Source organism: Natronosalvus caseinilyticus, from assembly GCF_017357105.1.
GTDB lineage: Archaea > Halobacteriota > Halobacteria > Halobacteriales > Natrialbaceae > Natronosalvus > Natronosalvus caseinilyticus.
This window is the reverse complement of record NZ_CP071596.1, coordinates 2,379,735-2,437,405: the sequence shown is the minus strand read 5'-3', so window position 1 is coordinate 2,437,405 and position 57,671 is coordinate 2,379,735. Positions and strand designations below refer to the sequence as shown.

Below are 57,671 nucleotides of genomic sequence, written 5' to 3'. Positions count from 1 at the left end.
ATCATACTTGATGCTTGCAGATATGATTATTTCAACGAAGCAATAGATATGCCCGGGGATCTCGAAATAGTCACTTCTCGGGGTTCTACCAGTACTGAGTTTATGCGAGGAAATTTTTCAAACAAGCAGTTACATGACGTTGTATATATCTCTGCTAATGGATTCTACGGACAGCTCCGCAATGAGATTGGCTCAGAAGTCTACAAGCATATTCAATTATACACTGAGGAGTGGAGAGACGAGTACGGGATTACAACAAACCCCAAGACAGTAACTCAAGAAGCGATTAAGGCCCATCAAGAATATCCGAATAAACGGCTAATTGTCCACTATCTCCAGCCTCACCAACCCTACCTTGGACCATATGGTCGAGAACAATTCGACTTCGGAGGTGATTTGAGAGAGACTATTAACCGAAGTGGCGTAAGCATTGATGATGTCAGAATGGCTTATAGAGAGAATTTAGAGTTCGTATTAGATGAAGCTAAAAACTTGATTAGTGAAATTGATGGAAAAACAATCATTACATCAGATCATGGAGAGATGCTCGGAGAGAGGATTGGGCCCTTCAGGTTTTTTGGCCATTTCGGTGGCGTATATCGGGAAGAACTTGTGAAAGTACCGTGGTTCACGGTTGATTTTGATGGGCGGCGAGACATTATTGTGGAAGAGCCCGAAACCACTTCAAATATAGACCAGGAACTGATTGAACAGAATCTGAGGGCTCTCGGGTATAAAGCATGAGACATAAAAACATAAACTACAATCCAAGTTCTAAGAATAATATTCCTAAATCAGAAGTAACTGAAATAACAATAATAAATGTATTTGGGAATAGAAATAAAGGCGATGCCGCAATTGTATTAAGTATGATTGACATATTGGAGAAGCGTATCGGCGCTATTTCGGTGAATATTGAAAGTTGGCATCCAGATCAGGATCAAGACTTTTATAATGCAGATGTTTTCACTACACTCTGGAGATATGGAATTAGTGCCCCCTATATTGGTATTTCTCCCCTTGCGATATATGAGGCCATAAGAAAAATTCCGCTTCTATATTCTATCAAATACAATTTAAGTTCTCCACTGGGCCAAGAATATTTGCTACGAGATCAAGAACAAGAATTGTTTGATCGGATGAAAAAATCAGATTTGGTACTCAGTTGTGGTGGGGGATTCCTCCATGACAGCCATGGACCAGCATTTCTGAAGCATCTCTATACATTAAAAATGGCAACACTTATCGATACCCCTGTAATGATATATGCCCAATCTATAGGACCATTTAGAAAAAAACACTATGGATCCCTGGCCTGCTCTGTTCTTAACGAAGTGGACTATATAACAGTCCGTGACAACATCTCCGAAAATTATCTGGAGGAAATAGGTGTAACGGACCCTCCTCGAGAAGTGACCGCTGATGCCGCGTTTTTACTTGAGCCGACCCCGCCGGAAAACAACGGAATACTCAGAACCATAAGGGAATCAGAGGTGCCAATAGGTCTGACTGTCCGAGATTGGAAGTATCCGAATTCAGATAACCCGAAGAAAATGAAGAAGCAGTATCGAAAGGAAATGTCCAAGTACGCTGATTATCTCCAGGAAGAACTGAGTGCGACACTTTTCTTTTTCAATCACACTCCATCTGATGTTGAAGAAGCCGAACTGATTACCAATAGCTGCGACAATACCTCAGAGATCCATATCCTAGACTCGAATATACCTCCAAGACAACTGAAATATCTCACCGGTGAGGTCGAGTTGTTTGTTGGAACCCGAATGCATTCTACGATATTTTCTATGGAAATGGACACGCCCACAATTAGCATTCCATACCTCCCGAAATCCAAAGATTTAATGGAACGTCTCGGACTCAAGGAGCTATTTATAGATATTAGCCAAGTCAACTCCCGTGACCTTCAAGTTCTCACTCAAAATGTGATTGAGGATAGAACGTACCAGATGAAAATGAGTAGAGGGATTGATCATCTGAAGTCATTAACACGTAGAAACGCCGAAATTGCGTCTTCGATGATTAGCTGAGTTCCACCCACATACTTCGAATAGAACTATTCAATAATATTGATAGGAAATAGACAAGACCCCCGATTAAAATTATGGCCGATAATTTTACTATTGAGTCGATCTGGATTATGTGGGACAGATAATGCACTGTGAGTGCCATAATACCACCGGAGATCAAAATCCACCATATATTTTTGAATGGAATCTGTAATGGAATTTGATTTTTGATATGTCGATAATATAACAGTGCATTAACAGCATAGGCTGTTATCATCGCGATAGCGGCCCCTTCGATCCCGATAATTGGGACAAGCATGATATTCAGTATTACATTCATCAATATAGATAAGAGAGAATAACGAAAAGCAATGTCTGGCTGGTCCAGTGCTAATGTGATTTTGTATATGATCTCATGGAATGCGTGGATCAACCGCTCACCGGTCAGTAATATGAGGACCAACCATCCCGCACTGAATTCTGCGCCGTAAATGACACCCAATACTTCTTTCGAGAGAATAAGGGATCCAAAAAAAACCCCCACTGGTATTATCATTACGTATGTTAATGCCCTTGATGTAACTGTGGATATCTCCTCAATTTCACTATCTGAATATAGGTTGCTGAAGTTAGGGAAGATCACGGTGGAAAGTGCGCCGCTCACGACAATGCTGACGATCGATAGACGCCAAGCAACCTCATAAATCGCCACCAGAGAACTGCTAAGGAATATACCAATGATGAGTGTGTCTGCCCAACCGTAGATCAACCCGCTAGATCGAAGAATTGTGTTGTATTTTGAAAAATCCCAAATTCTTCTGAAACTGGTGGTGGTCGGCACAACAATTGATAGATCAAGCAAATATATCGCCAATACCGAACTTAGCATTTTCCCTGCTAACAGACCATAGACTAGCGCATATACTCCGTAACCATCTATTAGAAGTATTATAGAAATTAATAGGGTTGAAAGTGCCTGGACCGCTTCTAAAAGAGCACTATGAACTATTTTTAATTCGCCTCTTAACGATGATAGAAATAATTGATACACAATGGTGATAAATAGGACCGCCAACAATTCAAGGAATAGAGGCATGCCCAGATAATCATTGATTGATTTCGAAAATGGTATTATAGCTAATGCAACTATCACATATGAAACTGACAATAATATAAGGCCTGCTGAAAAATATCTGTGCTTATTCTCTCCTTCACTGAGGCGTTTTTCAATAGCACCCTGAACGCCTACGTCTGCTGGAATTGACAAAAACCCGACTAGAGATTGTAGGAGGAAGAAACTTCCCAGAGCAGTTGACCCTAATTCTTGTGCATAGTATATTGTACCTACAAACCCAATTCCAGTAGAAAGGAATCGTGAAATAATAGTGACTATACCAGCTCGTTCCAGATCCATCATATATCCTTTTCCAAACAATATAAATAAATCCTCGGAGATTAACCTGCAAGGACACTCATGGCTCAGTCAAATATGGTAAGACATTTGCCTGACGTTCAATGATAACTGCATAATGAGAAAGAACGTGATCTTACTGGTGTTTGATACTCTCCGCGCTGATTATATCTCTATCAACGATAATTCTGGAGTAAATACCAAGAATATCGATAGTATTGACTCACAGGGCACTACTTTCAGTAATGCGTATACTGTTGGTCCTGGGACTCCTATCTCACATGGTGGTGTCTTCACCGGTCGATACCCTTCCCACAGCGGCGTCACAGGTCAATACCTCAACCTTCCGAAAGACCATCCAACGATGCCTGAGTGGTTCAGCAAACACGGGTACGAGACGATGGGCATCGCCGGCCCATCGAAGATCGCCTCCGACTTCGGCTATGATCGGGGGTTCAACGAGTACTTTGAACCATACTACGACATCGGGTACCGGAACAGAAAGCCAACAAAAGCGTATTTCAAGAACGTCCTCTCTGACTGGCACATTTTCAACGACGGGATTCGGACAGCGTTCCGCGGTGAGATCAAGAATACGCGGTTCAAGTTCGATTACCTGAAAGACTGGATATCATCAACTTCAGAACCTTTCTTCGCGTTCGCCAACATCTTGGAAGCTCATGCGCCATACCATCCGCCGCGGGGCTACCGAAGCGAGTTTGACCCGGCGTTCTCCGAACCCCCGTTGTTCCTCCTCGAATTCTTGTTCAATCAGCTTGGGGATCATGAGAATCCGAACGTCCGACTGGACCGCGTTGACCATGTCCAGACCGGAGATGGAATTGGGCGATATCTGGCGGATTCGTCGTACCTAAACGAAGACGAATTAGAGGCGCTCAAACGGTGGTATCGTGCATCGATAAAATATCTCGACGATGAGTTCGGTAGGTTCCTCGACTACTACCAATCTAACCTCGCCGACGATACGCTTCTCGTCGTAACCGCCGACCACGGCGAACAACTAGGCGAACACGGACTCATGGCTCATAGTCATTACTTATTCGACGAAACACTCCAAGTTCCCCTCTTGATGACCGGGCCTGGCGTCAACGAGGCTCCGGAGGGCTTAGCATCACTAGTGGACCTTTTTCCCACTCTCTCCAGCCTCGCCGACATCGAAGTGCCGGATTTTACGGACGGCGTCCCACTGTTCGACAAGGACAGCCGGAACGCGGTCTTTATGGAGCACGGGAAACGGAGGGTTCGTGAGTTCCGGGAATCCGCACATGGCCGCTATATGGACGATGAACAGCTCCGCCAATTCGCCGCCGGCCGGAAGGCAGTCCGAACGGAGACTCACAAACTTGTCGTGGATTCTTTGGGTAACTCGACGCTCTACAATGTGTCCGGCGATATCGAGACTGAGGTTTCTGAGGCCACGATAGAGTCGGAACTCAGAGACAAACTTTTTGAGGTGCTTCCCGAAGAGTACGGGGTATGGCCTGAAGGCGACCCAGAAAATTACAGTCTCGACGACGAAGTCATCGGTAGCCTCGAGGACCTCGGCTACGTCTAACTTCGCTTGAAGATCTCGCGGTACATCTCGATGTGCTTCTCGCCAATATTTTCCCAAGAGAGTTCCTCCGCTATCTCAGCGCTTGCTTCCGCCATCTCTCGTCGCTGTGATTCATTACTTAGTACGCGGATAACGCCCTCTGCCAGTGTATCGGCGCTTTCGGGTTCTACCACGACGCCTGCTCCTGCGTCACCGACCATCTGCTGGAAGTCTCCTACGTCAGTCGTGACGACTGGTTTCCCAAACGCGAACGCGGTCGAGAGCGTCCCGCTGTGGCCGGTCTGCCAGCCATCGCGGTATGGAAGGACGACTACCTTGGCTCGGGAGAACAGTTCCCCGACCTCTTCATTCGGAATGAATTCATTGCGGATCGTTACATGATCAGTATACTCGTCTAACAGGCCATCTGGGTTCGGGATGTTCCCTTTTCCCGCGATTGTGACCGAAAAGTCCGGGATCTCCTCAACAATCGCGGGGAGTGCCCGAACGAGAAACTCGAGTCCTTTGGGTGGAATCAGACTCCCGAAGAACAGGGCGTGATTGAGTTCTTCGGGTGGTTCGAGATGGTCAAACTCGGAGAAGAACGTATAGACGCCGTGGGGGATCACGTGTACCGACTCGATGTTCCGGTCCTGTTCGAGCAGTGCTTCCCGCTGCTTTTCAGAGTGGACGACAGCCGCCGCCTTCGGGAAATCGGGAATCGCGGATCCGACGATGTCCGCGAGTTTCAGTATGTCACCGGATCCACCGTGTTCGACCTCGTGAGATGTAATGACGTAGGGCCGGTCTTTGTAGATCCCGTGGAGGTATGCAAAGAGCGAAACCTGCGGGAACTCATCAGTCGGGTCGTGAACGATGTCTGGATCGAGATCGTTAACCAACCTCAGGTTTTTGAACGAGTATAGTCCTGTGAGGTTCTTCCGGACATTGAGGTTTAGTTCGAAGATGTTCTGCATCGAGATGTCGGTTGATTCGAACGCCTCGATTACCTCGACGGCCGGATCGAAAAGCCCCTCTGCGGATGTTTCGGTTGCTTTCAAGACGGTGACATCGGCGTGTTGTGAAACAGCATTCGCTAGCTCTGCTGTATAGTGTGGGAGGCCGCCGCTATCCTGTCCCATGATGTATAGTACATGCATTAGTGCTGATTTAGTGATGCTTGAACCGGCGCTCGTTCGTAGTCTATTTCCATTGTCTCTTATGAAGGAAGACAGAGATTAAAACACCTGTGTATTGGATTACTATTTCACCGAGAACAGCAGGAGTCGACAGTACCTATCCGCCAGATTTTTCATTTCACCAACTAAGAAAAGGGTAATGATCTCGAGGGCCTTGGGTGAGTTGACTGATGTACCGGAGTACGAGAACGTACTCGTCTTCATCTCCGATTCGCTCCGATACGATGCACTTCCCGACCGAATTCGATCGAAGGGCGTGACCGGGAAGACGATTGCCGCTGCTCCTTGGACGGCGTCGTCGATACCATCGCTCGTGACGGGTAAATATCCGTCGACGCACAACGTCTGGATGTTTGAAGATCGCCTCTCCGATCGTCCCATCTTACTGTCGGAACCCGATGATTGGACTGCAGGGTTCAACTCTGAGAAGCACTGGCTCAAGTTTGATTCGGCCGAGAAGCCCCCTATCAAGATGCTTCGGCTTAATGGCGAACAGCGGCTATCCGAACTTGAGCCTCCATTCGTTCACGTAATACATGACCTCGGTCCCCATGCACCGTACGGATTTGAGAACGACGAGTACGACACAGAATCCTTTTTCGAGGATTATTCGGATCCCGAGGAATTGAAGCGACGCTACCACGAAGACACTGAGAAATCTGCTCGTTATTTCGAGCGCGTTCTCGACGAACTTGATTCTGAAGGATCACTCGAGGACACACTCTGCGTCTTTACCTCCGACCACGGGGAACTCCTTGGCGAGGGTGGTCGGCTCGGGGGGAAGTGGGGTCATTCAACCCCATTATGCCCCGAGTTGCTTGAAGTTCCAATGACCTTCATCGGTGCGGGCCTTCCAGAGGGAGAGAAACTCAACGGCCTCGTTTCTGGTGTCGATCTCGCACCAACCTGTCTCTCTGCAGTCGGCCGTCCAACAGGAAATGTCGACGGCATCGACCTCTGGACCGAAACCCCGAACGAAGATCGCTTCGTTCGATCTGACGTTTGGCAACGATACGATGCTTTAGACCGGACTTGGCCAGTGTATGTCGCATCAAGTCTATGGGATAACGAAGGAGGATGGGTGAAACACCGGCGATCAAACCTGCTTCGGATGGCCTACTATGGTTATGACGTATTTCTCGGGGATTATGCCCCACCTGCACGGAAGACTGCGGGAATTCGCGATATCATTTCTGGATTCCAGTACTGGGGTCGGCGATGGAGTTCCTTCGGTAACCCAAACATTTCTCAAGATGTTGCAGATCAAGAACTAGCTGATGACTTGGTTGAAAATGAAGAGTCAGAAGAATTCTCTGAGGAGCAAGCGGAACACTTGGAAGCTCTCGGGTATCTCTAACGTGGCCCTGGAACCAATTGGCTACTCGGATAATGGGACCAAGGAAGTAGAAAAGAACCAATCAATCATCCTCCGCGAGAGCGGTCTCAGCATTTCCCTGCAACCGCGCTTCCGCTTCTTCTCGATCCTCCGGATACTCAACGCCAATCCGTCATCCCTCCAATCCGATCGCATCGATCGTCCGCCCGCTCTGAATCAGCAGGTCGATCGTGTCGCTGATCTCGTATTCCCCTCTATTAGACGGCTGCATCAGATGACACACGTGGAAGATTGCCGGTGGAAAAGGTGTAGAAGCCGGTCATCACGAGATTCGACGGTGGGTCGTCGGCCTTTTCCACGACATCCGTGATCTCGCCGAACTTATTCGTATCACAGACGCTGTACCGGTCGGCCTCGTCCCATGGGACTTCCTCGACCAAGAAGGCGGCATCCGCCCGATCCTCGCATTGGCGACGGACGACGTCCTCAAGGTTCGCCTGGAAGATGTTGTCGCCGAGGATCAACATGAAGTCGTCGTCGATGTACTCCTCGACGGTCAGCAACGCGTGGGCCAGCCCCTTTTGCTCGCGCTGGTGGGCGTAGGTGATCGGGACGCCCTCGTATTCGTCGCCGTAGTGGTCGATGATCTTCTCCTTGAGATAGCCGACGACGACAATCAGTTCGTCCGCACCCAGGGAGACGAGCTGGTCGAAACAGTGCGTCAGGATCGGTTCCCCATCGACCTCGACCATTCCCTTTGGTTTGTCTTCGGTCAGTGGTCGGAGTCGCGTTCCTTCGCCGGCGGCGAGAACAACTGCTTTCATGTATCTCTCGAATTGTGTGTTGGATTGCTTTTCGTCTGTTAGCGATTCACTGCACTTAAGAAGAACGACGAGAACACCGTCTGCAGCCCGAGCACGATCGCCGTGAACGCGATGAGCGACCCTATCGTAAAGTCGATCGGGCCGAAGTCATTCGAGATCCACTGATAAATCAACAGACCCGCGTAACTTCCGCCGAGGACGAACACGCCGACGCCGAGTGTCGCCCCACGCTCGAGCGTCAGCGACTCCGTCAGAAGCTTCGTGAGCCGATCCTCCGGTTTCCGGATCGGATCGCTCGCAACGGCCGCGAACACGCCCAGGCTCGCGACCTGGTAACCGACGATCGTCAGGAGACTCCCCGCGATCATCGAGTGCGTCCCCGGATTCACACCGTTGACCGTCGCGCTGGTCGCCGCGAGCGCCATGATCACTAGCCCGAGGACGCCCATGACGGCCCCCGGGACCGAGAACAGGTAGCCGGGGGCGTTCTCGAGCATGAAGCGGACGTGTCGCCACCCATCCCGAAAACTCTCGAGGGTTTCCTCGCCCTCGCGCTCGTGGTAGACGATCGGCGTCTCGACGATCGTCAGATCCTTCGCGCCGGCTTCCATGATCATCTCGCTGGCGAACTCCATCCCGGTCGTCTCGAGGTCCATCGTCTCGTAGGCCTCTCGGGTAAAGATCCGGAAGCCGCTATGGGCATCACTAACCCCGGCGCCGTAAAACAGGTTCAAGAACTTCGTCAACACCGGATTGCCGATGTGCTTGTGGAGCGGCGGCATCGCCCCCGGCCTGATCTCGCCCTCGAGCCGACTCCCCATCACCATATCTCCATTTTCCGCACGGAGGTGCTCGAGGAGCCGTGGAATCTGCTCGAAGTCGTACGTCGTGTCGGCGTCACCCATCACGATGTAGTCGCCGCGGGCGCGGTCGAACGCGTACCGGTAGGCGTAGCCGTACCCCTTGCCGTCTGGTTCGACGATGATGGCGCCCATCTCGCGGCCGATCTCGGGCGTCCGATCGGTCGAGCTGTCACTGAGGATGATCTCGGCGCGCATCCCGAGTTCGGCAATCGCGTTCTTTGCCCGTTCGATACACTCGGCGACGCCCTCCTCTTCGTTCAGCGTCGGCATCACGACGCTGAGCTGTGGCGTCTGCTCGCTATCAGCGTCGAGCAACAGGCCGTCTGCTTCGTGTGTCTGTAGTTCCGTCTGCCCGTACTCGGTATCTGATTCTGATTGTTGGTCTTGAATTGCCATTCGTGGTTGCTACTGATCGTGAGAGAAACCGCCCCTGTAACACCGTTCGATTCCCTTCCCCATCCTGAATCTGATCTATCAGTATCTACGTTTTTGTGCATAGCACGATGATAAGTGTTAGGTTTTACGTGTGTTCAGATACTCAACACACGATCGAGTAGAAAATCCAGAGTGTAATTTTAAATATATTAATGTGATTTTCCGGGCTTTTACAGGAGTGGAATCCTCGAATTGATACCGCAGAGTCCTGTGAGGCCCTGTGAGAGGCCTCACTCCTCGTCTCCTTGATGGTCTGGATACGAATCGACCAGTACACGCCGGATTCGGCCGAGTTAACCTGATTCAACTACTTCCGGAAATCTACAACAATTGCAGCGGTTGAAATTACAATCAATCTAGAATTCATCTCACAAGATATATATGCCTATCAGAACAGTTCAAAATGATGCAAGAAGGGGTTACGCAAATTCGCGGGGGCGAAGCGATGCTCGAAACGCTAGAGGGGACGGTCTGTTCGTATTGCGAACTCGGTCGGCTCGATCTCAGGTCGTATAAGGGAAACGACGCGGCCGTGTGTACGGAATGTGGCGTCCCGGCCGCACAGGTCTGGTAGCCGATTCTCGACCGCCGTACCAACGCTCGAATAACCAACCTTATTACAGAAGTCTCGAAGAAGTCATACTATGGACGGCAAACGCATCCTCGTAACCGGCGGGGCCGGCTTTATCGGCTCGAATCTGGCGAATCATCTCGCAGCGACCAACGACGTCATCGCGATCGACGACGAATATCTCGGCACACCCGAAAACCTTCGGGAGGACGTCGACTACCGCAATCGGAGCGTCCTCGAGGACGACCTCCCCACCGATGTCGACGTCGTCTTCCACCTCGCGGCGCTCTCCTCGTACGCGATGCACGAAGAGGACCCGACCACGGGGGCGCGGGTCAACGTCGAGGGGTTCGTGAACGTCGTCGACCAGGCACGACAGGATGGCTGTGAGACGGTCGTCTATGCGTCGACCTCCTCGATCTATGGTAGCCGAACCGAGCCGTCGCCCGTCGACATGGCCGTCACCGTCAACACGGGGTACGAGGCGTCGAAACTGGCCCGCGAACGCTACGGGGAGTACTTCGCGAACCACTACGACATGAACGTCGCCGGGATGCGATTCTTCTCGGTCTACCAGGGATACGGCGGGGCCGAAGAGCACAAAGGCGAGTACGCCAACGTGATCGCCCAGTTCGCCGACGACATCGCGAACGGGGAGGCACCCGTCTTGTACGGCGATGGCACGCAGACGCGCGATTTCACCCACGTTTTGGATATCGTCCGCGGTCTCGAGGTCGCCGCTGACCACGAGCTTACCGGGATCTACAACCTCGGGACGGGCGACGCCTATAGCTTCAATACGGTTGTCGAGATGCTCAACGAGGAGCTGGGGACCGATATCGAGCCCGAATACGTCGAAAACCCGATTCCCGATTCGGTGTACGTACACGACACGTGCGCCGATTCCTCGTCGATGCGTGAGGCGACCGGCTGGGAACCCCGAATCGACTTCGAGGATGGACTCCAACGCGTCTGCGCACAGTACACCGACACCGACGCGACGACCTCGTCTCGCCAGTAGGCCGGACGTCGCGCTCCGTCACACCGTATGCACATCACCGCCGGCTCGCGCGGTGTGCGACTCGTCATCGTTCGATTAGGCCCCCCATGGTCGTAGCCTCGTGACGATGTGCAGCCAGCTCTGACACTGGGAAGCAATTGCCGAACGAGTAGCGGGACGGATTCACGGAGACTGCGAGCGATTGACGACCGAACGGGAGAACGGCCGAAAGAAGCCTCGACCGGCCTCGAATCGCCACGACTCACCGCTCGATACGCGGCTCGATACGTAACAAATGGCTAAGTGGATCCCACGGCCACGTAGGAACCATGGACGTGCGCAAACGTATTGGGCTCCGGCTGCACCGGACGATGGTGTACTGGGGACTGCTGCACCATCCCTTCGGCAGAGACTACGTCCGGAAGCACTACTCGCCGACGGGGAAAGAAACGATTCCCATCGAAGAGACACCGGTCGACACCATTCCAGTCACGTCGACCGATCCGGACGCATAATACGGACCGACCTTCGGCCGGTAGCTCGAATGCCCCAGTCACCTCTATTCAACACCTTCTGTAACCGTCGTTCGACTTCGTCCCGATCCTCGGGGTAGCCGAAGTCGATCCGCCAGCCATTGATCCAATTACATCAATAGTTCGTCCACTCTGGATCAGCAGGTCGATCGCCTCGCTGATCTCGTACTCGCCACTCTCCGACGGTCAACAACGCGTGTGCCGATCCCTGCTGGTCGCGCTGGTGACAGTATTGAATCGGGACGCGCTCGAGCCCCGCTAATATTGGTTAAATCAGATGAATATGTTTATCAACTATTTGGGTCGACCTTCTGCTAGTGAAGCGCCGATATTTCATTGGGACTGCGACCGGTGTACTGGCTGGCGGCGTGACCGGGGCCAGTCAGTCAGCGATGGCGGTGGCGCGATCGTCGAGCGCTACGAGAACCGATAATGTACTCAGCGAGAATGGACACGTTCGATACGAGGCCGATGCGGGTCGCTTCGTCTATAAGTTTGAATACGACATTCCCGAGACGATCGCGGAGCTCACGATAGAGATTGGCGAACTCGAGTGGGGGGAAGCGTCGGTGCGCGAAACACGTGGCGTTTCACGTAAAGACACCACGTCCTTCCTGTGGGATGGGGAGACGACACCGCGGCTGATTATCGAGACTCGGCCTGATGGAGTAACCCTACCCGACGGCGTTCCAGGAACGTACGCCGTCGGTGATGCGGCGTTCGAACCGCGTCTCCGGCCGTCGCTGCCGTTCCGCTATAGCGGTGAGGAACCCCGGCAACGTCTGACGCTGTCCATTGTGGGAGCGGGGTTTGTGGGGGATGGGTTTGTCTATGCCGGACCAGCAGAAACATACACACGGTCGGCGGCGGGGACGAAAATGACGATCGTCGTTCCGGAAAGCGTCGAGAAGTCCGTCCCGCACGAGGAGCTGCTGGATACATACGCGTTCGCCGAGAGCGCCATTGTGCCACGAATTCCACGTGACCGGATGGCTGTGTGCGTCGTCCCACGCTCGTGGGGTGGACCCGGCGGCTACGCGATCCGAAACGATGTCGTGATGCACGATACTGTTGCTCGAATCACGGACATCGAGAGTGTGGCGACGCACGAGTACGTACACACGCTATTCGGCGTGTTTGGCGGCCGCGACATGTACTGGCTAAAGGAAGCGATAGCCGAGTACTATGGTTATCTCGTGGCATTGAACGTGGGCGCGGAAACGTTTGATGCGTTCCTGGAGACGGTCACTACCGACCGCTCTCGAGACGCTGTGTTGGCCGATGCAGAACTGGTGCAGCGAACGATGGCCGACTACGACAAGGGCGCACACGTGTTGGCGGCACTCGATGCCGAGATACAGCGCGTCTCGGACGGGGCGGCAACGCTCAACGACGTGTTCACCACGGGAGAATTCGATCTGAGCACGTTTGCAGGGTTCGAAGCCGCGGTTGGTGAAGCGAGCGGGTCGTCGTCGCTCTCACAATGGCTCGAGCGATACGTTCGCTCCGAGTCACTCCCGGAGATTCCACCCGACCCGCAGTACTTCGTCCTCGGCGACCGGACTCCAGACTCCTTGCAACCGACACCACCGGCAACATCGGATTCGATTGGACCGTGGCAAACCGACGTCGAGAACGACGCATCGGTCGAAGGTAACGAGACAGCACTCACGATTCGGGTCCATCAGTGTTCCAGCGGGTCGGTAACGCAGGCGATCAACGACGAACGCGTAGCCATCTCGTTCGACTACGAAATTGAGGCTGAAGGGTGGTGGGAGCGACCGTACGTGGAGGTGCTTGAGGACGGAGCGCCCGTTTGGACGGGAAGCGTTGGGCGTTCGGATCTGTACGACGAACAAGTCTTCGAGATCTCAGCAGGTGGGACCACGCGTGGACACGTCCAGAAGACGGTTTCGGGCACGGGGCCACTCGAGGTGCGTCTCGGTATCGTGCCGTCAGAAGCGTGTTCAGCAGGCGATCATGGAACGACGTGGCTCCGCGTGTTGAATTTCGAGATACATTCACGATCACCAGACGAACCTGACGATAACGCATCGGTTGACCCCGAGGGTAGCGCATCGGTTGACACTGAGGATGATGTATCAACTGACACCGAGGATGAGACATCGAACGGTGAGACAAACAATGACGACATGCCCGGTTTCGGTATCGGCAGCGCGTTCGGTGTACTCGGGGGTGTGAGCTACCTCCTGAAGCAGCGACTTTCCGACAACGAGACCTCCTCCAAATGAGAGCCTCGTGCTGTGCATGCTACACGTTGTTTGTATGAGCCACTGAGGATTTCAACAAAGCCGGCGATTCATACGCGTTCTCGATCAATCGGGACAGGAGTTCTGGTTGGGTAACCTTCGCCCCGTTCGGAGCCGGATTTCCACTTGTAACTCCTCGAGGCGTGATTTTGCGGTCTCGTCAACTTTGACGGCTGTCACCATACGAGCGGCTTGGACCCGAACGCTGGTAATTCATTCTACCAGGTTATCGCTGGTGTCGACTGGGACATAGTTGCCACCCTCGAGGTGACAGTCGATGCGGTGGCCACTCGACCGCTGTCTCTGTCGAGCCACGAGAGGCCATCACCCAGCAGTCGGTACACGTCATGATCATCGGCGTCGGTGTCCGACGTGAACGCATACGTTACGCAGGCTACGTCCTTCATGCTCGCACACTCGTTCCACTACAGAGAACGAAGCAAATCTACTTGGCTCGTGGACAGGTTATTTATACCAATGACTGTGCGTTCAGGCCGAGGGGGTCGGCGGAGGGACCGCACGATTCTAGCCGTCGTCCTGGTCTTCGTGGTGGGCGTCGCCATCCGGCTGGCGCCTCAACACTGGACGCCGTTGCCGTTCAACCCGGATGGCTTCAAGTTCGCTGCCCAGGCCGGTCAGATCCTCACTGCTGGCGACATCCCGCTCCAGTCGAATCCACAGGGGTTTGTGTTCCCCGTGTTGTTGAGCCAACTCCAGCTCGTCACCGGCGTGCACGTGCTCTCGATCAGCCAGCCGACGATTGCCCTCGTGGGGACGGTCCCGTGTCTGTTCGCGTTCGCGTTCGCGCGTCGAATCGCACACAATCGTGGCTGGGACGCCCGGCGAACGCTCGCCGTTGCCACCGTCGCCGGCCTCGTGCTCGCCACGGAGGGGCTGTATCTCAGGCGCACGGCTGCCGTCTCCTATGAGGTGCTCGGGATATTGCTCGTCATCGTGAGTGCGGTGGCGTTTCACCGTCTCCTGCGGACCCAGCACCTGGGCTGGTTCATCGTGTTCGCGACCGCTCTTGTGGTGCTTCCCATCACCCATCATAATGAATGCGAGGCGGAAACCCGCGTCTTTAGGCGCGGGAAGAAGCCGACAACCCATTACACAAACCACACTCGATAGCAGGCCGACTCCTCCAACGCTAACCAAATCATTATAAATACAGGTACTTACATATGAAGTACAGATGGTGGGAGACTCAGCCACTCGAACCGTCCCCGTCAAACTCGACGTCGACGAGAGTGCCGCTGACCTCCTCCACCAGACCATCGACCACTTCCTCAACGCCGCCAACTACGTCGTAGACGTAGCGTGGGAACCAGACTGGAAAATCACCAGCAAACAAAAACTCCACGACCAAACGTACTACGACGTAAGAGACGACTCACCGCTCCCGGCCAACCTCGTGCAAGCCGCACGAAACCGCGCCGCAGAAGCCGTCAAAGGAGTCATCGAGCGCTGGAAGGAAGGCAAGAAAGCTTCCAAACCCGAGTTCAGGTCACGGTTCGCCAGCTACGACGCGCGAACCGTCACCGTCAACGACGACCACGCCACACTCGCCACGATAGATGAGAGAGTGGCCGCAGAGTTCGTCCTTCCCGACGAACAGCGGGAGACGCCACACGCGGCGTACCTGTTCAACGATGACTACGAGGTGAAAGGGGCCACGCTCCACTACGATGAGGTTAAGGACTGTTTCTACCTCCATGTACGGACAAAGCCCGTCGTGGAGAACGATGAAGCCGACAAAGGTGATACCAAGCACGTCTCCGTCCTTGGTGTTGACCTTGGCATCACAAACATCGCAACCACCTCAACAGGCACGTTTTGGAGCGGTGGCGAACTCAACCACTGGCACCGCGAATACGAAAAACGTCGAGGCACCCTCCAACAGACTGGCACGCGCTGGGCACACGAAAACGTCCAGCGAGTCGGTCGAAAGCAGACTCGACGCTTTGAGCAGATGCTTCACACCATCGCGAACGAACTCATCGAGGAAGCCCTCGAAACCGATTGTACGCATATCGTGTTCGAGCAATTGAAAGGCATCCGTGAACGCTTGCCGCACGCAAAAGCGGTTCACAAGTGGGCGTTCCACCGTTTGTTCGAGTACATCACGTACAAAGCCGAAACCGAGGGGCTTGTTGTGGAGCAAATTAATCCGGCGTACACAAGCCAGCGTTGCTCGACATGTGGATTCACTCACAAGGATAATCGTCCACACAACAACGGTCAGGACGAGTTTGAGTGTCTGAAGTGTGGGTATGAAGTTCACGCGGATTACAACGCGGCGAAGAATATCGGTCTGAAGTATCTCCGCAATCAGCAAAAGTCTGGTCGTGGAGGCGCACCCGTAGGCGTGCGCTTGAACAGCGGGATGATGAACGTGAACGGCGAGTATTCGCCTACCCCTTTGACGGGTTAGAACGGGAGTCCACGCTGAATGCCACGCCCTTCAGGGCGTGGTAGCTTACTTGAGTACGATGATGGCCGCACTGACGCTCACTGCGCTCGCGGTTGTCCATTTCCGGCGCACCCCTGTTCGAGCGACGATTGTTCATGGTCTGGCGATCGTCATCGGCTCCTGGGCGTACTTCGGGGTGTACTACACGCTCACGCAACCGCCGTTCTTCGGCGACGTCGCGACCAGACTCGGCTTGTTCCTCGTCTGTCTGCTCGTCTTTGCCGGGCTGGTGGTTCTCGTTCGAGGGACAACACCGTCGCTGCTCCGTCTCTCGGTTCTCACGTCGTTTGCCGGCGGGTTCACGATCCTGGGGATCAACGCCGTCTCGAACGTGTTCCCTGGAACGGCCTCGACACACCCGCGATTATTGTGGTATGTGGCTCCGCTCACGATCCTCGTCGCGTTTGCAGTCTGGGGGTTCCCACTCGCGATCGACGACGTCGACGTTGGCCCGGTCGTGTTGGCGCTGTTTCTCGGCCCGCTGATGTTCGTCGGCTTTGCGGTCATCGCCGAGTTGAACTCGGCGTATCAGTACTTCGCCGCACGCGGGCAGACGTTCATCCATCTCTCTGCCGTCATCATGGCCGCAATCGCGGTCGTAGATATAGGGTGGCGTTCCCGTCCGCGAGCATCGTTCCTGCTGAAAGCGGCGCTCCCCGCGGTGGTACTCGTCTGTGCACTCATCTCGTTGCCGCTCGCATTCGTCGGTCCACCAGTCCTGCCCTACGAGAGTACGACGACACCCGCGGAGTTTCAGGCGGTCACGTTTGCCGAGGCGCATATCGAGGGTAACTGGACGAGCGACGACCACCTGACGCGCATCGGTAAGAATTACTACGACGCGGAGGCGCCACCTGGCCCGACGTACGGGTGGTTAGACGGTGCGGAGCCTCCAACGTGTCCCGTCCTCGTGCGCGGGTCGTGGCCTGCAACCGGCGCTCAGGCGTTCCCAGCGGACCCGATCGCTGTCGACGAGCACGAACTAGAGCGGTTCGCCAGCACCGAACAGACGCTGTACACGAGCGGGTCGAGCGATCAGCGACTCGTGGCCCCATTAAACGCCAGCCGGCTGTGTGGCGGTGTGTGAATTCCTGTACGCTTATTTACCCATCACCCAATGACTGGCCATGAACGAGCGTCTCGAAGATATCGAGTTCTTCGCCCGCTCGAGGAACCGAGTCGCGGTCCTCGAGGCACTGGTCGACAGCCCCCACACACGTCGCTCCTTACAGGTGGAGACAGGTGCATCCCGGGTGACTATCGGTCGAATCGTCGGTGATCTCCAAGAGCGGGGGTGGATCCGCTGGACAGACGACGGCTACCGCACGACGTCGACCGGGCGAGCGGTGGCTGCGGCCCTCCTCGAGCTGTGTGAGACGCTCGACGCCGCTGCGGTTCTCGAGCCGCTCGCCCCATCCCTGCCGCCGGAGTTCCTCACGATCGACGTCACACATTTCCGCGACGCCGAGGTCGGCGTTCCGAGCGAAACCGACCCACTCGCTGCCGCCAGGACCGCCGCAGAGTTGATGGACCAGTGCGATGAGGTCAGGATCCTCGCCCACGCCGTGACGAGCAATACCGTCACCAGCCAGATCCGGGCCGCAGAGAAACACGGACAGCGCTCAGCAGTCGTCCTTAGCGAGGCGACGCTCGAATCGATGCTCGGAGACGCAACGATGCAAACCCAGTTAGACCGGTTGCTCGACCTCGAGGAGGTTGCGATGTACCGGTACGACGGGACGATTCCGGTGTCGATGGGAATTTACGACGACGAGACCGTCGGAATCGGCACTATCGACGAATCTGCCTACCCCAACGCGTTTCTCGTTTCGACAGATGAAACGGTTCTCGAGTGGGCCCGGGAAACGTTCGACGAGATTCGACGGGGGTCTAAAGCGATTCGGAGCGCCGATCTCCGCCTGTAGGGGTGGACGTTCGCTCGACGGGCCGCGTCTGCCGACTGTGTTTTCTCTTCGACGCTTGCCCGTCTAAAGAGAACAGCGAGAGTTCCACGGGTCACCCGACCCGTGGTCGTTTAACCTCGTGCGTCTCGAGCGCCGGCCACTTCCAAACGAACGTGGTTGAACGCTCATATGTGTCTCGAGCGGTGGGTGTCGCCGATTCCGCGGTGTTCACCGTGCGTCTCCGTTACCTTCTGGATCCGTTCACGCCGTGAACATCGTACATGTCATAAACAGATAGTGATAAGTCACGTCCCTCCTGAAGGCTAACAGTAGCCGATTGGGAGGTCTACGTAGGGTAGGGCCTCGGTCGGTGGGTTTCCCATGAGCCGACGCACAGGACACGCAAGAGAGGTATTGCTAACGGAATCACCGGTTTGTCATCCCGTCCGAGCCATCGACGCAGCTGACGGCCCGCTCCCGGTGGGATCATGAGCAGGCCGCACCCGAAGGCGAGTCGAAACACTGCACTGGTGCTCGCAGTCCTGACGGCATGTGCCGTGATCGTGATCGGTGGTGGCGCCGCGGCCGCGTCGAGTCACGACGGCTGCATATCGGTATCCAGCGCGACAGTCATCGACCAGCCGGGCTGTTACGTCCTCGATTCGGACCTGACGGCGTCCGGCGATCCGATCGTCGAGATCAACGCGAGCGACGTTGTGTTCGACGGGCAGTCTCACGACATCGGCGGCGGCGATCCGGCGATTCACGTCATGCCTGACGTCTCGAACGTCACCGTCCAGAACGTCACCGTCTACTCGTCGTACGCCGGGATTTACATCGAGTCTGCAAGCGACGTGACCGTCGAGGACGTGACGGCACGAAACAACGTCTATGAGGGGATCTCCGTCGACGATTCGACGGGCGTCACGATCGCCAACTCGACGACGCGGGACAACGACTACGATGGTATTTACGTCGACACTGCCACCGACCTCACCATTGCCAACGTCACCACCAGGAACAACGACGATGGCATCGAGCTCCAGTACGCCTCGAACGTTACGATTCGGGACGTCACCCACCGGTACGACGCGTACTGGGGGCTCCACGCCGAGGACTCCGTGAACGTGACCGTCGAGCGGATGACGACGGAGCTATCGAACGGCGAGGGATTTGACGACGGCGCCATTTATTTCGACGAGACGAACGGCTCCATCGTCGACTCGAGCCTCGCCGTCGGCGAGTACGGCCTTGGCGTCGAGCTGTACTACTCCCACGGGACAGTCATCGACAACGTGACCGTGAGCGCCTCGGAGAATCACGCACTCGACGTCGACAGGAGCGAGGACGTCGTCGTCCGCGACAGCACGTTCGCGACCGGGCCATACGACGACGCGGTGTACGTCGACAACTCGCCCGACGCGCGACTGACTGACCTCTCCGTCGAGGGCGGGGAGTACGGCGTCGCGCTCTCCGGCTCGGCGAACGTCACCATGCAGAACGTCGCGATGGACAACTCGACGTGGGGCTTCTCCATGTCCGGGCATTATCGCCACGACATCGACCAGTCGAACACGATCGACGGCCTGCCGGTCTACATCTACGAAGGCGTCGACGGGATGACCTTCGACGGGAGCGTTCCCCGGGGGTACCTCGCCGTCGTTGACGGCTCCGACATCTCGCTCACGGGATTCGAACGCACCGACACCGGACAGGCGTTCGTCGCCGCGCACGTCCAGGGACTCTCCGTGGAGTCGGCCAACCTGACTGACAATGAGTATGGCCTGCACGTCGTCAACTCGACGAGCGTCTTGATCACCGACACGAACGTCTCCGGCTCTCACTACGGTATGTACCTCGGTGACTCACCCGGTGCAACGGTCGATTCACTCGTCGCATACAGGGGCGAGTACTACTCCGGTGGTAAACAGGCTATTCGCGCAGGTAGTTCGCCCGACCTCACCGTGAGGAACGGCACGTTCGATCGGATGAAGGTGTGGCTGACCGATAGCGATCGCCTCCTCCTCGAAGACAGTTACCTTGAGGGAACGAAAGTCGAGTTCTTCGGCTCTGAGGATGTCATCATCCGTGACAATGAGTTCGTCGGCGGAGGGACCGTCGTCGACGTCCGGGACCGCTCACGACGGGCGACCATCGAGAACAACACGATCGCCAACCCTTACGGCTACGGGATCTCGCTCATGGAGAACAGCAACGGCGCCGTGATCCGTAGCAACGAGATTCACGGCGTGACCCAGGGGACCTCCCATACGGGCGTGGGCATCCAGCTCGTTTACACCGAGGCACACATCACGAACAACACGATCGACGGCGTCGAGCGTGCCGGCATCGGCCTCAGTGGGGGGACCGGAGCGATCGTGGAGAACAATACCGTCACAAACAGCCCGACTGGAATCGAGACGAACATCAACCGGAACACCCGGGAGTTCGTCGTTCGACACAACACGATCGACGGTGTGACCGACGGCGTGGTGCTGACCCGCTATGCGAGTGATGCGGTGATCGAAGGCAACGCCATCGGTAACGCCTCCGGGAACGGGATCGAGGCCACCGGGTCGTCGTATTCGAGCACGAAGTCGTCCAACGTCACGATCACCGCGAATCACGTCACGTTCGTCGGCACCAACGGGGCGTATCTGAACAACGTCGAGGAGTACACGGTCGCGGACAACACCTTCACGAACGGCACCGGCGCACGAGCGATCCACGTCAGCGCAAGCGACACGGCCGCCGTCACGGGTAACGACGTCGACGGCTACGGCGAACTCACCGCACTGCGCGACCAGCCCCGCGGGGCGATCACCGTCGCCGACGCCACAAACGTACTCGTCGAGGCGAATAGCCTCGAGTCGAGCGTCGTCGGCATCCAGATCCTCGAGGCCGGTGGGAGCGTAACGGTCTCGGACAACGCCGTTACGAACGCGACGCACGTCGGAATCGGCGTCGACGCACCGGAGGCAACGATCAGCACCAACGATGTCCGCTGGACCGCCGGACCGGGGATCGCCATCGGGAGTCGAACCCTCCCTGCCCAGGGCGAAGACGAGATCGTCGCCGACAGCGTCACCGTCGCGAACAACCTCGTCGTCGAGAACGACCTCGGGATCGCCGTCTGGGACGACGACGCGACCGTCTCGGCGAACCACGTCGAGCGAAACGGCGCTGGAATCCACGTCGGCTCGGCACTCGGTATCGACGGCGTCACGCTCGTCGACAACGTCATCGCCGACAACCGGAACGAGACGGCCACCGAGGTCAGAGAGAGCAGAGGGATCGTCCTCGATCACCTCGTCGGTGGGACGGTCGCGAACAACACGGTGACGAACTCGCTCGCCGCGATCCAGTTCATCGCGACGTCGGACGTCGTTGTCGAGGACAATCGCTTCAACGACTCAAACCAGGGACTAGCGTTCGTCCAGACGCTCTCGCACATTGACCAGACGGCGGACGGCGATCCACGCTACACCTGGACGCCGCCGTCGACAAACGTCACGGTCCGACACAACGCCCTCGAGGACAACGACGAGAGTGTCCATTTCACCGTCGGACCGAGCATAGTCGTCGACGACGGCTCGACGAAGGACGTGACCGAACCGACGTTCAACGAGGGTGATGAACACCTCGTCTACGACAATCTCTTCAACGGAACTACTGCATTCAACGAGACCTATGCCGTCAACGAGTCGTTCTTGCCCGGTTACGAGCGCGACGTGTTCCCGAACGCGTGGAACGTTTCGGCGACGTCCGGGACGAACGTCGCGAACGGATCGGTCCTCGGCGGCAACTACTGGGCATCACCAGACAGCAGTGGCTACAGCCAGACCTGTACCGACGCCGACGGCGATGGCCTCTGCGACGCTCCGTACGAACTGGCGGGCGCGAACAACACCGATTGGCTGCCGCTCGCCGATCCAGATGCGAAGGCTTCGTCTCCTCACGGACCGATTGCCGTATCCGATCATTTCATCACCACGATGGACGAGCCACTGCAGGTAGTGGCCCCGGGGATCGTCGCCAACGACCACCACCCGGATGGGAGTTCAGTGTCGGTATCGCAGGTCGGATCGCCAGCCCACGGGACCGTCTTCCACGAGCCCGACGGGGAAGTTTCGTACGGACCCGATCAGGGCTTCACCGGGACGGACACGTTCACCTACCGGATCGAGGACGAGGATGGCGAGTTGTCGAACTGGGCGACCGTCACCGTCGAAGTGCTTCCCGACCCCGACCGGCCACCCTACGCCGCCGCCGACCACTACACGATCCTTGAAGGCGAGACGCTGGAAGCAGCAGTACTTGAGAACGGCTATGACGCCGACGGTGACGAACTCGTGGTCGCCGATTACAATGGCTCGGTCGAGGGCGGCTCGCTGGTCGGTGTCCCAGCCGGGTTCGGCTACACGCCACCATCCGATTTCACCGGGAAGGATACGTTCACCTATCGGATCAAGGACGAGGACGGCAAGTTGTCGAACTGGGCGACCGTCACCGTCGAGGTACTTCCCGACCCGGACCGGCCACCCTACGCCACCGCCGACCACTACACGATCCTCGAGGGCGAGACGCTGGAAGCAGCAGTACTTGAAAACGACTACGACCCCGACGGTGACGAACTCGTGGTCGCTGATTACAACGGATCCGCCCAGGGCGCGTCGGTGATCGGGGTTCCCGCTGGGTTCGGCTACACGCCGCCGGACGGGTTCACCGGCACCGACACGTTCACGTATCGCGTTCAGAAGGAGGACCAGTCGAGCACTGACACGTCGCCGTGGGGCGTCCAGGGTACCGGCCCGTACTCGAACTGGGCGACCGTCACCGTCGAGGTGCTCCCTGACCCGAATCGTGCACCCGTCTCCGCGCCCGATACCTACGTTACCGAGGTAGACGACACGCTCTCGGTGACCGCTCCGGGCGTCCTCAGGAACGATCGTGATCTGGACGGCGACGACATCGGCGTCGACGACTTCGACGAGGCCCGGCACGGATTGATTTCCGTGGCGGCCGACGGCACCCTCACGTACGTCCCAGATCCCGGGTTCGCCGGCACTGAGGCCGTTCGGTACGTCGCGGCGGACCCCTCGAGCGTCACCGCTGACGGGCTCGTGACGATTCTCGTCGTCGACCCGAACCGACCAGCCACGGTCGCCGTCACACCCGACCCCCTCGAGTTCGGGACCATCGAGACCGGGACCGCCGAGACGGCGACGGTCACGGTGACGAACGTCGGAGGAACGCCGCTCACCGTGTCCGGTGTCGACCTGGCGGGATCGGAGACGACGCCCTTCGACGTCGTCGCTGGTAACACGACGACACAGCTCGCGACCGGTGCAACGCACGCCGTCACGGTATCGTTCGAACCGACCACCGTCGGGGGAGCCAGCGAAACGCTGCGGATTCACACCAACGACACGACGACACCGATGCTCGAACTCGAGCTTTCGGGTACCGGCATCACCTCGGATGACGGCGCTGAGGGATCCGATGGTGGGGACGCTGGCGTCGGCGCGGGGAGTGGTTCCGACGACTCCAGCGCCGATTCCGGTGGGTCCGACTCCCCGACCGGCCAGCCGGGTTCTGACGTCACTGTCACCCGGTCGGCCGACGGGACGACCGACGTCTCCGTCGAGAACGCACAGAACGGGACGGCTGTTGACATCGAGATGTCCGGAACGGGGTCGGGCAACGTCACCCTCGACGGGCTCAACATCACGCCCCTAGTCGACGGCGACTTCACGCTGAACGTCAGCGTCAGCGAGGACGCCCCGCCGGGCGCGCCCGATACCACGCCGTCCGGCGAGCCGCCGATCAGCTACCTGAACGTCGACCACTCGATTCCCGACGAGGAGATCGGTGAGGTCACCTTCCGGCTGCGTGTTTCGAAGGACACACTCGCCGCACGCGGTCTCGCACCCTCGGACGTCGTGGTCTACCGCTACCACGACGGCCAGTGGCAGGCCGCATCAATGAGCGTCGTCGACGAAACCGCCACGCACCACGTCTTCGAGGCGACGGTCCCTGGCCTCTCGGTATTCGCGGTAAGCGGCCAAGCAGCAGTCGCAGACGACCCCACGCCGCCCGCGACAGATGAGCCGACCGGAACCGATTCACCGGACGATTCCGACTCGTCCGACGAATCGGTGGACGGCGGACTAATGGACGAGGGGTCGACGTCGGATACGCCGTCTTCAAGCCCGGAGCAGTTCAAAGCCAGCCCCGGGGTGCTCATCGCTGCCATCGTCGCGCTCTCAGTCGGAATCGGTGCGCTGTGGCTATACCGTCGCTCTCATCGCGGCCGCCCGTGACACAGGGTATGACCATACGGTGATCGAGGCCACCGTCGACCTCAACAATCGCCAATCAGACCGACTACTCACCCTCCTCGAACACCACGTGGCCCTTGAGGGCGCCCGGATTTCGGTACGTGGCCTCGCGTTCACGCCCCAGACCGACGACACCTCGAACTCCCGGGGCGATTTCCCTCCTCGAGGCCCTGCAGGCTACGGACGCTGACGTCGTCGCCTACGACCCGATCGCCGTCGAGAACATGGCTAAGCGGTTCCCCGAGATTGCATACGCCAACTCGTGGTGACCATTCGAGTTCCATCTCTGTCGAGTTCCGCACTTCTCCACCGAGCGCTCGCTGAGTGTTCACCCCGCGATGAAATTTCAGGGTGTGAACAGAGTTCATATCATGAATAAATAGATAGAAATCTATATACGATTCTACTGCTTTCCACTGGATATTCCGAGGAGGGAGCCGGGCGAATGCGGGGAACGTGGTCGCACTTGCGACCGGACCGTCACCCAGGACGGCCGCGATTCGTCGTGGGCCGGCGTCGTCGCTGGCACGGACCGTGCTTGATCGACGGCGGCCGGCGCCGTTCATCCGTTCGACTCGTTTCCGGAGCGTTCATGAGTGACAACTATGCACACGAATACACGACCAACCGATCGGTCGCGGTGGAGGGCGCTTCTCGTCGTCGCCGTTCTCACCGCGGTCGTTCTCGCGACCGGAGTCGTCGGAACAGCAACGGCACAGCAAAGCGGGCCGACACCTCTCGTGTCGTGCCAGGAGATCAGTACACCGGGGACGTACGTCCTCGACAGAAATCTCACGTCGACGGATCCGGTGTGTCTGCACGTGACGGCGAGCGACGTCGTCATCGACGGAAACGGGTACACGATCGAAGGCGACGGGACCGGATACGCGAGCGTCTTAGTCGACGGATCCGGGCCGTCCGTCTCCAACGTGACCGTCCGCGATCTCAAGGCCGAAGCCTGGACTCGCGGCGTCGAAGCGGCGCAGGCGGTGGACGTCACCGTTGCAAACGCCTCGTTCTACGCCGTCGACACCGGCGTGCGGGCGGTAGACGTCGGCGGGTCCATCATCGTCGCGAACACCGAGTTTGTGGCAATCGGCGACGACGCGGTGAGCGTCGACGGCGCGATGGATGTCGACGTTCGCGACACCCAGATGTCGTCCGTCGGCGGGGCCGGGATCCTGGTCCGGAATGCCAACGACGTCACGCTTCGCGACAACGCAATCGTCGATTCGAACACCGCGGAGGCGGACGACTCGTTCGGGATAGAGATTAACACCTCGACCAGCGCAATCCTCGAGAACACGGATGTCGAACCCTACAATCTCACGAACGGCGTCAAGATCGTCTCGACGGAGACGACGATCACCGACCTCCGTGTCGACGGGACGAACCCGCACGATTACTCGGTAGATACACGGGCCATCGTGGTCGTCGATTCGACGGTCGACGTAACCGGATTCGACGTGCCCGAGATGGACACGGCTGCGTACGCCACAGACTCGACCGTCTCGATCACCGACGCCACGGTGCGGAAAGCCACGATACGCGGGTCCTGGTCTGACGTCGAACTCACGAACGTAACGAGCAAGTTAGCCGGCAACAGCATTATCGCGACCTACTCGAACTTCACCGTCTCGGACAGCATCATCGACGGGAACGGGGCCGTCCGATCGTCGAACTCGACGATGACGTTCGACCGCGTACGCGTCGACGCCACTTCCGGCATCCGGGCTTCGCACAATTCGACGGTGACGGTGCGAAACGGAAATTTCACCGCGAGGTTGGAGGCGTTCGAGGGCGAGGAGTCCGCGTTCACGATTCGAAACACGACGGTTCACGACGCGAACCACGCGGTCTTCCTCGAATCAAATTCCGAGGTCGTCGTCGCGGATTCGGAATTCCACGACGTCTACGAAGGATTCAATGTAACGAGTTCGACCGCGACCCTGGCGAACGTGACGATGACCGGAGCGGGGCCGCACTACGGCATTCGGGGGTGGTCGTCGTCGATCGACGCGACCGACCTGACCGTCGACGGCGGAACAACCGGTCTCAGGCTGACCGATTCCACGGCGAACGTGAGCGACAGTTCGATCGATGCGTGGTCCACCGGCGTCCAGCTATACCGCTCGAACGTATCCGTCAACGACACCGTCGTCACGGACGCGATCACTGGACTGGATGCGTACTCGGACTCGATCATCGCGGCGCGTAACGTGAGCCTGGTGGACGTCCGCGACGGGCTCGACTCGGACGCCGACTCGCTCATCCGGGCGACGACAGTCTCGGTCGACGCCGAACGGGACGCGCTCGTGTCCAGGCGAGGCGGCCACATCCAGTTCTATAACGGAACGATCGTCAGCGACGGAATTGGCGTTCGCGTCACCCACCACGACTCGACCGTCGAGGTGATAAACGCGTCCATCGAGGCCGATGTCGGCGTCCACCTCACCTCGGACGTAGAAATCGCGAACGAGTCGCTGATCGCCTTCAGCGACCTCACCGGGACGAACGTCTCGATCCAGAACGAGGCGCCCGACCCACTCGCTGTACCCCTCAACTACTGGGGGCCCCGCGGTGAGGTTGACGCCGTGGGCCCGGTGACGAACGTCGAGCCGTTCCTCACGGCGTCGCCACAGAACACGTCGCTTCGGACCCTTCAGGAGTTCGGGATCGACCTCGAGATGCCCGCCGGCGGCGTCTACTCCTTCGGGACGCCGGGCGGACTCGACGGCACCCTGTCGGAGGTGTTCGACGACTTCGACGGCGCGATCTACCGATACGACGCCGACGCGCAGGCCTGGACCCTCGCCGACGGTACGGAGCGACTCGAAGCCCTCGAGGCGGTCGTCGTCGTGCCCGAGACCGACGCCAGGGCAGTGGTCGACTTCCGCGACGCGACGCCGGCACAGCCGACTCAGCGGACGCTCAAGCCCGGGTGGCAGTTCATGGCACCTCGCAGTTACGATTCCGCGGAGGCCGCCTTCGACACCCGGCGGACCCTCGCAGCGATTGATCTGCTCAATCTCTATGAACTCCCCACGGGTCAGCCCGCACTCCCGTACCACCCACACGAGTTGGTGTTCACCAGCTACGAATTCCAGGAGACTGAGAGCACGTACCTCATCGACGACAGGTACGTCTACGAGCAACCCGTGAGCCCCTACGGCGGGTACTTCGTCTACGTGACCGAGGAGAGTACGGTCCCCGCGCGGGTCCCGAACGGCGTCACGTACGACGAACTTGCCGAAATGTTGGAACTCGACCAGGTCGAGTGGTTCGGCGGTGCGGCCACGTAATCGACGATGAGCAGCTACACAACACCAAGGAGGTGGTGGGGTCGAGTCGTACTAGCGGGCGTCGTCTTCGCCCTGGCGTTCGCGGCCGTACCCCCCGTCGCCGGGACGCCGCCGCCACCGCCGGCAGCCTACTACGGCGAACTGACGGCCGACGGAGAGCCGATCCCAGCGGGCGTAACCATCACGGCGACGATCGACGGCGAGGTCCGCGGAGAACTCACGACCGCAGACGCGGGCCGGTATGGCGGTTCCGGGGCGTTCGATCCGAAACTGCAGGTCGACGGAACGAGCGACGACGAAGGGGAGACCGTCCGGTTCTACGTCGATGGCGTCGAGGCGAATCAGACCGTCCAGTGGGAGGCGGGTGACGTCCAAGCGATCGATCTTACCGTCAGTGGGAACGCGGTCGACGACGGGGCCGAGTCTCCAGGCGGTCCAGGTGGGGTTCCCGGCGGAGGAACGATCGGCGACGATGAGGACTCGAACGAATCCGCCACGCCTCCATCGGTCACCGTCACCCCGACGTCTGACGGCATCGACATCGTCGTCACCGGTGCTCGAGCGGGCGTCCCCGTGTCGATCGACGTGAACGGGGACGCCAACGACGGCGTCGCCCTCGACGGATTGAACGTCACCCCGACCGTCGACGGAAACTTCACGCTCTCCATCTCGGCGGGGCAGACGCCACCGACGGCTGGCGAAGCGTTTTCGGTCGCCGAGGCGGGCGACCCGCTCGGCTACGTGATCATCGATCACACGATCGCCGACGACGACATCGACGCCGTCAGGTTCCGGTTCCGCGTCACCGACTCTCGACTTGCCGATCGCGGGCTCGAACCGGATGCGGTCTCGCTCTACCGGCTGCACGACGGCGCGTGGACCGAACTGTCGACGCGACACACCGGAACGTCGGAAGCGATCCACACGTTTGAGGCGGATTCACCCGGGCTCTCGGTCTTCGCTATCGCTCCTCGAGCAGACGACCGGGATAGCGAGACCCCGACGGAATCCGATCCCGACTCCCAAGCCGGCACGGAAGACTCGGACGAGACGGAGGATCCGAGCGGAACAGATGACCCGAGCGGAACGGAGGATTCGGACGGGACAGAGGACTCGGACGAGACGGACGACCAGAATGAAGCGGAGGATCTGGACGAAGCGGAGGACCCGGAGGAAACGGATGGTCCGGACGAAACGGAGGACCCGAACGGAGTGGGCAATCGTTCGTTCGACAACGCGTCGTCCTACCGGGCTATGATCGCTGTCGGACTCGGTGCAGTGCTCCTCGTGGTGGCGCTGTTCTGGTTCAGGGCCCGCCGTTGATTGGGTCAGCCGAGGCTTGAACGCGCTTGGAACGGAACCGACGCTTGGAAACGACAGTTGCTGTCGGAAACTGTCGCCGATCAGCGCTCTGCGTCTGCGTTCACCTCGAGCGTATCCAGAACGTCCCGGACGAGAGGCATCATCTCTGCGAGACAGGCCTCGAACTGTACTCGGACGGTGACGCTGACGAGCATGTGCGTTTCGTTCGACTCGCTCGAGTTCCGATCAGTCGGGACACTCGGCGTCGCTCTGGCCGTCTTCTCGCCCTGATTGCCCCTGTCATCGGTTTGGCTCCCGTCACTATCTTCATCCCCCATGTTCTCGCAGTCGCTACTGCCCGAACACCCGGCGAGAGAGACGAGACCGCTCCCGCCCAGCAACGCAAGTACTCGACGCCGTCGGAGTGTGGCTGGTCGAGCACGTGGAGTGGGCATCTCACGGAACTGTTTCCGGGTCAAGGCGCGGGACGAGCCCATCGAAGTCATCATCAAAACTCATGAGCGCATCAATCTCGTGGCGTTCACAGAGCGCGATTGAAGTCGCATCAGTGAAACTCAACGGGTGATCATCGTAACGCTCGAATATCGCAATAGTCTCGTCGAAAACGGTTGCAGATACACGAAGTAATTCGTACGCCTGTGGGTATGGCCCGACGCCCTGCAGTCGATCACTGAGTCGTTTTGCTGGCTCATATGAGCCGGCTCGCATGCGTGTCAGAGTGATTGCTTCGTCAAAAATGTAGTCACTGATATATGGTACACCATGTTCACCATCATAGGCGGCTTCGAGCGCTGTGCGAGCAGCGTCGTGACGGGCGGCGTCTGTATCATGATCGGCATACAGCACACCAGTGTCGATGAGAACGGTCATCCGTAAAGGACGTCGTCGATGTCGGCTTCATCAGTGTCGACACCAGAGCTAAACCGGCCCTGTTGTATGGCTGTTTTTTCGGCTTCTGAAAGCGGGACGAGCGTCTCACGGAACGAGTCGATGACTTCCGCCTGCGATTCATACGCGTTATCGATCAGTCGGGACAAGAGTTCCTGTTGGGTGACCTTCGTCCCCGTTCGCAGTCGGATCTCCGCCTGCAACTCCTCGAGGCGTGATTTTGCGGTCTCGTCAACCTTGACGGCTGTTGCCATACGAACTACTTGGACCCGAACGCTAGTAACCTTTTCTACCAAGTTATCGATGGTACTCACTGGGACATGGTTCCCACCTCGAGGACGATTGCAGTATTCGCGTCCAGGTGATTTACCAGCAATCAGGAACGTTTGCCGATTTCGAGAGCTATGACAGCAAGCCGAAAACCAACGCAACTACCGACCGTGACGTGCTCCCACGACTGAAGTCGTGGGTTTTGCGCCTGCTCTGCGAGTAAACGGTCAGCCACGCCCTGATAAGAGGTAGTGAGGATTGATACGAACGCCGATCGTGTCGCGTTGGTGGCGCTCAGTCGTCGGCGGGTGCCCGTCCATCCTCTCCGAGCCCGCACACCTCCCGGACGCGCTTGAGGACGGTCGCTGCCTCCGACTCGGTGAGCCCCGTCGGATCGAACGCGGCGCGCTCATAGCCTTCGGTGATCGCCCGCAACCGATCCCGAGCCGGCTCGTCAGCACGCTCGTGATAGCGGTGGTAAAACTCCCAGTGGGTCAATGCGCCAGCGGCGGCAAGGCCACTGGCGAGGTCGTGGCGAGCGGCCGTGTAGGCACGCTCGACGGCGGCGTCAGGCTGACCGTTCGCGAGCTGGTCGGCCGCTTGGGCGAGCTGGGTCCTGACGAGTACTCGTGTGGATTCTGCGTCTTCGGACCCCGTCTCGGCGGGCGTTTCCGGACCGGGCGAGGGCGACGTCGTTGGTCGAGCGCGTCGATACCACCAGCCCACCAGGACTAGGACAACCATACCCCCGAGTCCAGTTGCTACCAACAGCCACGTCAGCAGACCACTCCCCTCCTGGGTGGCCAGCGTGACAGTCGTCTTGGCCTGTGCGCTAGCGAGGCTCGTCCCGGGGTCGTCGTACGATGCTCCCACCGTTACCGACTCTGCGTCTGACGATGGCGTAAGCTCCCCTTCGAAGCGGCCGTCAGCGTTGGTCGTCACCGCCTCGACGGGGTCGCCATCGAGCGTCAGCGCCACCGATTGATTGGCGACCCCGTCGCCGTCGGCGGCCGTGAGTCGACCGGTAACGGCGAGAGTCTCACCGTCGGGATCGGCGTCCATCGAGAGTGCGCTCTCGGTCTCGGTGATCGTTACCGTCGTCGTCGCGTTCGCGGGTGCCAGCGCGCGATCCTCGTGGGGCCAGGCAACGCGGAGTTCCTGGTCACCCGCAGGAACCGAAAGCGGGACGGTGACGGTACCATTGAACTGGCCCTCCGAGACGTCCACCTCCCCGACGCGCTGGCCATCGAGCGTCACCGACAGCGGGAGCCTGTCGACGGGCACGTCTTCGACGGTAGCCGCTCCCGCCAAGTGTATCGCATCACCGAAGCGAGCCTGGTCAGTGGCCTCCAGATCGGAGAGCACCGGCTCGACTGGCTCGATAGAGACGGGCACGTCCGTCTGACTGCCGAGATATGCCGATTCGTTCGCTGGCCGGTAGCGAACCGCGAGATCGGTCGTCGAAGCGTTGATCGTAGTCGGGCGATACGTAACCGTGAACGCCCCCGTGGCATCCGTCTCGGTCACAAGGGTCTGGGCACCGATCTCGAGACGCACGGGTTCGTTGGCGATCGCCTCCCCATCGACGGTCTGGAGCTGGCCGCGTGCCTCGAGGAGGTCAAGAAACGAGATGGTGGTGGGTCCGGTGGCCTCGATCGTCAACTCGGTTTCGACGAATTCTAACTCGCGAATCTCGGCCTGGGCTTCCTGGATGTCCTGATTCACCTCTTCGATCGCAGCATCCGCCCCGGACAGATCGGTCCCCGTCTCGGTTTCGATCGTGTTGTAGTGGGTGCGCAGCGTCGTACTCGAGTCGTTGAGCTCCTCAGCGAGGGTCTCGAGTTCGCGGGCCAACTCGCGGGCACGCTCGTCGTCACCGGTTGCGCGTGCTCCCTCGTACTCCTCGTAGGTCTCTTCGTACTCGCGGGCGGTCTCGGTCGTCCGTCGCTGTTCTTCCTGGGCGTCCTCGAATGTCTCTTCGTGACTCTCGCCCTCGGTCTCGCCGGCGACGTCGACGTACTGGTCGAGGCGGTCGCGGTACTCCTCGTCGACGTACTGGCTGGCGCGGTCGTACTCACCCTGGCTCAACTGGATCGCACTCCCGCCTAACTGGTCAGTGAGCCAGCCTGACAGCCATCGCTCGACCCCCTCGAGGTCGCCCTCTTCACTGTACTCGTCGGGGTTCTGATGGCGCGTAGTGTTTGTGTCGTTGGTTCCGGACTCATCGGCTTGGCCCGCGATCGATGGCGTCGGCTCGACGCCTCTATCGGCTCCAGCAATGGCTGCGGTGGCACTCGTGGCGAGAAGCATGACCACACACACGACGATGCCAACCGTTCGCGCGCGGTCGCCAAACCCGGAGGAACTCACGGCCATCCGTTGGTGGCCAGCGAGTAAAAAGGGTTTACTTCGTTGATGGATCGCCAGCACGTCACCGTCACAGACGGCCACGATGGGGCGTCCGATTCGAGATCGCCGGCGTTTTGCGAGCGGTTTCGCTGGTGATCGATTGGCCTCGGCGTCAGCTAGCCGACTTCTCAGGCTACAATCAGTACCTTAAATACCGTCCGGACGGGCACCGAGAGTATGCAGCCCACGCGCCGGGCCTGGGGCGTCGGCGGTCTTGTCGTCGTCCTGGCCGGGTATGCGGTCCTCGTCGCCGCCCCGCTCGTCCTCGCCGGAGCGGTGCTGATCGCTGCGTGGCTTCTCGCCCGCCAGGCCGTCTTTACCCGCAGTCTCGAACGGACTACGCGGAGCCTGTCGGTCGACCAACAGCCTGTCCAGACGACCGTCCGGACCGGCGAGTCGACGCCGGTTACCCTCACGGCGGCCCTCGAGGTACCCGCAGAGCTCGCGCTCGCCATTCGCGGTGAGGTGCCGGCGGCGGCGAGGGTCGACGAACCAATGGCGCTGTCGCTCGAGCCGGGGTCCGCAGCGGCGTCGACGACGACAACCGTCGAGTGGCCTGTTGCTGGCCACTACCGCTTCGAGGCGCCGACGCTCACCGCAACCGACGGCTGGTTTCGCGAGACGCTCTCGACCGGCGCGGAGGCCGCGGTCACCGTCGACCCACCCACCCCTCGGACGATTCACCTCGGGTCGGGGGGCGATGCGGTTGGATTGGCCTACGGGGAACACATCTCGGAGCGCCGTGGGTCGGGCCTCGAGCCGGTGGAGATCCGCCAGTACGCTCCGGGAGACACCGCCGACCACATCGACTGGAAGGCAACGGCCCGATTGGGCAGCCCCCACGTCCGGGAGTACAACGTCGAGACCGATCGGCGAACGCTGTTCGTCGTCGATCACCGTGCCCCTCTCGGCACGGGCCCACGCGGCGAAACGAAACTCGCCTACCTGCGCGAGGTTACGCTCGCGCTTGCCGCTCGGTCCTGGCGACTCGGCGATCCGATCGGACTCGTCACCGTCGGCGATTCGGGGCTCACACACCGCCTCGATATTGCGGCAGCTTCGACGACGCACCGACGGATTCGCCGCCGCCTCCTCACGCTCGAGCCGACATCAGGGTCGACCCGGAGCCAGCGGTCGGCTGGCTCCACAGCCGGTGTTCGCCGCCAGGCTCGCACCGCCCTCGAGGGCGATTCGAGTCCGTTTGCGACGCAGTTACGTCCGTTTATTGCGGGGCGCCCGAAAACCGGGCAGGCCGTGTCATCGCCGCTAGCACGCACACTTCGGACGATGCTGACCGATACCTCCCCCGCCTGGGTGGTCCTGTGTACCGACGATAGCTCGCCGGCAGACCTGCGAGATGCCGTGGCGTTCGCCCGCGATCGTGGCGCGTTCGTGACAGTCTTGCTCGCCCCGACTGTGCTCTACGAGCCGGGTGGGTTAGGCGATCTCGAGGCCGCCTACGAGCGCTACCTCGAATTCGAAACCCTGCGCCGTGAGTTGGCGCGTATGGATCGAGTGACCGCCCTCGAGGTCGGCCCCGAAGACCGACTTACGACGGTGCTCGAGGCCGGTCGCCGCCGACGCGAACCGGCAGGAGGGACGCCATGAGCAGCCAATCGGGGACGGTCACGGACGGGGACACAAGTGAGACGCGTCCGCCTCGAGTACCCAACCCCGACCGACCGGGTGGGCGGCTAGCAGGCCTCGCCCTCGTGGTCATCACGGTCGCGATGGGCGTCGTGGCCGGCCCCCTCGGGGCCGTCGGAGGAGGAGTGACGGCCGTCGGCTGGTATCTCCTCGGGACGCCCTACGCGATCGCGATCGGCCACGTCGTGTTAGTAGTACTCTTCCCGGACGGCCTGTCCCCGCTCTCGATCGTCCTCCTCGAGGCCGGTTTGCTCACGCTGGTGGTCGCCGCGGCGACGGGCGAGCGCTACCCGCTGCGATTTGCGGTGACGGCCCTCGTCGGCGTGACCGTCCTCGGTGGGCTCACCGCCGTGCTTGTACGTACACAGCCGTTCTGGCTGGCCGCGCTGGGTCTGGTGGTGGCCGCTGGGGTCCTCGCGTATGGCCTGCACCGCGTTGAACTGGTCCGCCTGGGTCTTGTCACGGACCCCGTTGCCGAAACGACCGATGAGACACCCGCGGAGACATGAGATGAGTATGTCCAATTCCGATCCCGAATCCACGACTGCTGAAGAGGCCGACGAGGGGCCCGCTGACGAGGAGGCTGCCGACCACCTGGACCGTCGCGCCCAACTCGAGGTGTTGGCTGAGGAAAACCGCCGTCTGCGAACGGAGTACGCTCGGGCGCGCCAGTCGCGCTATCGACAAACGGCGCTGGGGCTCGCCGCGATTGGCCTCGTGGCCGTCCTCGGCGGGCTCGTCTTCCCCGATGGGCGTGAGGTCCTCTTCGTCCTCGGGGCGACGGGTTTTTTCGGTGGGATACTCACGTACTTCCTGACCCCGGCACACGTCGTCGCCGCTGACGTCGGGGAACGCGTCTACGCGGCGGGGGCGGCAAACGGCGCCGCCCTCGTTGAGGCGCTTGGTTTGTCCGAGACACGCCGCTACGTCCCCACGACCGGGTCGGTTCGGCTGTTCGTTCCCCACTCGCCCGATGACGTCCTGGCCGACCTCCCGGGCGACGCCGATCAAGGTCCGTTTCTTCTCGACGACCCCCGGGGGTTGCTCCTGGAGGCGACCGGCCAGCGCCTGTTCGACGAATTCGAGCGCGCACTCAGTGGCGACCTCGCAGCCACACCGACGCCGCTTACAACCCAGTTGACCGATGGGCTCTGTGAACACCTCGAACTCGCCCGTCACGCCGAGGTGGACGTTGATGCCGACCGCGGGCGGGCAACCTTCGCTATCACCGAGAGCGCCTTCGGTGACGTCGACCGGTTCGATCATCCGATCGCGTCGTTTCTCGCGGTGGGCCTGGCGACGGGCCTCGACCACCCGGTAACCCTCGAGGTCGCCCCAGGCGATGACCGGGCCGACTGGCTCGTCACCTGCCGGTGGGACTCCGATACCGAGTGAACGGGGGACGAGGCCGTCGCTCACGGCGCTGTGGTTCTTCACTGAGTAGAGCAATACTCACAACGACCAGTACAGGCGACGCACAGACCGTTTCACGTTGTGAGCACGACCCCAGTCAGTCTATCAGACTCACTCTGAGTCTGTACTCGAGGCCGCTGGAGCGTCGAGTGCCTCCGCACCTGGCGGCTCGACCTCCTCGAGGAGTTCTGCAATGACGTCGGTGGTGTTGACGCTACTGAGCTCGGCGTCGGTCCCGAGGACGAGACGATGGACCAGAATCGGTTCGGCGAGCGCCTTGACGTCATCAGGGATGACGTACTCGCGACCGTGAATTGCCGCCCGGGCTTTGGCCCCATCGAGGAACGCGAGCGTCGCTCGCGGGGAGGCCCCGTAGGTCACGTCGGGGTGATCGCGCGAGGCGGCGACGAGATCGAGGATGTACCCTTTGACTGCGGGGGCGACGTGGACGTCGGCGACGGTCGCTCGGGCGGCGTCGATGGCGGCGGGATCGATGACCTGTTCGACGTGATCCGGGCCAAGCGTCGGATCCGCATCGAAGCGATCGATGAGCTCGCGCTCGCTCGCCCGGTCGGGGATGTCGACGGTGAGTTTGAACTGAAAGCGATCGCGCTGTGCCTCGGGGAGTTCGAAGACACCCTCCATCTCGATGGGATTCTGTGTTGCGACGACAAGAAACGGCGTCGGCAACTCGAGCGTCTCACCTTCGATGGTGACCTGACGTTCTTGCATCGCCTCGAGCAGCGCACTCTGGGTTTTTGGCGTGGCGCGATTGATCTCGTCGGCGATGACGATGTTGGCGAAGACGGGGCCGCGTTGCAGCTCGAACGTCCCGGTGGTCTCGTGATAGACGTGGGTACCCGTGATGTCGGCCGGGAGGATGTCGGGGGTCATCTGGATACGCCGGTGATCGAGGCCACTCACGCGCGCAAAGAGGTTCGCGAGCGTCGTTTTCGCCACACCGGGAACGCCCTCGAGCAGGACATGCCCGCGGATCAACAGGGCGATGGTGAGGTGTTCGACGGTCTCGTCGTTGCCGACGAGAACGTGTTGCATCTCGGTTGACAGCGCCTCATAGAGCGCGGCTGGCTCGGCAGGGTCGGTACTCGGTTCGGGTCGTCGATTGGGATCGCTCATTCGTCGTGACTCCGTGGGGCGCACGCCGGTGATCGTCCGTAGACGTGCCGGGTTCGTGTTGAGGAGAAATAGCTTCGGGTAGTTGTACGTATCGGCTTCCACATCGCAGTATCAACGCGGGGAGCCAACCACTGCCGATACGGCTCGACGGACTTGCGATCGGGTATGGCATGGGTATCGCGTTCAGGTCAAGGGGTGGGCGGTTAGTCACGGTTCGTCCGAGTGGTCGTGTGTTGTCCGCGAAACCGCTGTCGCGACCCGTCGAATGCGGTCGTCATCCCATTCGGGGTGGCGGTGGCGCAGACGTTCTGCCCACTCGTCCTCGCTGAGCGCTTCCGGCGAGCGCTCGAGCGCTTTGGCGGTAGCAGCGGTGCGCTGGCCGCGACGCCGAGCGAGGACGCGCTTGAGCGTCGAGCGATCGCTGCGTACGAGGGCGGCGACGAGGCCGATCCCAACGAGCCCGGCGCCGAGTTGGGCGAGCGGGGATGCACGGACGGACACCATCGCAGCCGTCAGCGGCGGGAGATTGCCGGCATGGGAGATATCGAAGAGCACGCGGTCGTGGCCAGCGTAGAGGTTGGTGAGAAACGCGGCGTTGTCGGGCTGATCGAACATGGTGTTGATCGTCAGGCTCGGATCGCCAACGACGACCACGCTCCCGTTACTGACGTTCTCGGTGGTGGCGACGGGGTACGCCTGGAGGTCCTCGACCTCCTCGAGGTCGGTCTCTTCGTCCCCGAGATAGGTGTAGTTGCTCGTCGTGACCAGGACGGTCGCATTGCCGGGGTCAATCGCCGTCGCGTAGTTGAGCGTCAACTGATCGACGCCCCGGGTGACGGTGTGATTCGCGACCTCGGTGGCGATCGGCATCGGTGGCCCCCGGTAGTGGTAGCGTTCATCCCGGAGCAAGCGCCCATCAACCCGCGCCTCGGCCCCGACATCGTTGAGCAGGGCGTTCCCTGGCTCACCGAAGTTCTCGAAGACGACGAGCGTCCCGCCGTTCTCGACGAACGTTCGCACCCGGGTGGCGTCCTCACTCGAATACGGTTCGTCGGGCGCGATCACGAAGGCTACGGTGTCGTTCGCCTCACGCTCGGTGTACGCCTGGGTATCGCGAACGAGGTTGTGCTCGACGGTGTCGTCAGCCGCGACGTGGGCTCGAAACTCACTCGTTCCGTCCCAGGCCGGGTTATAGAGGCCGAACGCCGCCGCCGACGTCGACGTGACGACCCCTAGGGCGAGGAGGACCGTCAGGCTGAGTGCCACCAACAGGGCTCGTGGCCAGTCGATCCCATCCGGGGTGCGAAGCCACGACCACAGCCTCACCACGGGAGCACCTCCGGGGGTAGAATCTCGAGGATCCGGCGAATAACGACGTAGCCAAAGCCAACGAGGCCGACGAGGATGAGCCACAGGAGTCGTCGCCGCCACGTCGGCGTCACGTGAAACGGCGCGGTGAGTTCGGTGACGATCAGCAAGCCGATCAGCGAACAGACGAAAAACAGCTCATAGGAGAGCGAGCCCAACAACACCAGCACCAGTGCCGTGGCTACCATCCAGGCCAGTTGTCCGTGGACGAAGCGCATCCGTCGCTGGGTCGCCATTACGTCGAAGTGATTGCTTTGAGTACCTAAAGGTAGCGCACTCTCAGCCGCCTCGTACTGTCGGATCGACCGACTTTTATCCACGAGTTGCTCACTACTGGATGAATGGACGCACGACGGTCGCTCTGGTTGCTCCTCCCCAAGCAGATTCGACGGCTCCCAGCCGATCTCGCGGCCATGCTCGTCGTGACCGTGTTGGTCAACATCGCCGTCTTCACACCGGGTGTACGCGAGACGCCGCTTCGCGTCCCGCTCGGATTGGCGTTCGTCCTGTTCGTCCCCGGTTATGTGTTTATCGCCGCGCTCTTTCCGGAAGCCGGCAAGTCACCGATTGATTCTGACGTTGGCACCGACTCCGACTCCGATGTCGCCCCCTCGAGCGAGGCCGAACCCGGGAATTCGTCACCGGGTGTCGTCGACACCGTCCGTGACGGAATTGACGGGATCGAACGGGTCGCTCTCTCGTTTGGGCTCAGCATCGCTGTCGTTCCCCTGATCGGCCTGATCTTGAACTTCACCCCTTGGGGGATCCGGCTAGCACCGATCATGGTCGCCGTCACCGGGTTCGTCCTCGTCTCGACGGGCGTCGGTGCCGTTCGTCGCTGGCAACTCCCCGCCGAGGAGCGCTTTACCGTCCCGTACCGAGCGTGGTACCAGGCAGGACGCGCCGAGCTACTCGAACCCGAGACGCGCCTTGACGGTGCGTTGAACGTCCTCCTCGTGCTTTCGATCGCCCTCGCGGTCGGCTCGGTTGGCTACGCCGTCCTCGTCCCCCCGGATGGCGAGCGCTTCTCGGCGATTTACCTCCTGACCGAAGACGACGACGGCGAACTCATTGCGGATGACTATCCCACGGAACTCGTCGAGGGGGAATCAGGCAACCTCGTCTTCGGGGTGAATAATCACGAACACCGCACGGTCGAGTACACCGTGGTCGTCGTCGAACAACGCGTGGAAACCCAGGAGAACGAGACGATCGTCACCGAGCAGCGTGAACTCTCCAGACACCATCAGGAACTGGCCCACAATGACTCCTGGCACCAGCCTTATGAGCTTCAGCCGACGATGAGTGGTGAAGATATTCGTGTTGTCTGGTTGCTCTTTCCCGATGAAGTCCCTGCGGAGCCATCGATGAACGATACGGAGTATACCGTCCACCTCTGGGTCGACGTCGCCGAGGCTGACTCCGGGGCGTGACCATCTGGAGCTGATCCCAGCCGGAGTATCATGATGTCTTGCTCGCGTAACTCAGGTGCGAGATCATCAAACGCATCGATCGAGATGCACTGCGGTGTCCTGGGGCCAGCCTCGAGATCGTGTTCGGTAACGTAGTCTCGGCACGATGCTGAGCCGAACATTTGCTGGACCGAGGTCGCCAGCGTGTTCAACGCAGGCTCGAAAACCGAGTCCATCACTCAAATCATATCATTAATTGTATCTGTTTTCCGTGATATCATGATATGGTCAGACGAAAGTTCGAAAGCTACTGTAGGGTTCTGCAGACTCTCACTCACGAAGAGATCGACGTTTCTTGCAAGCTCTGAAATCGGACCATACCGGCGCTCTGAAACTGGCGGCTCTGACCTCGAGTTTACAAATCTGAACATGGCCAAGAGTAGAGACAGAGATTATGGCTTCTTAAGCGAGGGCGCCGGGCTCATCCTCGAACGTCGCGGTTGCGTGGACGTGAGTCTCATCAATGATGATCTCGTGTGGAACGTCTGCTTCGCCGATGAGGTGTTCCCGAACCTCTTCCTCAGAGGGAACACTGCCCTCGGGATAGATGCCGGCGAATCGAGCCTCAATATCCGTCATCTCCCCGTTATCGACGGAGTAGGAGATCGTGTTGACAACGCTCTCAACGCAGTCAAAGACGGGATTGGCCTCGTCGTCAAGCTCCGTCTCAGAAGTCCCATCGCCCGCATGCATGGAGCCATTTTCTGCGCTTCCCGTGTCCAACGCCGCCATTAAGTCCTCTGTCTCCCAGCTGCCGAACGCCATCTGCGCCTGCCCTGTTGTCTCAAAGAGCCACTGTCCATCCTCAGTGTCTACTACTCGGTCGTTCTCTTTCGTGTATCGAGTGAGTGCGTCGGTAATGAGTTGCTCTGATTCGTACTCCTCCGTTTCCCCGGGAGTCATCCCAACGATCAGTGCCTCTTCAGAGAGGGCGTACGCTAGCCCCTCGGTAGCCGCTTCGTTACCGACGTAGATGGTGAACCCCGCCTGAGCTTCCGTATTGGTGAACCCATCTGTGTATTGAGCATCGAACGTGTCAATATCGTACTCTCCGTGGAAGATGAGAAGGTCATCGACCCAGGTCAATGTCGTGGTCTTGATGCCTTCTGCAGATTCGCCATCCTCTGTGAGGAGGTCTCCCGCGAAAGGGTAGAACGCGATCCCGAAGAGGGTGAGTGGGCTGATGAGTGCGCCGTACAATGGAAGGCCGAGGATCGGAATTTGTCTGATGACATCAGCCGCCTCATCGTCTTCGACCTCGTCTTCACTCTCACTCTCAAGCCCGTCCAGTGACTCCCAATCGACGTGGGTGAAATACACTCCAGTTGCCTCTGAATTGTGACTCTCCTCTGGAATCCAGTCACTATATCGTGGGATGTCGTACGAAGGAAACGCGCCGCCTGATTGATTGTCTTTGTTGTCCTGTGCTGCGTCGTCAGTGCATCCTGCGATCACGGCTGCCCCCATCATTGCAAGTCCTGTGCCGATGAAATCCCGTCGATTCATGAAAGCACTGTACTATAATCAGAGTAATAACCATTTTTCACAGACTCTTATACGATTCGCGGTTGGTCTGGTCGCCCTCTTTATAAAGAATCAATGTCAGCGTTGAGTCAGCCCAGACTCACTCGTTTCTATTTTCTCAAGGGTCTACTCGATACATGAACTTCTTCCACACGTGGTGAAGGTGCTAAAGTCCAGAACGAACTCTATTAAGGACGGATCCAGAGAAACAATCGTGTTATCATGATACTACAAATAGCCAGAAATTACATAACATTTGGATTGAGAAGTATACCGGAATATCGATGGACGGGAGTCGGCGGCATTTCATAGCGTCAATGGGGTCCTTAACAGCCCTTACAGCAACTGCATCCTTCACCTCTACAGTACAAGCTTCGGATGAAGCCATATTGAAGGGGAGAATACTCAAACACGATGGGAGTCCCGCTAAAGAAGACATGATAAGTGTCGGTGGGGAGGGATATGCCCATAGTGATTCTGAGGGCTATTTTGAGAAATCAGTTGAGGGAAATAGCCGTTATACTCTTGGATACTATCAAGCGTTCAAGAATGATAGGGATAGATGGCAGTTGCACGAACCAAGGAGAAACGAAGCACCCCACATTTACCGAATCGGCAGTTTCTCCGTTGGTTCAGGCACGGAAGACATCGGTGAAATTATCCTCCCTAAAGCACATTTGGTCAACGTTCGTGCTGTAGATTCAGATAGAGAACCCTTAGCCGACGCCCAGCCCGGATATGGACATGAAGGCTACGGTTCGGGAAAACATAGGCTAACGACAAACGAGGATGGGATGTTAGTCATTACAGGCGCTGATTTTACTGGTGTTGAGTTGACAGGCCGTGTCACTCTGAGTATGATTCCTCCCGAAAACGATGACCGATTCCCGACTGCTGAATTTCAGGAGGAGATAACGGTTACGGAGGATACGGACGCAACGTTTGTGTTCAACGAACATGGATTAGAGGCATTCGAGACTTCTCCAGCAGACTCCGATGAACCGGAGGATACAGAAGATGAGTCTGAAACAGAAGAAGAGGACACTAGTGAAGGAACAGACGAAAAAGGTGACGAGGCCGCTGAAGAAACCGAAGAGCCCAACGAGACCACCGAAGGAACAGATGAAGGGGCAAAGACCAACGAATCCGATGAAACTGAAGAATCGGCTACGGAGTCAAATACAGACTCCAATGAGACTGTGAGTAGCCAAAACGAGACAGAAGCATCAGCGGACACAAACCAATCAGATGACGACCTCCCGAAAGACCCACAGGCATCTCGAGGATTCTTCTCAAATGATGCCGATGAGTCCTACGAGTTTCTCACAGACCCGTTCTTTTTGACCGTCAGCGGTTTCGTGCTATCGGTCGGTGGAATCACTATTCAGCTACTGAGGGGTAAATAGAGATGACGCGAGGACGTCCCGCAGTTTGGAGTACAATCCTCGGATTACCATTTGTTCTTATTGGAGTGTACCTGTTCATCATTGCCGCTGACGCTACGTCCGAACTCGGGCTACCTCCCCTCTTCTTCGGGCTATTCATCGTTTTCGTTGGTCTATACGTCCATTATATCGCGACACCGTCGTCTCCCAGACTTCGAGATGATGAGGAAATAATCGAAATCCGTCACCCGACACAACGTGTGGCGGCCGCAAAACTCGGCATTGGGATACCTGTACTCCTGGTCACAGCCTACCTCCTCTTCTTTACGATGGTACCCTACGTGTACCCGACCGCAATGTTGCTTATTGGTCTCTATTTCTTTTCGACCGGGTTGTACGTCTACTGGACGAATACCCTTACAACGTACTATGTGACATCAAATCGAGTTATCAAAGAGTTCCGGTTCCTCTCTCTAATTCGGCAAGAAGTCCCTCTCAACAAGGTTCGTGGCGTCCAAGAACGGAAGTCATTGACCGAATCACTGGTTGGACTCGGAAATGTTCGAGTTGCAAGCGGTGGCGGGCGGTCACTCGAAGTCAATATGCGTAATATGACTCAGTCAGCAGAGTTCGCAGAGTCAATTCGTGAACTAATGTAGCGGCAGGTCTTCCAATATCCGATTTTGGAAATCGGTTTCTGAAGCCTTTCAGTGCAATAGACGGCAATTTACACTCGGAAAAAAGGGTCACCATCATACGTCTATTACTGGTTTTAATCCACGAAGAGGGCAATCACACGAGAATAGTGACTAGACGACATCGGTGGTGAGATGAAGGACCGTCTGAACCTAATCACCAGCGGATTTATCCAATTCCCTTTTAATCATGTTCCAATATGCCAGACGGTCACTCCGTAGGGAAGATTGATGATCGGAGAGCGACTCAGATGGTACAACCAACGGCTCTGAGCGTCTGTCGTGATCTGTTGTAGAGCTCCTGACCACCATATCCGCCGTTGAAACGCAATCAACCACTTACTCTACAGCTAGAACCCACGGCTTCTCCTCGGGATCGTACGCACTCATCGCACCGCTATGGCTCCGAGTCTCTGGCGACAGAACACCAATGTGCTTGAGCTGCTGGACAAAGTTGAACAACACGTTCGACCGGACAATATCTTTCCACACGCTTTCATCAGTATAAATCCGCTCAGTACGACCAGCCTCGATAAGTTCTCGAGCACGTGTCCGACCACTCCGGGTACAGAACGTGCTAAGGAAGACGTTTGGATACTCGTGGACCAATCGCTGAAGTAGATCCGGGAAGTAAACTCGAGGCCCCTCCTTCCGCAGCGCATCGAGGAGAAGCCGAAACTCGGGATGGCGTTCGAAACAGTTTCGCAAAAGGATTGCGAGTGGCCGCTGGCTATCGACGACGGTTGAGCCACGTACTGAGTTTTTAACGCTTTCGAGATCAGCTAGATCAGTGATTCGATGTCCCTGGAGCACCGCTACAGCGAGGTTACCTTGATCAGTCAACCTGTAGCGGCCAGCGCTTTTCAGTTCGACCAGCCCAAGAGATGAAGCTCCAGAGAGGGCTGACTTACCGGCTCCAAATCCATATTCCTCTTCGAACACAGTAACGAGTTCGTCATCTGCGAGCAGTCCATTATTGGAGATCGCAACGACAGGAGCGAGGTAGTTCAGTGGCTGGGCGAGTGACAACATTGCGATGTCGCCCGAAATATCGCTCCGGCGAAGACGAACAGAGAGTTGGCCTTCGATGTCGACGACTTGTTCGTGCGCTTCGCTGGCCGGTGGACTTGCCCAGTGTGTGGTACCGTCATTTGTGGTGCTGATCACGCCTACACCTTTCGAGCGCAGCATATCTGTGTGTGGATCAACAGCATCCGAAGCGGCAGCCAGATACGAGACGTGAGAGCCCTGCTGGTAGGTAAGCGCCTGGCCAATCCCTCGCAGTATGTTGGTCGAGCCCTTGACCTCGATTGCGAAAACCCGATCAGCGTTAGTGAACCCGATAACGTCCGGATAGCGGCCACCGATCGTGATCGTGTGCGGTTCACATTTCTCGAGGACCCCTGCGTAGGTCTCCTGGTGAGATCCAGGAATGTGGACGAGTGGCTGATAATCGCGCTCGTACAGGTCGTCAACGACATGTTCGAAGACAGTCGGTTCGTCCATTATTAGCTCGTTCTAACCTGTCATGCTTGAAGCTATGGTTCATCGATAGAACCAAGAAAGGATACTGTCTAGTTTAGCACCTCCGCTGGCATCTGTCCGCTGAGTGACTGATGCGGTCGCTGTGTGTTGTAGTAGTGTACGAGATGTTTAAGACACTCTCTGACGTTCTCCCGACTGTTTTAGGACTCGCTAAGCAAGTCTGCGAACATTTCCCGAACTAGCTCGACGACCTTCTCGTTCCTCGAACTGGCCTAACTAGACACTGCCACTTAATGGATTGTGTCGGATTTATTTTGGGATCAAGCTTGAGATTTTCTCCTGTACTGCTGATAAACTCCCTCGGATGAGCGGGGAAATCACAACAATCGTTCACAATGAGCATGGCTGTACATCGGGTCGCTGTGACCCGGAAACCACCATGAGCACACAAAAACACCGACCGATCGAACAGTACTTCCCGACCGAGCCGTGGCTCGAGCAGTACCGCGCGGCCATCAACGACAGCGATGCGTACGCGGACCACTCGGCCGGCTGGGGCGTCGATTTCGACGGAACGTTCGTCTTTCAGATCGAAGACGTGCCGATCGAGTCCACCACGGTCGCGGAGCTGCCGTCGGAACTCGTCGAGGCGACCGAGGAGGAGTTCGCGACGCTTTCGGACGATCAACTCGAGGCAATCCTCGACGATGCACCGGCGGAGGTCCGCGAGAGCGTCGAGTCCAGGAGCGGATCATTCGACGAGCGTCTCAGCGCCGAGGTCGAAGAAATGACGATGAAACAGCTCTCCGAACGAACGTGGCCGGAGCTTCGGGCCGCACTGCCAGAGATCGTCACCGATCTGATCACCCAGCTCGAAGAGAACATGGCCGACGACGGGACCATCTACGCGTACCTCGACCTCTACGACGGCAAGTGCAACGGAATTGATACGCTTCTGGACATCGACGACCGCGAGTACGGATTCCGGCTCATCGGCGAGTACGGAAAGTGGGCGAAACTTGTTCGCGGCGAGGGCGACGTCATCAACATGCTGATGGCGGGCGAGTTCGAAATCGACGGCAGCATGCAGAAGGTGCTGCAGTACTCCGAGGCGGCGGTCGATCTCGCGGAGATCTCCGCCGACGTCGAGTCGCGGTTCATCTTCTGAACTCGCACCTGGAGCACATCGCTGACCGAACCGTCGGCGACCCGGTTTCGCGTTTTCCGTTTCCGATCGCTCGAGCGGACGGGAGAACTCAGTATTCGATGATCAGTCCGTACACGAGCCCGAGGGTCCCGCCGTACAGCGTCCACGCGATCACGCCGAACAGTCCGTCACCCGTGAGGTTGGGAATCGCCATCGGGACGCCCATCACGACCGTCAGCCACGCTGGCATCAGGAACAGCGAGAAGAGCACGCCCACGGCGAGCCCGTAGCCGTTGCCGAGTCCGAGCGTCGTCGTCGTGAGCGCGGATCGCTTGAGTAGCGGTACGAGGAGCTTCCGGAGGTAGTCGTTGCGACTCGAGAGCATCATCACCTTCGAGACGAACGAATCGATCGAGTTCGCGACGAACAGGCTAAACGGCAGCGCGAAGAGGGCCCCGAGGGCGAACATCGCGAGCCATCCCCCGTTCAGCGTCGGCACGCCGAAAATCGACCCGATCTCCCGGATCGCGTCGGTGTCGTGCAACTGCAGGACTAGGGCCGCCTGGAATCCGCCGGCGATCCCGCCCGCAATCGCGGCTTCGATCTCTCTGGCGTCGACCTCGAGCGAGCGGACCCGCTCGAGGACCGGCGCGAACGCGCTTCGAGACGCCACCTCGTCGGGATCGGCGCCCGAGCCGGCGTCGGTTCCGGGAGTTGCGTTGGTGTCGGCCATCGTGGTGTCTGTCGGTACCGTTCTCTGGTAACGTGCCTCAATGTTGTTCCGTGGATGCGCGGCGGTTTATACGTAGTAGGGTCAGCGTTCGCAACGACGATCGCCAAAACCCCCGTCTCGAGACGAGTGGTCGACGATGAGAGGTCGAAGATGAGTGGCCGTTGGTGAGTGCCGGGCGGCGGGAGTACAAAACGAGTCTCGAGCGGGCCGCCTCAGTACGCGCTCGTGCCGGTCAGTTCCTTGCCGACGATGAGCTTCTGGATCTCGGTGGTTCCGTCGGGGATCGTCATCACGCGAGCGTCTCGGTAGTACCGCTCCATGCGGTTCTCGAGGTCGAGCCCCGCGGCACCGAGCACCTGTAGCGCGTCGCTGGTCGCCTCGATCGACCGCTCGCAGGCGTACCCCTTCGCGAGCGACGAGAGCAGTCGGGCGTCGGGATCGCCGTCGACGAGCGCTTCGGCCGCGCTTCGAGAGAGGCCCCGCGAGGCCTCGATGGCCGCCCGGACGTCGTAGAGCTTCTCCTGGACCAGCTGGTGGCCGGCGATCGGCTCACCGAAGGTTTCCCGCTCCTGGGCATAGGCCAGGGCGTCGTCGAACGCCGCCTGCATGATGCCGACGGCCATGAACGCCATTCCCGTTCGCATGAACGAGAACATGACGTTGAGCGGCTTGTGCTCGAAGAAGAGCTGGCTGACGCTCTCGGGAAACGGCACGATCTCGGAGATGTCGTGGCCGTCGGCGATGGCGTCGCCGAAGATGGTCGAAAACCGGTTCTCGACCGGAACACGAACGTCGTCGAAGACCATGCGCCCGTTCGGAACGCCCTTCCAGCCCAGTTTGTTCATCTCCTCGGTCTCGAAGTCGGCGTTCGCCCGGTCGACCAGAAACATATCCTGGACGTCCTCGGAGGCGTCGTGGGCGACGACGAGCGCGACGTCGGCGATCTGTGCGTTGCCGACCCAGACCTTCTCGCCGTTGAGGACGAACTCCTCGCCGTCCCTGCGGGCGACGGTGTTCGGGTGGGCCGTATCGGAGCCGCCTTCCGGTTCGGTCACGGCGAGACAGCCGATACACCGGTTGTCCTCGAGTTTCGGGAGCATCGCCTGCTGGGTCTCGTCGGCGGCGAAGCGGACGAACAGCGCCGGGAACGACATCTGCAGGGCGACGTTCAGGCTCGGCCAGACGCGACTGATCTCCTCGCTCGCGATGACGAACCGCCAGACGTCGCCGAAGTACTGGTGGACGGTGTCGGGCGTAAAACCGATCCCGAGCTCCTGCAGGTCGTCGAGGTAGCCGACGAGGTCTTCGCGCTCCATCGGTCCGTTACGATCCTTCTCGTCGACGACGGGATCGATTTCGGCTTCGAGGTACTCCCGGAGGTCGTCACGAAACGCCAACTGGTCGTCGGTCAGGCGCATTCGCTTACTCCGCGGGGACCTGCTCGGACAGCGAGTTCATGATCGGTGCCAGGCGGGTCCCCTTGTGGACGGGGCCGTCCATCTCGTACTTCTGTTGCATGAAGCCCTGGATCGGGTCGACGCTGCCGACGATGAGCCCGACCAACGTGTCCGCGGGACCGGTGATCTCGAGCATCGGGTCGTCGAGTTTCCCGGATCCGCCCCGCATCGTCTGGTCCTCGCTGTCGACCTCGAGGTGGCCCGCCATCGGACAGTCGTCGGCCTCGAAGTTGACGGTAATATCCTCGTTGATGTTCTCTCGCACCTCGGAGGAGGTCTCGACGAGGACGTTCATCCCGGCCCATAGCAGTTCCTGGAACTGGTCTGCGGTCTCGGGGTTGTCCGAGACGAACGACGCGATGTCCATCGTCTCCATGCGCTGGACCACGCGACCGAACGTCGCCGGGTACTCGCGGACGAGTTCGTCGGTCTGGCTCTCCATCCGACCGAGCAGGTCCGGCAGGTCGTCCTCGAGTTCGTCGTCGGGTTTGTCGAGCGATGCTTCGATGTCCTGGATGAGTTCGTCGTCCGTCATAGCTATCGATCCGGGATCACCGTGCGGGGGTGAATCCCGATGGTAGTGAAGAGTGGACGCGCCTCGAACAGTCTGATCCATGGGATGCGCGGATCTTTATACTCGAACTCGATAGTGGCGAGATATTGATTGGTGGCTCTGTTGAAACTCTCAACTGTTGATAGGAATCGGATGCTGAATATAGAGGTTGGCAAAGCGGCATCTACGGATGATACCTTTATCGCTTGATTTCACGTTAATCGGATGAATGAGCCAGAATCATACGGACGAAACGACCGGTACGCTTGTTGTTGGAACGTTCCTTACACTCGATGGCGTGATGCAGGCCCCGGGTGGTCCTGACGAGGATCGTGACGGCGGTTTCGAACATGGCGGTTGGTCGGTCAACTACTGGGACGAGCAGATGGGCGAAATCATAGATGGCCAGTTCGCCGAGGCCGATGCGCTGCTGCTCGGCAGAAAGACGTACGAGATCTTCGCCGCGCACTGGCCTCACGTCGATGCGGAGGACGATCCCATGGCGTCGAAACTGAACAGTATGCCCAAGTACGTCGCCTCCAGAACTCTCGATGCGGTGGAGTGGAACAACTCGACGCTCCTCTCGAGAGGCGTCGTGGAGGCCGTTGAGAATCTTAAGAAGGAGCGCGGGGGTGTGATCATGACGCAGGGGAGCCACGACCTGATCCAGACATTGCTCGCACACGACCTCGTCGACGAGTTTTGGCTCTGGATCTTCCCTCTGGTCCTGGGAAACGGGAAGCGGTTGTTCGGGGACGGCACGATCCCCACGGCCCTCGAACTGGCGAATGCCGAGACGTCGAGCACGGGAGTCCACATGCTCCGATATGAGCGAACGGGGGAGATTGAATACGGCTCCTTCGCGTTGGACGATGTGACGGAGTGAGTAGTGGTTCGTTCGTAGGTAAAGTTATCAGCGAATTCCTGGCCATAGGCTGTGCAAGATACGCGCTTTATATTCAGCACGTCTTCGACAACCTATCACCAATTGAGGGTTTCAACAAAGCCTGATTGGTCTATCGTCCTGCGATGAGATCGGTCCGTACTCGGCCGAAGAAATTCGATCCGCTGGTGTGCGACCGTCGGCTCTTGGCGACGGCCCGCCGTTCAGTGGGCGCTTGCGTCGAGCGTCGCCTCGTCCTGGAGCGCCTTCTTGTCGGTCTTTCCGATATCGGTCAGCGGAATCCGCTCGACGAACACGACCTCCGAGGGAATCGCCTGTTTCGGCACCTTTCCCTCGAGGTACTCGACCACGTCCCGTTCGGTGAGGTCGACGGCTGCGTTCGGATCCTCCTCGATGTAGATTTGGACCCGCTCGCTGCCGGGTCGCTCGGGATCGGGGACGCCGATCGTCGCGGGCCGTTTGACGCCGTCGAGTCCGTACAGGAACTCGTCGACTTCCTCGGAGTACACCTTCAGCCCGGAGACGTTGATCATGTTCTTGACGCGATCGACGACGTAGAATCGACCCCTGGAGTCAACTTTCGCGACGTCACCGGTCGCGACGTATCCCTCGTCATCGAAGGGATCTTTCTCCTCGTCGAGGTAGCCTTTCATTCGCTGCGGGCCATCGACCAGCATCTCGCCCTCCAGTCCCTCCTCGGCGGCGCGTTCGAGCGAGATGGTCTCGCCGGTGTCGACGTCCCGGAGTTTGACGTTCGTGTCGGGAACCGGGAGCCCGATGGTCGGATGGTCCAGTCCGTCGTCGCTTCCGCCGCCCGCCAGCAGGTCGTGGAGACCGTGAATGTCGAAGTGAGTGATCGGCGACATCTCCGAGAGACCGTACCCCTGCGAGACGCCGCCGGCCTCGCGCGCGAACGCCGATTTCGTCTCGTTTGCGAGCGGAGCGGAACCCGAGATCCCGATCACGTCCGACGCGAACGCCTCGTTGACTAGCTCCATGAACTGAGTCGGCACCCCGAGCATAATGAGCGGCTCGTGGCGCTCGACCAGTTCGCTCATGTACGCGGTGTCGCGCGCGTCGGGCACGATCAGCACGTCGAGTGCGAGTTCGAGCAGGCTGTTCGTGATGGAGTAGCCGTAGGCGTGGTACATCGGCAGCGCCATCACCGCCGCTTCGGTCCCGCGCATCATCTGGGCCATCCTCGACTGTGCGGCGACGCCCTGGAGCGCGTTCGCGGTGAGGTTCCGGTGGGTGAGTCGACAGCCCTTCGGCAGCCCCGTCGTGCCGCCGGTGAACAACAGCGTGTGGACGTCCGACTCGACGTCGAACGCGACGTCCGGCGGATCGGCGGTCGCCGATTCGACGACCTTCGGGAGCCACTCGACGCCGGCGATCTCCTCGTGATCGACTGGCGGATCGTCCGAGTAGTCCTCGAGCGAGGTCAGGATCACGTTCTCGAGGCCCAGCTCGTCCTGTAGCGAGCGAATCAGGTCCTGGTGTTCGTCGTGACCGATCATTACCTCCGGATCGCCTTGCTCGAGTCGGTAGACCAGGTCGTCCTCGGCGTCCAGGAAGTCGTTCGGGATGTGGACGCCGCCGGCACGCGAGATGGCGTTCGTGGCGACGACGAACTGCGCGGAGGTCGGCAGGATCGTCGCGACCCGGCTGCCCTTCGTCACGCCGCGCTCGCACAGTGCGGTCGCCAGCCGGTCGACGTCCGTTCTGAGGTCGGGGTAGGTGAATCGCTGTCCGAGTTGTACGATCCCCTGATCGGGGTGTTCGTCCGCGGCGTCGTACAGGAGCCGATGGACCGGTTCGTCCGGGTACGGCTCGAGGGTCTCGGGGATTCCAAACCGTTCGTACTCGCTCGACCAGAGCGTGTCGTCTGGCATTTGTTCACGATACCACCACTGAATCGCTAAAGCGTACTCACTGGTATCCGAGGGCGTTGAAGAGCGCGTTCGCTGACGGTGCCAGCGGATCGTCGACGGTGCCAGCGAGGGAGTGTGACGTGCTCCCACGACTAACGTCGTGGGCTTCCCGAGGTTCCTCTGTTACTCCCGTCAATTCGGATGGTTGGGAATCTAAGCTTCGTGGGCCGACGGGCCACTGGCAGCGCCAGGCTACCGATACTCGTCCCCTAATATGGGATAGCGAGTTACCTGATTGTTTTGCGTCGGCTGGCGCGGTCGGCTTACCTGTTTGATTTCGGCTCTCGCCGTGGCAAAAACCGAGTCAACTGCCAGTTTTCCGCGCACAAGGGCTACTACGAGCGGTTGATCAATCAAGCTTACGGCGCGTATCCCACGACCGAAGTCGTGGGTTTTGCGTCTGCTCTGCATATAATCTCCCTGCGATCCGCCGAGCAAACTCCTTTTCCGTCGCCGTTCACGACTGACGCATGGATTTCGGACTGGACGACAAGACCGCGCTCGTCACGGGTGCGGGTGGTCGTATCGGGAGCGTCGACTGCGAGGTCCTCGCCGAAGAGGGCGCAGAAATCGTCGCCCTAGACGTCGACGTCGACGCCGCGGAGACGGTCGTCGGCGACGTCGAAGACGCGGGCGGGACGGCACACGCCGTCGAGTGCGACCTGACGGATCGTGACGCGGTCGCGGAGACGGTTTCGGCCATCGACGAAGAAGTCGACGGCATCGACGTGCTGGTCAACAACGCCGGCCTGGTCGACGCCCGCGACAAAATGGAGAACTTCGACGACGAGATCTGGGACCGCGACGTGGCCGTCAACCTGACGGGCACCTACAACGTCACCCGGGCGGTCTACCCGAAGATGAAAGAACGCGAGTGGGGCCGGATCGTCACCATGTCGTCGATGGCCGGCTGGCAGGGCGGGTTCGGGCAGATGTCCTACAGCGCGACGAAGGCGGCGCTGATCGGGTTCGGAAAAACGCTCGCACTCGAGGGCGCCCAGCACGGCATCACGAGCAACGTCGTCGCGCCGAGTATCGTCGTCGGTGCACTCGCGGATCTCCCGATCGACCAGCTCGAACAGGTCGACGAACACTTCGGTCGAATCGCCAAGGCGACGCCGATGCGACGGCTCGGCCGGGAGGAAGACGTCGCAAATCTGATCGCGTACCTCTGTTCGGAGCAGGCGAACTACGTCACCGGTCAGGTCGTCGGCGTCACCGGCGGCATCGATCTCTTCAGTTTCTGATCGACCGGCGTCGCGTTCCGGGTCCTGGACTACACTTCGACGCTGACACGCGCGTCTCGAGACAGCGGGTCTTTTTCGCAAGACACCCGACCGCAGGCTTTGATCAACCCCTCGAGCAGTGATAGGTTTTAGCGACTTTGCTGAATACAAGGCGCGAATGTGGCACGAGATGAGAGACAATCTGCGAGAGTTGATAACCGTTCAGTACAGGCGGGGTACGCCCCGTCCAGCCAATACTAATACACCTCGTACAGGAGGACTACAACCCTCTTTTAGTTACCCAAATAACTATTTTCGAGCGGGTCTCAATAACTCAACAAATGAAACGACGACGGTATCTACTTGGAGTAATCACGGTGCCAACTGCTGGCGTAGCGGGGTGTCTCTCACGTGGTTCAACGCCGGATGATGGATCTGATTTGACCCCTGAGGATGACCGAGACGTCGAGACGGTTGCCACGGAGACGTTCGACACCGATTTCACCCCGATCTGTGCCGACGGTGAATCCCTCGAATCGGATGTCGAGGGATTTTATGCGGATCACGTTACCGATCACGAGTTTTTCAGAGATGTCGAAAGCGGTCGGTACGGTGTTCGGGGTCGAGTCTCGACGTGGGATAGTGGGAATATTCCGAACGTTACAGCAGAGTTCTCCGACGGTTCGTTCGATTGGGATCGAGGTTACGGGCTCGATGAAGGAGAGACGTACCTGTTCACAGTGGTGAGTTCTGAGGGAGATCCTGACGCAATAGACGGGTACACGCTCACCGTCGAAGGAGGTGGGGTAGACGATATCGGGATCGCCTCCGAGGAGTACGTGACGATCAATGGGGACTGGGGGAAGATTGGAACGTACGATGACGTACCGGTGTATGGATACGCTGGGACAGTCGGTAACGACCATACGAAGGACGTTAGACTGTTCCCCCGCATGAAGGCGTATCTCGACGAGACGACGGTGGCCTACGCTGGCCAAAGTACAGAATCGGGTGTCGATCTCGCTCCGGGAGACACACAAACAGTCTACTTCCCCTATCCAAGATGCGATCCCGCGAAAATTGACCACGTTAAGGGATGGCTCGAGTGGGCGACGATGGATTACCCGTAGCTCGCTACGCGGAAGAATCGAAGAATCCCTCTCGAAGGCCGTCAACTTCATTCAGTCTCTCGCAATGGTATTGAACACTGAGCATTAGTGTGTGGATGATTCACTGGTATCAATGCGAAATAAACGATGATGTCGCGCTGCATCCATCCTCTGGATACAGCAGACAACTCTTGTAATCTACTGAGGATTACACCAAAACGTACTAATCGCGTTTCAGAAACCTCATAATCGGGTTCTCTATCCGGAAGAATAGGTTTGGTCTCTGGTTAGAGGGCCGATTATGAAGATAGTCTACGAGTGGTTGCACGATGAGAATCTTCCCCGAGAGCATGAGTTGGGTCCCAATCGCCGAGTAGGAGGCTTCTCGAGGGGATTAGGGAGCGTTCGCGTGTGTCTCGATGATTGCCGAGGCTGATGGGCAAGCGAGGTCTGTTTCGTGATCGGCGCTCGTTGCGTAGATGCAGGATTCGATGCGCCAAACGTGCATAACCGGTTCGAGACGCGCTCTAAGGTGAGTTTTCTTTCTCGAAAAGGGTCTCAACCTGTTCAGAAACTCGAGCGTCGTCTAGCACCCCAAAACCGATAGCAGGAAACCGATTATGAACTTTTGAATCGTGTCCTGGACAGTTACGTGTTCGACTCGAGTGGGTAAGTGAGATTCCTGCAGAGAAGCCTCTAAACCACCGAATCCGATTTTCGTGAGAGTGGCTCGAGGCTCTCTTCGTGGCGATTCTCTTCCAGGTTACCGCCAACCCGTAAAACGCAAGAGGAAAACCGATTATGAACATTTGAGAGCGTGATTTGCCTCGCTTTTCGGGACACTCCCTTTCTCCTGCTCACGCCTTATTCTGTCTTGGAAGCCATCTCGAGCGATAATCGCCCACTCCAGAATCTTTTCCTAGGTTCGTCCATAGACCACTCCTACACACATCTTCCGGACAGTTGTCGTGGTTATGACTATCGAGTGTTCTAGCCCATACGATCATAGAAGCGCTCATCCCTCTGTGAAATTCTCCATTCGTTAGGGAGCATATTCACTGAAACCCCTCCTTCCGCTTTCAGTTTAGCGGTTACTCTGGAACAAGAGCTGCTACGTCCAACCGTTACTCCATGTGGGAGGTGAGCATGCGGTCAGTAGCTCGGAACTGGTATGCGCAATATCACCATACGTACTCGTAGTTGAGGGCTACACAAACGCCCATCATTTATGTTCTATATCCTCAAACGTCGCCGTTGACACTCTCTCGCGGTTAAAGACGAGAAAATGTTCGATCCTCTTCCGAACTCTGGATCCTCAATTTGTATCTGTGGCCAGGAAGACGACATCGTGTGAGCAATGTGAGCGAGGAGGATTTGAAGGCTTTATTGAGATCCTCAAACGGTGATAGGTTTCAACGACCGTGTTGAATTCAGGGCGCGAATGTTGCACGAGATTTGCGAAGGTGATGGTCGGTCAGTACAGAGGAGACTGATTAGGCACCAGTCCGCTGGTCGGTGGATAGTTCGTCGAACAACGTGGTGACACGAGTTTCAATTTCATTACGGATTTCACGGACAGCTTCGACGTCTTTGCCGTGTGGGTCGTCGAGGTCCCAGTCGCGGTTCTCACCGCTCCACGATGCTGGACAAACGCCTTCCGCCGAGCACCCCATCGTGATAACGTAGTCGCAGTCTTGAAGGTCCTCGTGCGTGATCTCCCGTGGGGTTCGCTCGCTCAAGTCGATGCCTTTCTCTTGCATAGCCTCTATCACTACGTCGTGAACGGACTCGGCTGGCTGGGTTCCACCAGTTACGATTTCGACGGAATCGGTCAGTTCTCGAGCCTCACATTCGTGCTCGGCGAATGCGGATGCCATCTGAGATCGTCCAGCGTTCTGTACACAGACGAACGCAATGCGAGTGGTATCGTTGCTCATGGTGGTTCGATCGTGATTAGTCGTCTTCTGGTATAGTTGGTCCCGATCGATCGACGAGGTGACCCGCGTCGAAGCGGTCCCAGTCGAACGTTCGTTGGAAGTACAGCGCGACGTGAACGAGAGCCAGGAGGACGGGCACTTCGATCAGTGGGCCGACCACGGTCGTAAACGCGACGCCGGACCCAATCCCGAACACGGCGATGGCGACCGCGATAGCGAGTTCGAAGTTGTTCGATGCAGCGGTAAACCCGATCGCGGTCGTCGTCGAGTAGTCAGCACCGATTCCGCGGCCCATGGCAAAACTCACGAGAAACATAATCACGAAGTAGATCGTGAGCGGAACCGCGATCCAGGCGACGTCCATCGGGGCGGCGATGATGTTCTCTCCCTGCGTCGAGAACATGATGACGACGGTAAACAGGAGTGCGATCAGCGTCAGCGGGCTGATCGTCGGGATGAACCTCTCCGAATACCAGTCCTCACCCTTTCGCCTGACACCCACGTAGCGGGTCAGAATCCCCGCAGCAAACGGAACGCCGAGGAAGAGTGCAATCGCTTCGAACACTTGCATCGTCGTAATCGTGACGTCGGCGACCAGAGACTCCATACCCAGGAGCGGTGGGAGGAACATCGCGAAGAACCAGATGTACACCCCGTAGGTGAGAATCTGGAAGATGCTATTGAACGCGACCAGCCCCGCGGCGTACTCGTTCGACCCCTCCGCGAGTTCGTTCCAGACGAGGACCATGGCGATACAGCGCGCCATCCCGATGAAGATCAATCCAAGGAAGAACTCGGGGCGGGCAGGGAGTCCGAAGAACGCACCGCTGAAGAAGACGATCGCGAGGACGAACATGAGCGTCGGTCCAATGAGCCAATTCTGAATCAGACTCAATCCGAGCACGCGCCAATTACGAAATACCGTTGGCAGCTGTCCGTAATTCACTTTCGCCAGCGGCGGATACATCATCACGATCAAACCAATCTCGACGAGCGGGAGTTCGCTCACCGTTTCAGCACTCCTCGGGGCAAAGTAACCGAACCCGATCCCGATCGCCATCGCGCCGAAGATCCAGACGGTGAGATACTTATCCAGGAAATCCATCGACCGTGGATCACCGCAACTTTCACACGAGCAGTTCGGCCCATGGTTGTGTACGGCGTCGGTCATTCGACGCATCCCTCCACGAGAGTGACGAGTGCAACAGCGCGATTCGTCGCTCTATACTTCTTCCATCGGCCATCTTTCCGACTCTCGACGAGTCCGGCATCAACCAGGTTCGAGAGCGCGTGGCTGAGCCCGCTTTCAGTGACGTCAACGACCGCATTGAGTTCACACACGCAGAGTTCTGCCTCAGCAGCGACGAGAACCCGCACGAGTGTGTAGCGCGTCTCGTTGGCGAGTGCCGACAGTAAGTTCAGTTCGGCTTCGACCTGAGCCGAGCCGATCGCTGCTTCGAGTGTGCCCAGTTCATCCAGTCGCTGTTCGACGTCTTCGCTACGACACTCCCCGAGTTCGTCCTCGAGGTACCGCTTGAGTCTGTCCGTCGCCTGAGCCATCACCAAAGACTTGAGCACTAGTTCAATTATAGATTCCGATTGATCCGAATATAGTGG

Annotated in this window: 45 protein-coding genes and 3 pseudogenes (1 of these 48 only partly in view); 26 read left to right on the top strand and 22 right to left on the bottom strand. The window is 58.6% G+C overall.

Annotated elements, in window-relative coordinates:
- Positions 1-744 carry the 3' portion of an alkaline phosphatase family protein gene (locus tag J1N60_RS11675; protein WP_312907612.1) on the top strand. The gene continues 147 nt to the left of window position 1, outside the view, so 744 of the gene's 891 nt are visible here — the last part of the coding sequence; its start codon lies beyond the left edge, outside the window; its stop codon occupies positions 742-744.
- A complete protein-coding gene (locus J1N60_RS11670) occupies positions 741-2,045 on the top strand; it encodes a polysaccharide pyruvyl transferase family protein (protein WP_312907610.1) in 1,305 nt (434 codons plus the stop codon). Before J1N60_RS11675 ends, J1N60_RS11670 begins: the two co-directional genes overlap by 4 nt.
- Here J1N60_RS11670 and J1N60_RS11665 read toward each other — a convergent pair.
- Positions 2,038-3,438 (bottom strand): oligosaccharide flippase family protein, encoded by a 1,401-nt coding sequence (locus tag J1N60_RS11665; RefSeq protein WP_312907608.1) that lies wholly within the window; start codon positions 3,436-3,438, stop codon positions 2,038-2,040. The genes J1N60_RS11670 and J1N60_RS11665 overlap by 8 nt on opposite strands.
- 115 nt (positions 3,439-3,553) lie before the next feature.
- On the opposite strand from J1N60_RS11665, the gene J1N60_RS11660 reads away from it, so the two are divergent.
- On the top strand, positions 3,554-5,011 hold the full coding sequence (locus J1N60_RS11660; RefSeq protein WP_312907607.1) for a sulfatase: 1,458 nt from the start codon (positions 3,554-3,556) through the stop codon (positions 5,009-5,011).
- On the opposite strand, the gene J1N60_RS11655 is transcribed toward J1N60_RS11660, so the two are convergent.
- A complete protein-coding gene (locus J1N60_RS11655; RefSeq protein WP_312907605.1) occupies positions 5,008-6,132 on the bottom strand; it encodes a glycosyltransferase in 1,125 nt (374 codons plus the stop codon). The genes J1N60_RS11660 and J1N60_RS11655 overlap by 4 nt on opposite strands.
- Before the next feature lie 196 nt (positions 6,133-6,328).
- On the opposite strand from J1N60_RS11655, the gene J1N60_RS11650 reads away from it, so the two are divergent.
- Positions 6,329-7,546, top strand: a complete 1,218-nt coding sequence (locus J1N60_RS11650) for a sulfatase-like hydrolase/transferase (RefSeq protein ID WP_312907603.1) — start codon at positions 6,329-6,331, stop codon at positions 7,544-7,546.
- A 61-nt stretch (positions 7,547-7,607) separates the two neighbouring features.
- Here the strand turns inward: J1N60_RS11650 and aglF are convergent.
- Positions 7,608-8,349, bottom strand: a pseudogene (aglF, locus tag J1N60_RS11645) (UTP--glucose-1-phosphate uridylyltransferase AglF).
- A 38-nt stretch (positions 8,350-8,387) separates the two neighbouring features.
- The gene (locus tag J1N60_RS11640) at positions 8,388-9,608 is read right to left on the bottom strand and encodes a glycosyltransferase family 2 protein (RefSeq protein ID WP_312907602.1); all 1,221 of its coding nucleotides are present in this window, start codon (positions 9,606-9,608) and stop codon (positions 8,388-8,390) included.
- Positions 9,609-10,053: 445 nt separating this feature from the next.
- Here J1N60_RS11640 and J1N60_RS11635 point away from each other — a divergent pair, with 445 nt between their 5' ends.
- From J1N60_RS11635 to J1N60_RS11625, 3 genes are all read left to right on the top strand, one after another.
- Positions 10,054-10,221, top strand: a complete 168-nt coding sequence (locus tag J1N60_RS11635) for an HVO_A0556 family zinc finger protein (protein ID WP_312907600.1) — start codon at positions 10,054-10,056, stop codon at positions 10,219-10,221.
- A 70-nt stretch (positions 10,222-10,291) separates the two neighbouring features.
- On the top strand, positions 10,292-11,239 hold the full coding sequence (locus J1N60_RS11630; RefSeq protein ID WP_312907598.1) for an NAD-dependent epimerase/dehydratase family protein: 948 nt from the start codon (positions 10,292-10,294) through the stop codon (positions 11,237-11,239).
- Between the two features lie 308 nt (positions 11,240-11,547).
- Positions 11,548-11,733: a hypothetical protein gene (locus J1N60_RS11625; RefSeq protein ID WP_312907596.1), complete on the top strand. Its 186-nt coding sequence runs from the start codon at positions 11,548-11,550 to the stop codon at positions 11,731-11,733.
- Here the strand turns inward: J1N60_RS11625 and J1N60_RS11620 are convergent.
- A pseudogene (locus J1N60_RS11620) lies at positions 11,708-11,937 on the bottom strand (hypothetical protein); the annotation flags it as partial. The gene J1N60_RS11625 and the pseudogene J1N60_RS11620 sit on opposite strands and share 26 nt — an antisense overlap.
- Positions 11,938-12,068: 131 nt before the next feature.
- On the opposite strand from J1N60_RS11620, the gene J1N60_RS11615 reads away from it, so the two are divergent.
- The 9 genes from J1N60_RS11615 to J1N60_RS11575 all read left to right on the top strand — a co-directional run bounded on the left by J1N60_RS11615 (position 12,069) and on the right by J1N60_RS11575 (position 29,364).
- Positions 12,069-14,003, top strand: a complete 1,935-nt coding sequence (locus J1N60_RS11615) for a M61 metallopeptidase family protein (protein ID WP_312907594.1) — start codon at positions 12,069-12,071, stop codon at positions 14,001-14,003.
- A 495-nt stretch (positions 14,004-14,498) separates the two neighbouring features.
- Positions 14,499-15,152 (top strand): hypothetical protein, encoded by a 654-nt coding sequence (locus J1N60_RS11610; RefSeq protein WP_312907592.1) that lies wholly within the window; start codon positions 14,499-14,501, stop codon positions 15,150-15,152.
- Between the two features lie 64 nt (positions 15,153-15,216).
- Complete coding sequence (locus J1N60_RS11605; RefSeq protein WP_312907590.1) at positions 15,217-16,455, top strand: RNA-guided endonuclease InsQ/TnpB family protein; 1,239 nt, start codon at positions 15,217-15,219, stop codon at positions 16,453-16,455.
- 58 nt (positions 16,456-16,513) lie between these two features.
- Complete coding sequence (locus tag J1N60_RS11600) at positions 16,514-17,581, top strand: hypothetical protein (protein ID WP_312907589.1); 1,068 nt, start codon at positions 16,514-16,516, stop codon at positions 17,579-17,581.
- Positions 17,582-17,621: 40 nt separating this feature from the next.
- Positions 17,622-18,419: a helix-turn-helix transcriptional regulator gene (locus J1N60_RS11595; protein ID WP_312907588.1), complete on the top strand. Its 798-nt coding sequence runs from the start codon at positions 17,622-17,624 to the stop codon at positions 18,417-18,419.
- Positions 18,420-18,886: 467 nt separating this feature from the next.
- Positions 18,887-24,721 (top strand): right-handed parallel beta-helix repeat-containing protein, encoded by a 5,835-nt coding sequence (locus J1N60_RS11590; protein ID WP_312907586.1) that lies wholly within the window; start codon positions 18,887-18,889, stop codon positions 24,719-24,721.
- Positions 24,722-24,840: 119 nt separating this feature from the next.
- Complete coding sequence (locus J1N60_RS11585; RefSeq protein ID WP_312907584.1) at positions 24,841-25,008, top strand: hypothetical protein; 168 nt, start codon at positions 24,841-24,843, stop codon at positions 25,006-25,008.
- 336 nt (positions 25,009-25,344) lie between these two features.
- On the top strand, positions 25,345-28,041 hold the full coding sequence (locus J1N60_RS11580) for a right-handed parallel beta-helix repeat-containing protein (RefSeq protein ID WP_312907582.1): 2,697 nt from the start codon (positions 25,345-25,347) through the stop codon (positions 28,039-28,041).
- Between the two features lie 6 nt (positions 28,042-28,047).
- Entirely contained in the window at positions 28,048-29,364 is a 1,317-nt protein-coding gene (locus tag J1N60_RS11575) for a PGF-pre-PGF domain-containing protein (protein ID WP_312907580.1), read from the top strand.
- Positions 29,365-29,444: 80 nt separating this feature from the next.
- On the opposite strand, the gene J1N60_RS11570 is transcribed toward J1N60_RS11575, so the two are convergent.
- The 4 genes from J1N60_RS11570 to J1N60_RS11555 form a co-directional block, all read right to left on the bottom strand.
- A complete protein-coding gene (locus tag J1N60_RS11570; RefSeq protein WP_312907578.1) occupies positions 29,445-29,681 on the bottom strand; it encodes a hypothetical protein in 237 nt (78 codons plus the stop codon).
- 118 nt (positions 29,682-29,799) lie between these two features.
- On the bottom strand, positions 29,800-30,234 hold the full coding sequence (locus J1N60_RS11565) for a type II toxin-antitoxin system VapC family toxin (RefSeq protein ID WP_312907576.1): 435 nt from the start codon (positions 30,232-30,234) through the stop codon (positions 29,800-29,802).
- Positions 30,231-30,506: a hypothetical protein gene (locus tag J1N60_RS11560; RefSeq protein ID WP_312907574.1), complete on the bottom strand. Its 276-nt coding sequence runs from the start codon at positions 30,504-30,506 to the stop codon at positions 30,231-30,233. The genes J1N60_RS11565 and J1N60_RS11560 overlap by 4 nt, the downstream gene beginning before the upstream one ends.
- Before the next feature lie 310 nt (positions 30,507-30,816).
- Complete coding sequence (locus J1N60_RS11555; protein WP_312907572.1) at positions 30,817-32,892, bottom strand: hypothetical protein; 2,076 nt, start codon at positions 32,890-32,892, stop codon at positions 30,817-30,819.
- Between the two features lie 216 nt (positions 32,893-33,108).
- On the opposite strand from J1N60_RS11555, the gene J1N60_RS11550 reads away from it, so the two are divergent.
- From J1N60_RS11550 to J1N60_RS11540, 3 genes are read left to right on the top strand one after another with little or no spacing between them, the layout of a single operon-like run.
- Positions 33,109-34,539, top strand: coding sequence for a DUF58 domain-containing protein (locus J1N60_RS11550; RefSeq protein ID WP_312907570.1), 1,431 nt, complete (start codon positions 33,109-33,111; stop codon positions 34,537-34,539).
- Positions 34,536-35,087 (top strand): DUF8163 family membrane protein, encoded by a 552-nt coding sequence (locus J1N60_RS11545; RefSeq protein WP_312907568.1) that lies wholly within the window; start codon positions 34,536-34,538, stop codon positions 35,085-35,087. The genes J1N60_RS11550 and J1N60_RS11545 overlap by 4 nt, the downstream gene beginning before the upstream one ends.
- Before the next feature lies 1 nt (position 35,088).
- Positions 35,089-35,973 (top strand): DUF7982 domain-containing protein, encoded by an 885-nt coding sequence (locus J1N60_RS11540; protein ID WP_312907566.1) that lies wholly within the window; start codon positions 35,089-35,091, stop codon positions 35,971-35,973.
- 129 nt (positions 35,974-36,102) lie between these two features.
- On the opposite strand, the gene J1N60_RS11535 is transcribed toward J1N60_RS11540, so the two are convergent.
- From J1N60_RS11535 to J1N60_RS11525, 3 genes are all read right to left on the bottom strand, one after another.
- Positions 36,103-37,128: an AAA family ATPase gene (locus J1N60_RS11535; RefSeq protein ID WP_312907564.1), complete on the bottom strand. Its 1,026-nt coding sequence runs from the start codon at positions 37,126-37,128 to the stop codon at positions 36,103-36,105.
- 207 nt (positions 37,129-37,335) lie between these two features.
- Positions 37,336-38,394, bottom strand: a complete 1,059-nt coding sequence (locus J1N60_RS11530; protein ID WP_312907562.1) for a DUF4350 domain-containing protein — start codon at positions 38,392-38,394, stop codon at positions 37,336-37,338.
- Positions 38,395-38,450: 56 nt separating this feature from the next.
- The gene (locus J1N60_RS11525; RefSeq protein WP_312912579.1) at positions 38,451-38,714 is read right to left on the bottom strand and encodes a DUF8044 family membrane protein; all 264 of its coding nucleotides are present in this window, start codon (positions 38,712-38,714) and stop codon (positions 38,451-38,453) included.
- Positions 38,715-38,837: 123 nt separating this feature from the next.
- Between J1N60_RS11525 and J1N60_RS11520 the strand changes: the two genes are divergently transcribed.
- Positions 38,838-39,929 (top strand): DUF1616 domain-containing protein, encoded by a 1,092-nt coding sequence (locus J1N60_RS11520; protein WP_312907560.1) that lies wholly within the window; start codon positions 38,838-38,840, stop codon positions 39,927-39,929.
- Between the two features lie 441 nt (positions 39,930-40,370).
- Here the strand turns inward: J1N60_RS11520 and J1N60_RS11515 are convergent, their stop codons facing one another.
- Entirely contained in the window at positions 40,371-41,474 is a 1,104-nt protein-coding gene (locus tag J1N60_RS11515) for a hypothetical protein (protein ID WP_312907558.1), read from the bottom strand.
- Between the two features lie 335 nt (positions 41,475-41,809).
- Between J1N60_RS11515 and J1N60_RS11510 the strand changes: the two genes are divergently transcribed.
- Both J1N60_RS11510 and J1N60_RS11505 read left to right on the top strand, forming a co-directional pair.
- Positions 41,810-42,898: a hypothetical protein gene (locus J1N60_RS11510; protein ID WP_312907556.1), complete on the top strand. Its 1,089-nt coding sequence runs from the start codon at positions 41,810-41,812 to the stop codon at positions 42,896-42,898.
- A gap of 2 nt (positions 42,899-42,900) precedes the next feature.
- Complete coding sequence (locus J1N60_RS11505; protein ID WP_312907555.1) at positions 42,901-43,536, top strand: PH domain-containing protein; 636 nt, start codon at positions 42,901-42,903, stop codon at positions 43,534-43,536.
- Between the two features lie 375 nt (positions 43,537-43,911).
- Here J1N60_RS11505 and J1N60_RS11500 read toward each other — a convergent pair whose 3' ends face one another.
- Together J1N60_RS11500 and J1N60_RS11495 are read right to left on the bottom strand one after the other, a co-directional pair.
- Positions 43,912-45,078 (bottom strand): hypothetical protein, encoded by a 1,167-nt coding sequence (locus tag J1N60_RS11500; RefSeq protein WP_312907554.1) that lies wholly within the window; start codon positions 45,076-45,078, stop codon positions 43,912-43,914.
- A gap of 68 nt (positions 45,079-45,146) precedes the next feature.
- Positions 45,147-45,254 (bottom strand): annotated as a pseudogene (locus J1N60_RS11495) (integrase core domain-containing protein); the annotation flags it as partial.
- 242 nt (positions 45,255-45,496) lie between these two features.
- Here J1N60_RS11495 and J1N60_RS11490 point away from each other — a divergent pair.
- Entirely contained in the window at positions 45,497-46,225 is a 729-nt protein-coding gene (locus J1N60_RS11490; RefSeq protein ID WP_312907553.1) for an SCP2 sterol-binding domain-containing protein, read from the top strand.
- A gap of 88 nt (positions 46,226-46,313) precedes the next feature.
- Here J1N60_RS11490 and J1N60_RS11485 read toward each other — a convergent pair whose 3' ends face one another.
- From J1N60_RS11485 to J1N60_RS11475, 3 genes are all read right to left on the bottom strand, one after another.
- Positions 46,314-46,937, bottom strand: a complete 624-nt coding sequence (locus tag J1N60_RS11485; RefSeq protein WP_312907552.1) for a hypothetical protein — start codon at positions 46,935-46,937, stop codon at positions 46,314-46,316.
- Between the two features lie 212 nt (positions 46,938-47,149).
- Positions 47,150-48,355: an acyl-CoA dehydrogenase family protein gene (locus tag J1N60_RS11480; protein ID WP_312907550.1), complete on the bottom strand. Its 1,206-nt coding sequence runs from the start codon at positions 48,353-48,355 to the stop codon at positions 47,150-47,152.
- 4 nt (positions 48,356-48,359) lie between these two features.
- On the bottom strand, positions 48,360-48,929 hold the full coding sequence (locus J1N60_RS11475) for an SCP2 sterol-binding domain-containing protein (protein WP_312907549.1): 570 nt from the start codon (positions 48,927-48,929) through the stop codon (positions 48,360-48,362).
- A 247-nt stretch (positions 48,930-49,176) separates the two neighbouring features.
- Here J1N60_RS11475 and J1N60_RS11470 point away from each other — a divergent pair, with 247 nt between their 5' ends.
- Positions 49,177-49,833: a dihydrofolate reductase family protein gene (locus J1N60_RS11470; protein WP_312907547.1), complete on the top strand. Its 657-nt coding sequence runs from the start codon at positions 49,177-49,179 to the stop codon at positions 49,831-49,833.
- 221 nt (positions 49,834-50,054) lie between these two features.
- Here J1N60_RS11470 and J1N60_RS11465 read toward each other — a convergent pair whose 3' ends face one another.
- Complete coding sequence (locus tag J1N60_RS11465; RefSeq protein ID WP_312907546.1) at positions 50,055-51,743, bottom strand: class I adenylate-forming enzyme family protein; 1,689 nt, start codon at positions 51,741-51,743, stop codon at positions 50,055-50,057.
- A gap of 509 nt (positions 51,744-52,252) precedes the next feature.
- Here J1N60_RS11465 and J1N60_RS11460 point away from each other — a divergent pair.
- Positions 52,253-53,029 (top strand): SDR family NAD(P)-dependent oxidoreductase, encoded by a 777-nt coding sequence (locus J1N60_RS11460; protein WP_312907544.1) that lies wholly within the window; start codon positions 52,253-52,255, stop codon positions 53,027-53,029.
- A 320-nt stretch (positions 53,030-53,349) separates the two neighbouring features.
- Positions 53,350-54,138 carry a hypothetical protein gene (locus tag J1N60_RS11455; protein ID WP_312907542.1) on the top strand — a complete coding sequence of 263 codons (789 nt, stop codon included), beginning with the start codon at positions 53,350-53,352 and terminating at the stop codon, positions 54,136-54,138.
- Positions 54,139-55,610: 1,472 nt separating this feature from the next.
- On the opposite strand, the gene J1N60_RS11450 is transcribed toward J1N60_RS11455, so the two are convergent.
- The 3 genes from J1N60_RS11450 to J1N60_RS11440 are packed head-to-tail and all read right to left on the bottom strand — an operon-like array spanning position 55,611 to position 57,614.
- Positions 55,611-56,054: an arsenate-mycothiol transferase ArsC gene (locus J1N60_RS11450; RefSeq protein WP_312907540.1), complete on the bottom strand. Its 444-nt coding sequence runs from the start codon at positions 56,052-56,054 to the stop codon at positions 55,611-55,613.
- 16 nt (positions 56,055-56,070) lie between these two features.
- On the bottom strand, positions 56,071-57,225 hold the full coding sequence (arsB, locus tag J1N60_RS11445) for an ACR3 family arsenite efflux transporter (RefSeq protein ID WP_312907538.1): 1,155 nt from the start codon (positions 57,223-57,225) through the stop codon (positions 56,071-56,073).
- On the bottom strand, positions 57,222-57,614 hold the full coding sequence (locus J1N60_RS11440) for an ArsR/SmtB family transcription factor (RefSeq protein ID WP_312907536.1): 393 nt from the start codon (positions 57,612-57,614) through the stop codon (positions 57,222-57,224). Before J1N60_RS11440 ends, arsB begins: the two co-directional genes overlap by 4 nt.
- Between the last annotated feature and the right edge of the window lie 57 nt (positions 57,615-57,671).

Coding starts and splice junctions, on each gene's coding strand:
- J1N60_RS11485 (WP_312907552.1), bottom strand. CDS start 46,937: ATGGCCGACACCAACGCAACTCCCGGAACCGACGCCGGCTCGGGCGCC.
- J1N60_RS11460 (WP_312907544.1), top strand. CDS start 52,253: ATGGATTTCGGACTGGACGACAAGACCGCGCTCGTCACGGGTGCGGGT.
- J1N60_RS11490 (WP_312907553.1), top strand. CDS start 45,497: ATGAGCACACAAAAACACCGACCGATCGAACAGTACTTCCCGACCGAG.
- J1N60_RS11590 (WP_312907586.1), top strand. CDS start 18,887: ATGAGCAGGCCGCACCCGAAGGCGAGTCGAAACACTGCACTGGTGCTC.
- J1N60_RS11640 (WP_312907602.1), bottom strand. CDS start 9,608: ATGGCAATTCAAGACCAACAATCAGAATCAGATACCGAGTACGGGCAG.
- J1N60_RS11580 (WP_312907582.1), top strand. CDS start 25,345: ATGCACACGAATACACGACCAACCGATCGGTCGCGGTGGAGGGCGCTT.
- J1N60_RS11565 (WP_312907576.1), bottom strand. CDS start 30,234: ATGACCGTTCTCATCGACACTGGTGTGCTGTATGCCGATCATGATACA.
- J1N60_RS11600 (WP_312907589.1), top strand. CDS start 16,514: ATGATGGCCGCACTGACGCTCACTGCGCTCGCGGTTGTCCATTTCCGG.
- J1N60_RS11570 (WP_312907578.1), bottom strand. CDS start 29,681: ATGGGGGATGAAGATAGTGACGGGAGCCAAACCGATGACAGGGGCAAT.
- J1N60_RS11650 (WP_312907603.1), top strand. CDS start 6,329: ATGATCTCGAGGGCCTTGGGTGAGTTGACTGATGTACCGGAGTACGAG.
- J1N60_RS11480 (WP_312907550.1), bottom strand. CDS start 48,355: ATGCGCCTGACCGACGACCAGTTGGCGTTTCGTGACGACCTCCGGGAG.
- J1N60_RS11500 (WP_312907554.1), bottom strand. CDS start 45,078: ATGGACGAACCGACTGTCTTCGAACATGTCGTTGACGACCTGTACGAG.
- J1N60_RS11630 (WP_312907598.1), top strand. CDS start 10,292: ATGGACGGCAAACGCATCCTCGTAACCGGCGGGGCCGGCTTTATCGGC.
- J1N60_RS11670 (WP_312907610.1), top strand. CDS start 741: ATGAGACATAAAAACATAAACTACAATCCAAGTTCTAAGAATAATATT.
- J1N60_RS11535 (WP_312907564.1), bottom strand. CDS start 37,128: ATGAGCGATCCCAATCGACGACCCGAACCGAGTACCGACCCTGCCGAG.
- J1N60_RS11455 (WP_312907542.1), top strand. CDS start 53,350: ATGAAACGACGACGGTATCTACTTGGAGTAATCACGGTGCCAACTGCT.
- J1N60_RS11625 (WP_312907596.1), top strand. CDS start 11,548: ATGGACGTGCGCAAACGTATTGGGCTCCGGCTGCACCGGACGATGGTG.
- J1N60_RS11440 (WP_312907536.1), bottom strand. CDS start 57,614: ATGGCTCAGGCGACGGACAGACTCAAGCGGTACCTCGAGGACGAACTC.
- J1N60_RS11540 (WP_312907566.1), top strand. CDS start 35,089: ATGAGTATGTCCAATTCCGATCCCGAATCCACGACTGCTGAAGAGGCC.
- J1N60_RS11595 (WP_312907588.1), top strand. CDS start 17,622: ATGAACGAGCGTCTCGAAGATATCGAGTTCTTCGCCCGCTCGAGGAAC.
- arsB (WP_312907538.1), bottom strand. CDS start 57,225: ATGACCGACGCCGTACACAACCATGGGCCGAACTGCTCGTGTGAAAGT.
- J1N60_RS11575 (WP_312907580.1), top strand. CDS start 28,048: ATGAGCAGCTACACAACACCAAGGAGGTGGTGGGGTCGAGTCGTACTA.
- J1N60_RS11665 (WP_312907608.1), bottom strand. CDS start 3,438: ATGGATCTGGAACGAGCTGGTATAGTCACTATTATTTCACGATTCCTT.
- J1N60_RS11525 (WP_312912579.1), bottom strand. CDS start 38,714: ATGCGCTTCGTCCACGGACAACTGGCCTGGATGGTAGCCACGGCACTG.
- J1N60_RS11660 (WP_312907607.1), top strand. CDS start 3,554: ATGAGAAAGAACGTGATCTTACTGGTGTTTGATACTCTCCGCGCTGAT.
- J1N60_RS11605 (WP_312907590.1), top strand. CDS start 15,217: ATGGTGGGAGACTCAGCCACTCGAACCGTCCCCGTCAAACTCGACGTC.
- J1N60_RS11550 (WP_312907570.1), top strand. CDS start 33,109: ATGCAGCCCACGCGCCGGGCCTGGGGCGTCGGCGGTCTTGTCGTCGTC.
- J1N60_RS11450 (WP_312907540.1), bottom strand. CDS start 56,054: ATGAGCAACGATACCACTCGCATTGCGTTCGTCTGTGTACAGAACGCT.
- J1N60_RS11515 (WP_312907558.1), bottom strand. CDS start 41,474: ATGAATCGACGGGATTTCATCGGCACAGGACTTGCAATGATGGGGGCA.
- J1N60_RS11635 (WP_312907600.1), top strand. CDS start 10,054: ATGCAAGAAGGGGTTACGCAAATTCGCGGGGGCGAAGCGATGCTCGAA.
- J1N60_RS11655 (WP_312907605.1), bottom strand. CDS start 6,132: ATGGGACAGGATAGCGGCGGCCTCCCACACTATACAGCAGAGCTAGCG.
- J1N60_RS11505 (WP_312907555.1), top strand. CDS start 42,901: ATGACGCGAGGACGTCCCGCAGTTTGGAGTACAATCCTCGGATTACCA.
- J1N60_RS11610 (WP_312907592.1), top strand. CDS start 14,499: ATGACTGTGCGTTCAGGCCGAGGGGGTCGGCGGAGGGACCGCACGATT.
- J1N60_RS11465 (WP_312907546.1), bottom strand. CDS start 51,743: ATGCCAGACGACACGCTCTGGTCGAGCGAGTACGAACGGTTTGGAATC.
- J1N60_RS11545 (WP_312907568.1), top strand. CDS start 34,536: ATGAGCAGCCAATCGGGGACGGTCACGGACGGGGACACAAGTGAGACG.
- J1N60_RS11510 (WP_312907556.1), top strand. CDS start 41,810: ATGGGGTCCTTAACAGCCCTTACAGCAACTGCATCCTTCACCTCTACA.
- J1N60_RS11520 (WP_312907560.1), top strand. CDS start 38,838: ATGGACGCACGACGGTCGCTCTGGTTGCTCCTCCCCAAGCAGATTCGA.
- J1N60_RS11475 (WP_312907549.1), bottom strand. CDS start 48,929: ATGACGGACGACGAACTCATCCAGGACATCGAAGCATCGCTCGACAAA.
- J1N60_RS11560 (WP_312907574.1), bottom strand. CDS start 30,506: ATGGCAACAGCCGTCAAGGTTGACGAGACCGCAAAATCACGCCTCGAG.
- J1N60_RS11470 (WP_312907547.1), top strand. CDS start 49,177: ATGAGCCAGAATCATACGGACGAAACGACCGGTACGCTTGTTGTTGGA.